The 57,671-nt window shown below is 44.6% G+C and carries 37 protein-coding genes and 1 tRNA gene (2 of these 38 running past the window's edge); 8 read left to right on the plus strand and 30 right to left on the minus strand.

The genetic code is table 11. From position 1 onward, the window contains the following. The 5 genes from NIASO_RS06715 to NIASO_RS06735 form a co-directional block, all read right to left on the minus strand. Nucleotides 1-104, minus strand: the start of a protein-coding gene (locus NIASO_RS06715; protein ID WP_245605237.1) for a vWA domain-containing protein. 838 nt of this gene lie to the left of the window's left edge; 104 of the gene's 942 nt are visible here — the first part of the coding sequence; its start codon is at nucleotides 102-104; its stop codon lies off the left edge, out of view. Between the two features lie 53 nt (nucleotides 105-157). Then, the gene (locus NIASO_RS06720; protein WP_008584970.1) at nucleotides 158-1,105 is read right to left on the minus strand and encodes a hypothetical protein; all 948 of its coding nucleotides are present in this window, start codon (nucleotides 1,103-1,105) and stop codon (nucleotides 158-160) included. Then, on the minus strand, nucleotides 1,105-1,875 hold the full coding sequence (locus NIASO_RS06725) for a DUF58 domain-containing protein (RefSeq protein WP_245605239.1): 771 nt from the start codon (nucleotides 1,873-1,875) through the stop codon (nucleotides 1,105-1,107). The genes NIASO_RS06720 and NIASO_RS06725 overlap by 1 nt, the downstream gene beginning before the upstream one ends. 220 nt (nucleotides 1,876-2,095) lie before the next feature. Then, complete coding sequence (locus NIASO_RS06730) at nucleotides 2,096-3,097, minus strand: AAA family ATPase (protein ID WP_008584968.1); 1,002 nt, start codon at nucleotides 3,095-3,097, stop codon at nucleotides 2,096-2,098. Nucleotides 3,098-3,217: 120 nt separating this feature from the next. Continuing rightward, nucleotides 3,218-4,921 (minus strand): NAD+ synthase, encoded by a 1,704-nt coding sequence (locus NIASO_RS06735; RefSeq protein WP_008584967.1) that lies wholly within the window; start codon nucleotides 4,919-4,921, stop codon nucleotides 3,218-3,220. Nucleotides 4,922-5,082: 161 nt separating this feature from the next. Here NIASO_RS06735 and NIASO_RS06740 point away from each other — a divergent pair, with 161 nt between their 5' ends. Then, complete coding sequence (locus NIASO_RS06740) at nucleotides 5,083-6,138, plus strand: fatty acid desaturase family protein (protein ID WP_008584965.1); 1,056 nt, start codon at nucleotides 5,083-5,085, stop codon at nucleotides 6,136-6,138. Nucleotide 6,139: 1 nt separating this feature from the next. Here the strand turns inward: NIASO_RS06740 and NIASO_RS06745 are convergent, their stop codons facing one another. The 4 genes from NIASO_RS06745 to apaG form a co-directional block, all read right to left on the minus strand. After that, entirely contained in the window at nucleotides 6,140-6,628 is a 489-nt protein-coding gene (locus NIASO_RS06745) for a ribonuclease H-like YkuK family protein (RefSeq protein WP_008584964.1), read from the minus strand. 312 nt (nucleotides 6,629-6,940) lie between these two features. Beyond that, the gene (locus NIASO_RS06750) at nucleotides 6,941-8,053 is read right to left on the minus strand and encodes a PA0069 family radical SAM protein (RefSeq protein WP_008584963.1); all 1,113 of its coding nucleotides are present in this window, start codon (nucleotides 8,051-8,053) and stop codon (nucleotides 6,941-6,943) included. 96 nt (nucleotides 8,054-8,149) lie between these two features. Next, nucleotides 8,150-8,740 carry a 2'-5' RNA ligase family protein gene (locus NIASO_RS06755; protein ID WP_008584962.1) on the minus strand — a complete coding sequence of 197 codons (591 nt, stop codon included), beginning with the start codon at nucleotides 8,738-8,740 and terminating at the stop codon, nucleotides 8,150-8,152. Between the two features lie 84 nt (nucleotides 8,741-8,824). Then, complete coding sequence (gene apaG, locus NIASO_RS06760) at nucleotides 8,825-9,211, minus strand: Co2+/Mg2+ efflux protein ApaG (protein ID WP_008584961.1); 387 nt, start codon at nucleotides 9,209-9,211, stop codon at nucleotides 8,825-8,827. A 209-nt stretch (nucleotides 9,212-9,420) separates the two neighbouring features. Between apaG and NIASO_RS06765 the strand changes: the two genes are divergently transcribed. Together NIASO_RS06765 and NIASO_RS06770 are read left to right on the plus strand one after the other, a co-directional pair. Beyond that, entirely contained in the window at nucleotides 9,421-10,872 is a 1,452-nt protein-coding gene (locus NIASO_RS06765) for an NADP-dependent isocitrate dehydrogenase (RefSeq protein ID WP_008584960.1), read from the plus strand. A gap of 99 nt (nucleotides 10,873-10,971) precedes the next feature. Then, nucleotides 10,972-11,796 carry an SMP-30/gluconolactonase/LRE family protein gene (locus NIASO_RS06770; RefSeq protein ID WP_008584958.1) on the plus strand — a complete coding sequence of 275 codons (825 nt, stop codon included), beginning with the start codon at nucleotides 10,972-10,974 and terminating at the stop codon, nucleotides 11,794-11,796. 705 nt (nucleotides 11,797-12,501) lie between these two features. On the opposite strand, the gene NIASO_RS06775 is transcribed toward NIASO_RS06770, so the two are convergent. The 6 genes from NIASO_RS06775 to NIASO_RS20175 form a co-directional block, all read right to left on the minus strand. Continuing rightward, complete coding sequence (locus tag NIASO_RS06775; protein ID WP_008584957.1) at nucleotides 12,502-14,193, minus strand: sodium/sugar symporter; 1,692 nt, start codon at nucleotides 14,191-14,193, stop codon at nucleotides 12,502-12,504. Nucleotides 14,194-14,267: 74 nt separating this feature from the next. Next, nucleotides 14,268-15,770, minus strand: a complete 1,503-nt coding sequence (gene araA / locus NIASO_RS06780) for an L-arabinose isomerase (protein WP_008584955.1) — start codon at nucleotides 15,768-15,770, stop codon at nucleotides 14,268-14,270. Between the two features lie 36 nt (nucleotides 15,771-15,806). After that, the gene (locus tag NIASO_RS06785; protein WP_008584953.1) at nucleotides 15,807-16,505 is read right to left on the minus strand and encodes an L-ribulose-5-phosphate 4-epimerase; all 699 of its coding nucleotides are present in this window, start codon (nucleotides 16,503-16,505) and stop codon (nucleotides 15,807-15,809) included. 2 nt (nucleotides 16,506-16,507) lie between these two features. Then, entirely contained in the window at nucleotides 16,508-18,178 is a 1,671-nt protein-coding gene (locus NIASO_RS06790) for a ribulokinase (protein WP_008584950.1), read from the minus strand. A gap of 71 nt (nucleotides 18,179-18,249) precedes the next feature. Further along, on the minus strand, nucleotides 18,250-18,906 hold the full coding sequence (locus NIASO_RS06795; RefSeq protein WP_008584949.1) for an HAD family hydrolase: 657 nt from the start codon (nucleotides 18,904-18,906) through the stop codon (nucleotides 18,250-18,252). Between the two features lie 230 nt (nucleotides 18,907-19,136). Continuing rightward, nucleotides 19,137-19,207: transfer RNA gene (locus NIASO_RS20175), tRNA-Cys, on the minus strand. A 58-nt stretch (nucleotides 19,208-19,265) separates the two neighbouring features. Here NIASO_RS20175 and NIASO_RS06800 point away from each other — a divergent pair. The 5 genes from NIASO_RS06800 to NIASO_RS06820 all read left to right on the plus strand — a co-directional run bounded on the left by NIASO_RS06800 (nucleotide 19,266) and on the right by NIASO_RS06820 (nucleotide 23,226). Beyond that, nucleotides 19,266-20,141, plus strand: a complete 876-nt coding sequence (locus tag NIASO_RS06800; RefSeq protein ID WP_008584947.1) for a nucleoside phosphorylase — start codon at nucleotides 19,266-19,268, stop codon at nucleotides 20,139-20,141. Between the two features lie 95 nt (nucleotides 20,142-20,236). Further along, a complete protein-coding gene (gene dapF, locus NIASO_RS06805) occupies nucleotides 20,237-21,028 on the plus strand; it encodes a diaminopimelate epimerase (protein ID WP_008584945.1) in 792 nt (263 codons plus the stop codon). Continuing rightward, nucleotides 21,021-21,959, plus strand: coding sequence for a magnesium transporter CorA family protein (locus NIASO_RS06810; RefSeq protein WP_008584944.1), 939 nt, complete (start codon nucleotides 21,021-21,023; stop codon nucleotides 21,957-21,959). The genes dapF and NIASO_RS06810 overlap by 8 nt, the downstream gene beginning before the upstream one ends. Beyond that, nucleotides 21,959-22,405 (plus strand): NUDIX domain-containing protein, encoded by a 447-nt coding sequence (locus NIASO_RS06815; protein ID WP_008584942.1) that lies wholly within the window; start codon nucleotides 21,959-21,961, stop codon nucleotides 22,403-22,405. The genes NIASO_RS06810 and NIASO_RS06815 overlap by 1 nt, the downstream gene beginning before the upstream one ends. A gap of 59 nt (nucleotides 22,406-22,464) precedes the next feature. Then, on the plus strand, nucleotides 22,465-23,226 hold the full coding sequence (locus NIASO_RS06820) for a M12 family metallo-peptidase (RefSeq protein ID WP_008584940.1): 762 nt from the start codon (nucleotides 22,465-22,467) through the stop codon (nucleotides 23,224-23,226). 49 nt (nucleotides 23,227-23,275) lie between these two features. Here the strand turns inward: NIASO_RS06820 and NIASO_RS06825 are convergent, their stop codons facing one another. The 15 genes from NIASO_RS06825 to NIASO_RS06900 form a co-directional block, all read right to left on the minus strand. Continuing rightward, a complete protein-coding gene (locus NIASO_RS06825; protein WP_008584938.1) occupies nucleotides 23,276-24,577 on the minus strand; it encodes a TolC family protein in 1,302 nt (433 codons plus the stop codon). A gap of 163 nt (nucleotides 24,578-24,740) precedes the next feature. Beyond that, nucleotides 24,741-25,415 carry an ABC transporter ATP-binding protein gene (locus NIASO_RS06830; RefSeq protein WP_008584936.1) on the minus strand — a complete coding sequence of 225 codons (675 nt, stop codon included), beginning with the start codon at nucleotides 25,413-25,415 and terminating at the stop codon, nucleotides 24,741-24,743. 433 nt (nucleotides 25,416-25,848) lie between these two features. Beyond that, entirely contained in the window at nucleotides 25,849-28,236 is a 2,388-nt protein-coding gene (locus tag NIASO_RS06840; protein ID WP_008584935.1) for an ABC transporter permease, read from the minus strand. A gap of 436 nt (nucleotides 28,237-28,672) precedes the next feature. Next, the gene (locus NIASO_RS06845) at nucleotides 28,673-31,063 is read right to left on the minus strand and encodes an ABC transporter permease (protein ID WP_008584931.1); all 2,391 of its coding nucleotides are present in this window, start codon (nucleotides 31,061-31,063) and stop codon (nucleotides 28,673-28,675) included. Nucleotides 31,064-31,101: 38 nt separating this feature from the next. Further along, nucleotides 31,102-33,558 (minus strand): ABC transporter permease, encoded by a 2,457-nt coding sequence (locus NIASO_RS06850; protein ID WP_008584929.1) that lies wholly within the window; start codon nucleotides 33,556-33,558, stop codon nucleotides 31,102-31,104. Between the two features lie 136 nt (nucleotides 33,559-33,694). Next, on the minus strand, nucleotides 33,695-36,154 hold the full coding sequence (locus NIASO_RS06855; protein WP_008584927.1) for an ABC transporter permease: 2,460 nt from the start codon (nucleotides 36,152-36,154) through the stop codon (nucleotides 33,695-33,697). Nucleotides 36,155-36,375: 221 nt separating this feature from the next. Continuing rightward, nucleotides 36,376-38,799, minus strand: coding sequence for an ABC transporter permease (locus tag NIASO_RS06860; RefSeq protein ID WP_008584926.1), 2,424 nt, complete (start codon nucleotides 38,797-38,799; stop codon nucleotides 36,376-36,378). Between the two features lie 253 nt (nucleotides 38,800-39,052). Continuing rightward, nucleotides 39,053-41,458: an ABC transporter permease gene (locus NIASO_RS06865; protein WP_008584924.1), complete on the minus strand. Its 2,406-nt coding sequence runs from the start codon at nucleotides 41,456-41,458 to the stop codon at nucleotides 39,053-39,055. A 226-nt stretch (nucleotides 41,459-41,684) separates the two neighbouring features. Beyond that, nucleotides 41,685-44,063: an ABC transporter permease gene (locus NIASO_RS06870; protein ID WP_008584922.1), complete on the minus strand. Its 2,379-nt coding sequence runs from the start codon at nucleotides 44,061-44,063 to the stop codon at nucleotides 41,685-41,687. A gap of 260 nt (nucleotides 44,064-44,323) precedes the next feature. After that, nucleotides 44,324-46,699 carry an ABC transporter permease gene (locus NIASO_RS06875; protein ID WP_008584920.1) on the minus strand — a complete coding sequence of 792 codons (2,376 nt, stop codon included), beginning with the start codon at nucleotides 46,697-46,699 and terminating at the stop codon, nucleotides 44,324-44,326. A gap of 160 nt (nucleotides 46,700-46,859) precedes the next feature. Beyond that, nucleotides 46,860-49,238: an ABC transporter permease gene (locus NIASO_RS06880; RefSeq protein ID WP_008584918.1), complete on the minus strand. Its 2,379-nt coding sequence runs from the start codon at nucleotides 49,236-49,238 to the stop codon at nucleotides 46,860-46,862. A gap of 265 nt (nucleotides 49,239-49,503) precedes the next feature. Beyond that, entirely contained in the window at nucleotides 49,504-50,544 is a 1,041-nt protein-coding gene (locus NIASO_RS06885; RefSeq protein WP_008584916.1) for a DUF4097 family beta strand repeat-containing protein, read from the minus strand. A gap of 335 nt (nucleotides 50,545-50,879) precedes the next feature. Continuing rightward, nucleotides 50,880-53,276, minus strand: coding sequence for an ABC transporter permease (locus tag NIASO_RS06890; protein WP_008584914.1), 2,397 nt, complete (start codon nucleotides 53,274-53,276; stop codon nucleotides 50,880-50,882). A gap of 282 nt (nucleotides 53,277-53,558) precedes the next feature. Further along, on the minus strand, nucleotides 53,559-55,934 hold the full coding sequence (locus NIASO_RS06895) for an ABC transporter permease (RefSeq protein ID WP_008584912.1): 2,376 nt from the start codon (nucleotides 55,932-55,934) through the stop codon (nucleotides 53,559-53,561). Between the two features lie 282 nt (nucleotides 55,935-56,216). Further along, nucleotides 56,217-57,671: the 3' portion of an ABC transporter permease gene (locus NIASO_RS06900; RefSeq protein ID WP_008584910.1), read on the minus strand. It continues 936 nt past the right edge of the window; 1,455 of the gene's 2,391 nt are visible here — the last part of the coding sequence; its start codon lies off the right edge, out of view; the stop codon is at nucleotides 56,217-56,219.

A 57,671-nucleotide genomic window follows, 5' to 3' on the forward strand; every position in this document is an offset into this window, starting at 1 on the left:
AACGTAGATGGTATCTTGTAATTAATATTCGAAGCCAATATCGCGCCCTTTCCTGTTTTATCCTTTTTAAGATATTGCCAGATGAGGAAAGGGATGATTGCCATGAAAATAAAATTTTCCGGCCACACAAATACTATATTTTCAAACCAATCGTATATCATTGTTTCACGGTGCCGGGCGCATTTTCTTTTACAACAGGCGCCGGTTGTATTTTTTGTGATTGCTGTTTTATTCCCTCTTCGATATGATCAACGGCCTGGTCAACTATTTTATATGCCCCGTTGGTTTCTACAGTAGCAGGTACATATTGCGCAAATTTTACCAGGTCGCACAAGGACAGCACTCCGGCAACTTTTGTATAAAGCTCCGCATCCCTGAAAAACGGCTTTACTTTACCAACCAGGCTACCGGAAGTTTGTTGTAACGAATTAACATTTGCCCGCTCAGACAGGTAGTTTCTGAATATTTCAACCAGCTTTGCATAAAACCGGTTTTCTGTTAACCCCGCCGTTTGCAATGTTTTTAATTCCTGCTTCGCCCGTGCATAGGCCCCGCGGGCCAACTGCACTTCCTTTCGGGGCTTTTTATTTTCTGTTAGCCGATACACAGCCACTGAGATCAACAACAGGAGCAACGCAATAAGGTACCACCATTTTTCAAAATCTTTACTGAGGCGGAACGGCACACTGCGCACATCCTGAATATCATGATAAGGCTGGCTGGGATCAAAAGGACTGGTGAAGACCACTTCAACATAGATCGCTTCCGTTCTTTTATCGGGAGTTAAAGCAATGGGCGGGATCACCCAACGGCCGGAATCAAAACTCGTAAGCCGGTAATAGTGTGCAATCACTTTCACCCCATCAACTTCTTCATCAGCCACGCTATCCTTCTTCAGAAATTCAAAATGCGGGATGGAATCCAGCCTGAAAGAAGGCTCTTTTCCTTTATCCGCTTTTATTTCCAGTTTTAATAAAAGCGGTTCGCCAATTAATATCTTTTGTTTATCAACGGAAGCCTTTACCGTTGCTTCCTGAGCAGGAGCTGTAAACGTCAGCAGCAACAGCCCCAATACAACCAATATCCCAGCTCCGTTCTTAATCATTACTTAATTCCACCTTTTACCCTGCTTTTAAAAAAACGCCGCAGTACATTTATATAATCATCGCCGGTCTTTAAATGCAACAAGTCGCTGTTCGCTTTTTTAAATACCTCTGCGCAGTAAGCGGTGCGCTGAAAAAAAGCTTCTTCGTATTTTCGTCTTACATAGGCATTGCCGGAATCCACCCATTGCGTAGCGTCTGTCTCTGCATCCATCAACTGGATCAATCCCGCGTTGGGCAGTTCCTTATCCATGCGGTCGTACAACCGGATGCCGATCACATCGTGTTTTTTCCCTGCCACCCGTAAGGCGTCTTCATAATTCTTATCAAGGAAATCGCTTAACAGGAAGGCAATACATCCCTGTTTGGTGGCATTGCTAAAAAAGCGGATGGCTGCGCCGATATTCGTTCCCTTACTGCCCGGCGTTAAGCCCAGCATCTCCCGCACGATGAAGAGCGCCTGCTGGCGGCCTTTTTTGGGGGGCACATACAACTCGATCTTATCGCTAAAGAAAATAGCACCCACCTTATCTGCATTAGCAACAGCCGAAAAGGCCAGCACCGCTGCCAGTTCTGCAGCCAGGTCCCGCTTGCGCCCGTACGACGTTCCAAACAATTCACTGCTGCTGATATCAATAAGCATCATCACCGTGAGCTCCCGCTCCTCTTCGAATATTTTACTATAGGGATGCCCGATACGGGCGGATACATTCCAATCGATAAAGCGTACGTCATCGCCCGGCGCATATTCGCGTACTTCTTTAAAGGACATACCCTTTCCCTTGAACGCACTGTGATACTCTCCGGAAAACAATTCTGTTGCCAGCTTTTTGCTTTTTATCTCCAGCTCCCGAACTTTTTTTAATATTTGTTCCCGCGTCCTCAGTGACTTTAAATTTTAATATTCAGGCATATTGCCATTTACCGAAATTTTCACATTCTCACTCCCGATAGCCATCGGGATTCAAATTCTCAAATTTTCAAATTAACCCCTACGGCACATTTACCGCCTTCAGGATCTCATCAATAATATTTTCCGCATTTATATTTTCCGCTTCTGCCTCATACGTAAGTCCGATGCGATGCCTTAATACATCATAAATAACACTGCGGATATCCTCCGGCATTACAAAACCGCGTTTGTTCAAAAAAGCCTGCGCCTTGCCGGCCAATGCCAGGTTAATACTTCCCCGGGGCGAGGCGCCGTAAGAGATCAAAGGCGTAAGTTTCCCCAATTGATACCGGTCCGGGTAACGGGTGGCAAAAACAATATCCAATATATAACGCTCCACTTTTTCGTCCAGGTAAATATCCCGCACCAGGCTCTTTGCATTTTTTATTTCGTCGATCGACACCACTGGTTTGATGGGTTGCAGCTTCTCCTCCTGCACATTATAGCGCAGGATCAGTTGTTCCTCCTGCATCTCAGGGTAGCGCACAATCACTTTCATAATGAAACGGTCTACCTGTGCTTCGGGCAGCGGATAGGTGCCTTCCTGCTCCAGCGGATTTTGGGTGGCCAGCACCAAAAACGGATCATCCAGTTTATACGTACTGTCACCGATGGTTACCTGCCGCTCCTGCATAGCTTCCAGCAATGCCGATTGTACTTTTGCCGGCGCCCGGTTTATTTCATCAGCCAGTATAAAGTTGGCAAAAATGGGACCCTTGCGTACTACAAATTCATTTTGCTGCTGATTATAAATAAGCGTACCGATAACATCTGCCGGTAAAAGGTCAGGAGTAAACTGTATCCGGTTAAAATTCGCTTGTATGGCAGTTGCCAGCGATTTTATCGTGAGCGTTTTTGCCAGTCCCGGCACCCCTTCCAGCAGCACATGCCCATTGCTTAACAGGCCAATCAAAAGGCGATCCAGCATATGACTCTGTCCCACGATCACATGGCCGATCTCCTGGCGCAGCGCATCAACAAAATAACCGGCACCGTTTACTTTCTCGTTTAATTGTCTTATTTCTTCTCCTGTTTTTGCCATATCGATAATTACTTATTTTCAATTCCTGCTATTCTTTCAGCAAATAACTTGCCGGATTAGTTCATAGTCAATGGCTCATAGGTCATAGAGCCACATTGACTATTCACTTTTCACTACTCACTAAGAAAGATATTTCCCTACAATCGGCATCCTTCTTCCTATGCCAAACGCTTTATAGCTGACCCGGATGATGGGGCAAAACTGTTTCCGTTTGTATTCATTGCTGTTCACCATCCGGAGAATATGGGTTACCAGTTGCTCCTCATAGCCCAATGCAATAATTTGCGCCGGGCTTTTGCGTCCTTCAATATACTCCACCAGTATCGTGTCCAGATCGGCATAATCCGGTAAACTATCGCTGTCTTTCTGCCCCGGTCTTAACTCAGCCGATGGCGGTTTTGTAAGAATATTACCGGGTATGATCTCACCGTTGCGATTGATATATTTTGCCAGCGCGTACACCTGCGTTTTATACACATCCCCCAAAACACCGATACCGCCCGCCATATCGCCATACAACGTACCATAACCGGTGGAGAGCTCGCTTTTATTGGAAGTATTTAACAAAATATTTCCAAATTTATTGGAGAGCGCCATCAGCAGGTTGCCCCGGCTGCGGCTTTGAATATTCTCTTCCGCCACATTAAAAGGAAGGTCTTTAAAAAGCGGTGCCAGCTCATTGGTGAACGTGTCGTAGATATTTTTTATGGGGAGGATATTGTAAGGGTTACCCAGGTTCCTGCTCAATTCCTCCGCATCGGCAACGGAATGCCCCGTTGAGTACTGCGAAGGCATCAATATCGCCCAAACATTTTCCTTTCCCAACGCTTCTACTGCCAGGGCCTGCACCAATGCACTGTCAATACCACCAGAGGCTCCCAAAATAGCTTTTGTAAAGCCCATTTTCGTAAAATAATCCTTAATGCCCAGCAATAATGCCTGGTGTATTTCGGCAATATTTTTTTCGTCGGACAGATAGTCCAGCGTATTTTGTCCCAGCCCCACTTCCGCGGCAGAGAAAAATACCGGTTCTTCTTTATTCTCTTTTGTTCCGCCGTGGTTTATTAATGTATCAAATGCCACACAATAAAAATCTTCTTCAAAATAGGCGCATTCTTTCACTTTGCTTCCCGCCTGGTCGTACACCAGGCTGCCGCCATCAAATACAACTTCAGTTTGAGATCCTACAGTGTTGCAGTAGATCATCGGAATGCCGTACTTAAGGGTATGCGCTTTTACAATGCTGTTGCGTACCACATCCTGCGCATAGTTATAGGGAGAAGCCGACAGGTTGATCATAAGGTCTGGCTGCTGCCGGATCAATTCATCCATCGGGGTAATGCGATACAGGGGGTTCTCTCCCATATTCCAAATATCCTCACAAATGGTTACCGCCAGCTTTTTGCCACGAAACTCCAGGACCTTCCAACTGTCGGCCGGTTCAAAATAACGGTACTCATCAAAAATATCATAATTGGGTAACAATGTTTTGTGTACCACGCCTTTTATGGATTGATCCTCCAATAAAAAAACGGCATTATGCAGGGGCTTTCCTTCCGGCTTTTCATTGCGTTGCGGCGCACCGATCAGCACCCCGATGCCATCGGCATGTTGCCGTATCTCGCCAATAGCGGCTTCACATTTATTGATAAAATCGCTAAACTCCAGAAAATCCTGTGGCGGATAGCCGCAGATACAAAGCTCTGTAAATACCACCAGGTCCGCCCCTTCTGCCTTTGCCTGTTGAATGCCGGCAATGATCTTCCCCACATTCACCTCAAAGTTCCCGATATGATAATTCTGTTGCGCTAAAGCAATTTTCATCCACAATCTTTTATATTCCTACAAATGTAACCCTATGATTACAAAGAATAAAGCTAAATATACTTTAACATTTCCTGTAAACATTATTCCAATAGTTGCAGGAAAACTTCTATATATTGTGGCGCTGCCTCTATTTTATAATAAATCAAAAATGTCCGTATATGAAGTCATTATCAGCATTGACTGATCCTACCTATGCCCCCAAAAAAGAGTTAAGCCATTACGATCGGTTCTGGTTGCAATTCATGAATGATAAAAGAGATCTTCCGTTTGTTTATCTTTTAACTTTTATCCATCTTACCGTAGTTCCGGTAGCGGCATTGCTCCTTACCCCCTTATTAAAAGGCTGGATCTGGTGGGCCGTTGCGCTCCCCTATTTTTACATAGCACAGTTTTATTTCAAAGGAAGATTCGGGCTTATGTTTCACTGCCTTTGCCACCGGAAAATGTTTAAACCCGCTTATCAGCAAGCCATACACAACTATATTACCTGGATCATTTGTCCGCTGTTTGGGCACGCGCCGGAGGGGTATTTCAGCCATCATCTGGGGATGCACCATGTGGAGAACAATAACGAAGCAGACGCCAGCAGCACCATGGCTTACCAACGGGACAGTTTGCGAAGCTTTTTTGCCTATTTTTTTAATTTTTTATTTCTGGGCTTCAAGCAAACTTTTCAATACTTATTCAGAAAAAAAAGAAAGAAGCTTTACACGCGGTTTACTTTTGGCGAGTGGCTATTTATTTTCTTTTGCATAGGCATGTGTTTTGTGCACCTGAAAGCAACGCTGGTCATTTGGGTGATCCCTTTCTTTTTTGCACGCTTTGTAATGATGCTGGGTAACTGGACGCAACATTCTTTTATTGATCACAGTGATCCGGAAAACCTTTATACCAACTCGATCAATTGCATCAATACCCCCTACAATAAAGTGTGCTGGAATGACGGCTACCATATCATTCATCATTTAAGACCCGGCATGCATTATACAGATATGCCGGCAGAATTTTTAAAAAGAGCGGATGAATTTGCCGCCAACAAAGCCATTGTATTTGACGGCATTCACTATCTGCATATTTTTATTTACCTGATGACGAAACAGTACAACAAGCTGGCAGATAATCTTGTAAACATCAACGATATGTTTGAAAGCCGCGACGCAGCCATAAAACTGATGAAACAGCGTACCAAAAAAATTGTGGCGCAGGCGGCTTAATCTATTGCACTACTTTATTGGCGCAGCAGGAGCTGGCGAAGGCTTCGGGCTTTGCCTTAAATACAAAACCCATCCCGGTAATGTAGCCGATGGCTTCTTTAAGGGCATCGTGACTTTTATACATTGGATCAGTGTTAATGTCCACATGCACTTCCATATCCACCTGGTGCGAAGTGAATACATCGCTCAGGGAGTAGGCTACTTCGATACTGCGCGCCACTTCCGTGATCATGCGCTGGCGGATGCTCATTTTTTCCCGGGTGGTTTCATTGGTTAAATACATAAAACCGCCACGGCCTTTGCGGATAAATACAATAGCAGTAGCAAATTCTGTATCTGCCCCTTTTACCTGACTGTCCGTACCAATGCAAACTTTTAGCTGGCTGCCCATTTCGCGTTCCCGCAGGATGACCCCATGCAACTCCTCTTCGATATAGGTGTTAACGCGTTCACCGGTTAGCTTTCTCCATTGTTTTTTGTGTTGCTGCATATAAAATCTGGTTTTTACTTGTTAAAAAAGCGCCCACCATCTTTCGCACATAAAATCACTGTCAATCGGAAAATCTTTGGTAAATTATTGATTATGATTCATCCTAAATAAAAAATATTTTCCACCGGTTGGGTAAATATGTGGATAACTTGAAAGAACGCTTAACGCAGAACGTTAAATGCGCAACGCAAAATCTGATGGCTGATGTCTGATTTTTTGACATCTGATGTTTGACGTCTGACGTTTCACGTTAAAGCCCCCGAAACATTGGCATCAACGACGCCCCATTGACCATTGCCTATTCACTTCTCACTAAAACAACCTTCCCTGCTGTCCCGGACGCCGAAAGCCGCTTCGACTGAGTCCTGTCTCTCCTTCATTCATTTTATACAACTTACCGTATTTGGCATACTGCTGCGCAATGATCTGTGCAATGCTTCCTTCTCCGCGCATGCGCAATCCCCAGCGGGAATCGTTCACTTTTCCGTTATGACTTTGTTCAATAAGATGCCATATTTTATCGGCGCGGTCCGGAAAATTTTTGTACAGCCAGTCATGAAATAAAAACTTAATCGCACCGTTCAATCTAATGAAAGTATAGGCAGTAAAAGTAGCCCCCCTGTCTGCTGCTGCTTTCATGATGCGTTGCATTTCATGGTCATTTAACCCCGGGATCATCGGCCCCATCATGACCCCCATTCGTACACCGGCCTTGCTCAATTCTTCAATTACCCTTAAGCGCTGCTGTGCCGTGGTGGTGCGGGGTTCCATTACCCGCCGCAGGTCTTCATTAAATGATGTCACGGATACCATGGCTCGTACAATATTTTTTTGGGCCATCTCCTGCAGCACATCTTTATCTCTTAAAATACCCGCGTTTTTTGTAAGAATGCCCACGGGTTGGTTGAACTCATTACATACCTCCAGCAACCCTCTTGTTAACCGGTATTTTTTTTCTGCGGGCTGATAACAATCGGTGTTCCCGCTCAGCATGATGGGCTCCGGCTCCCATTTGGGATGCATCAGTTGCCGGCGCAATAACTGCGGCGCGTTTTTCTTAACAATGATCTTCTGCTCAAAATCCATCCCGGCACTGTACCCCCAGTACTCATGCACATTACGGGCATAACAATAAATACAACCGTGCTCGCAGCCGGCATAAGCGTTCATACTATAGCCCATTCCCACATCCGGACTTTCCACCTTGTTTACGATGGTTTTTGCCTCTTGTTCAATATACTGGGTAGCCAGGGTTGGTTCGTCCCAATCATCAATGGCTTCAATATGTTCCCTTACCGTTTCGTTCTTTAAAAACCGGTTGGGCGTATTAATTTGCGCGCCACGTCCCTGATGGTACTGCTGCGCTTCCTCTTTTTTGGTGACAGCCACTTTGAAATGATCTTGTTGCAATCTTTCTGTATTCATTTTCTTAAGAATTAAGATATCAATTGTCAGTTATCAGTTTCTGCCAGTCTGCTACCAACAACTGAAGACTAAAAACTGATAACTGATAACTATTTCCTAAAATAACTCCGCCTGCTTTGCCAGCACCGGCGTTCCTTTAAATTCAAATCGCTCCACTACTTTATAAGGGTCATCAGGCGCTGTTTTTTTCAGCAGGGTCATTTGCGCTGCTATAAACTTTCCCCTGAAATTTTTATTGTTATACTCCAGCCAGCCGCTTTCATATTGCCAGGGCTTTAATCGCCGGGCCAGGGTAATATGCGGCTCCAAAATAAAATGCGGTTTGTTGTCGTTATCTAGCTTCAGCATCGCCTGGGTTTCGGTGCGAATACTCTTTACCAACTGCTGAATGCCCGTTCGGGAGACCACCTTTATATAAATAGTATGCGATGGAAAAATTCCGTAATTCATCAGTTCCACACCAAACGGCGACCAGGCTACTGCCGTATTACGAAATTTTTTACGAATGCGCTCCTCCGCCCCTTCGTACTGGGTATAGCTCACGAGAGTTATATGCGGTTTTCCCCGGATGGCTTCTTCCGCCTTGTATTTATCATAAAACAACTGCTTCTCCTGCCGGATGCGGCCAGACAATTCTTCACCCGGTTCCAGCAGTAAAAGGTAGGCTGCAGCGGCTCCTGTTTCCATATTAATCTTTTCGTCAAAACTAAATAAATTAGCATATAAATACTAATTTATTTAGTTAAACAGGGCAAAAAAAATCGCCCCTGCTTAATTCAATTTGGAAGGAGCCACCATTTCAAACTCAGGAATCTCAACAGAAAATAACTGGTGTATTTCCTGGTTCTCCATTTCATAACTGCCCTTCATTTTGCCCATTTCTGAGCGCAGGTTGCACCCACTCATGTACTGATAAGTCTCTCCGGGGGCCAAAACGGGCTGCACGCCCACAACGCCCTCTCCTTCTACCTGGCGATAGCTTCCGTTACTATCAAAGATATACCAGCTTCGCCGTAACAATTTTACGGAGAAGGGATTATAATTTTCAAGGGTGATGCGGTAAGCAAACATAAATTCAGCTTGCAGGGCATTGCTGTATTCCGGCTGGTAAAATACTTCAACATTTACATGAATACCTGCTGAAATTAAGCTGCTCATGAATTGATAATTTTAGTAAATATACCATTTTTCCGCTGGGATTCCATTTATTATGGAGGTAGTTTTTACTACCTTTGCGGGCCAGTATCGCTTGTTAAACAAATATACCTGTTTAACTTTTTTAGATAGTATCATTTACGTGCTGAAATACAGGGTAAATTAGTCTGCGCACTAACAGAACTTAATTAAAATATTTAAACAAAGTATTCATGAAAATTGCAGTAGCAAAAGGTGACGGGATCGGGCCGGAAATTATGAACGCCGTGATCCGAGTTTTTAATGCGGCGGAAGTACCCCTGGAGTATGAGTATGTGGATATGGGCAAATGGGTTTTTGATAAGGGATTTAACAACGGCATGACCGATGCGGCCAAACAAACCATTGAAGAGCTGGGCATTCTGTTTAAAGGCCCCATGGAAACACCTAAAGGAAAAGGGGTAAAAAGTATTAATGTAACCGCGCGAAAAACATGGAATACCTATGCTAATAAAAGAGTGTTCCAAACCCTGCACGGCGTGGACACCGTTTTCAGCAAAGCCGGGATACCCATCGACATTACCATTGTTCGCGAAAATATTGAAGATACCTACGGTGGCATCGAACATATGCTGACGCACGATGTGGCCCTGAGTCGCCGTTTTATTACGCGGCCGGGCAGTATGCAGGTCATCCGCTATGCTTTTGAAATGGCGAAACAGAAAAATGCGCGCCGGATTACCTGCGGCCATAAGGCGAATATTATGAAACTCACCGACGGATTATTCCTGGAATGTTTTTATGAGGTGGCAAAGGAATACCCGGAACTAAAGGCAGATGATGTGATCGTGGATGATCTGTGTATGAAACTGGTGGTGCAGCCCAACAACTTTGATGTGGTGGTGCTCACCAACCTCCAGGGTGATATTGTATCCGATCTTTGCGCCGGCCTCGTGGGCGGTCTGGGCTTTGCTCCTTCTGCAAACATCGGCGATCATATTTGCATTTTCGAAGCAGTGCATGGAACAGCGCCCGATATCGCGGGAAAAAATATCGCCAATCCAACCGCCCTGTTGTTAAGCGGGATCGCCATGCTGCGCCATGTAGGTTTACTGGAAAAAGCTGCCCACATCGAAAACGCTTTATTGTACACGTTGGAACAGGGCGTGCATACCGGTGATTTTGGCGACAAATCGGTTCCCCCGGCAAATACTACGGCATTTGCAGATACCATTATTGCGAATATTGGCAAAAAACCACAGTTGAATGCGAAGCCGGAACTGGCAGATGTGGCCAGCACCTGCACCGTGCTGCACCCCGATAAAAATACCATGCTGGAGTCAAAGGAAACCAGCCAGGAAAAAATCGTGGGGGTGGACCTGTTTATCGAAAGTTCCGAGCTTCCCGAAGTGATCGCAAAAAAATCGCAACGGCATGCGGGCGTAAAATTTAAGATCGTAAATGTCAGCAACCGCGGTACCCAGGTTTGGCCAACAGGGTCTGTATTCACCGACCTGGTAAACCAGTATAATGTACGTTTTGAAAGTATCGACGGGCATTCGCTGAATCAGCAGGATGTAATTGGGTTATATGTGAGCATGAGCGGTGATTTTAAGATCTGTTCGCTGGAATTACTGAATGAGTGGGACGGCAAGAAAGCCTACAGCCTGGCACAGGGGCAGTAGCCTACACTTAACCGCCAGGAAAAGGCGCCTGTAAATCAAAAACTTCGCGCTTTTGGCGAGATTTTTTTGCCTACTTAAAATTTTGTATTTTTAGCTATTATGAAAAATGTAACGATTGTAATTGCCTGCCTGTTGCTCAGCGCTTCTGAAATTTATGCGCAGCACACCCTTGTTCAGAAATGGAAAACAACGGATTCTATTCCCGTGCCCGAATCTGTATTACCCGTGCCGGGAAAGAATACTTTGTATGTTTCCCTAATCGACGGAAAAGGAAACGAAAAAGATGGAAAAGGCGGAGTCGGTATTATTAATAAAGACGGTACGGTTAAAGACCTTAATTGGATTACAGGATTGAACGCACCCAAGGGATTGGGGCTTTATAAAAACAAACTTTATGCTGCCGACCTTACCGATGTGGTAGTAATTGATACCAAAGCAGGAAAGATAATAAAGACCATCCCCATTCCCGGGGCCGTTTTTTTAAATGATATCACTACCGACAGCAAGGGAACGGTTTATGTTTCGGACACCCGTTTGGGCAGGATCTACCGGATCGTAAACGATCAGCCGGAATTATATTTTGAGGCAGCGCCCGGCGCCAACGGCCTAAAGGCTATTGGGTCCGATCTTTATGTACTGGCGGCAAAGGATCTTTGGGTGCTGGATAAAAACAAAAACAAGAAGATTATTGCTACAGGGTTTCAAACAGGCGGTGACGGGCTGGAACCCGTTGGTAACGGCGATTTTTTGGTTACCTGCTGGGCAGGAATCATTTATTACGTGCATGCCAACGGTCAGTTTGAAAAGCTGCTGGATACCCAGGGCAAAATGAATACCGCCGATCTTACTTATGACGTACAAACAAAAACCTTATACGTTCCCACCTTTAATGCCTGCAGCGTGGTGGCTTACGAGCTGAACTGATCTCCCAAAATGTAGAATAAGAAATATTAAATGTAAAAGTAAATCCTGCTTCAGCAACAAAATTTTTTGCCCTAATGTGGCTTTATTCCTTATTTTGATTTCTTATTTGATATTTTACATTTTTCATTTCCATAAGTGCGAGATCTCTCTTCGTTGCCAATGACAAATGTCTTAAAATCGTGAAAACCGGTCATTAATATTATCGTCGTTTCGACTTTATATTAGTGAGCCAAATTAATGCATCGACGACATACTATTCTTTCGTTACCCTAATCGCAGTTCCGAAGGCTTTCGAGACGGAGCGGAAGCCCGCCCGGCTGAACGCCGTTCGGGCGGGGGTCTCTCAATTCCAGGGCTGTTTGGTATCACAGGGATGCCTCGGCTCCATTGTATTGCGCTCGGCACGACGAAAAGAATAATTGGTTTTAAATACATAATGTAATCTGTCACTGGCACGGAGCGGACCCCGGCTTTTGTCGGGACGGGAGTTGGGATAGCGAACGGAGAAATCTCGTTCTTTAATAATGAGATTTACCTTCGGTGAAAAAAGTTCTCTTCACCCTCCCCGACCGGGCTGCGTCTGGCTCATTGTTTTTTTGTTGGTGCGTACCACCGCACTAGCCTGCACGCAACACCAACAAAGGGGCCGCACAAAAAAACCGGCCTGTTACAAGACCGGTTTATTAATATAAAGATGTTATACAATTAATAGAACAAGGTGTACAGCGCTACCAGAATACCACAGATAATCAGCGCGCCCACCATAAAGCCTGAATTCACTTTAAACATTTTAGTATCTACTTCCAGACCGTGCGGCTGCACGCCTTTTGCCGTCTCAATTTTGGATATTATGTACATACCAATAATACACAAAGCAAATACGATTCCCATTCTGTCCAGGAATGGAATTTCATAAACGCCGGTGGCATTGGGAACGGAGAAGCCGATGGGCGAAAGGAACTCCAGGTTCATGACCCCGGGCAGGAACTTCAACAACACGGAGAATATGAATCCCCCGATAGTGGCAAATAACGCCGCCGAAGAAGTGGTCTTTTTCCAGAAAAATCCCAAAAGGAACATCGCAAAAATACCTGGTGATACAAAACCGGTATACTCCTGAATAAACTGGAACCCGCCTTTTTTATCAATGCCCAAAAATGGAGAAATAATAATCGCCAGGATCATGGCCACCACGATCGCCACCCTTCCGATACCCACCAACTGCTTTTCTGAAGCATTGGCATTGATACGCTTTTTATAAATATCCAAAGTAAAGATCGTGGAGATACTATTAATCTTACCTGCCAGCGAAGCCACAATTGCCGCAGTAAGCGCCGCAAAAGCCAGCCCCTTTAATCCTGCAGGCAGCAGGTTCAACAATACGGGATAGGCTCTGTCCGGATTCATCTCTCCATGCTCGATCATCTGGGCCTGGAAATCCACACCGCCTACTACACCTTCCTTATGTAAAATATAAGCGGCGATACCCGGGATCACCACAATAATGGGCATTAATAATTTCAGAAACCCGGCAAATAACAAACCCGAACGGGCCGTTTTGAGATCGGCGCCCAATGCACGCTGGGTAATATACTGGTTGCAGCCCCAATAGTTCAGGTTTACGATCCACATCCCTCCCAATAATACCGTAAGCCCCGGCAGGTCCAGGTAATTGGGATTATCCCGCTTCAGGATCATATGAAAATGGTCATCAGCCTTTGTTTTCAAAGTACTCAACGCACTCATAACCCCGTCCAGCTTAAAGTGGTCCGCAACCATGGATAAAGCCAGGTAGGTAGTAGCCAGGCCGCCCAATATCAGGAAGAATACCTGTATCACGTCTGTATAGCCGATCACCTTCATACCCCCTAATGCGATCACCAGCGCAAACAGGGCCAGCATCGACATACACACCCAGAAGTTAATGCCCGAAATAGTGCTTACCGCAAGCGCTCCCAGGAACAATATTGAAGTAAGATTTACGACAACATATAATAACAGCCAGAACACCGCCATGATCATTGCCACCGTTCCGTTATACCGCTGGTTCAGGAATTGTGGCATCGTGTATATTTTATTTTTTAAATACACGGGCATAAAGAAAACCGCTACGATCACAAGCGTGGCCGCCGCCATCCATTCATAGGTAGAAATGGCCAGGCCTATTTTAAAACCACTGCCGCTCATCCCGATAAACTGTTCGGCAGAAATATTGGAAGCGATCAACGAAGCGCCGATAGCCCACCAGGTGAGCGAACCTTCTGCCAAAAAATAGTCGTGAGATGCGGAAACCGAAGCCTGCTTCTTTTTTCTGTACACCCAATACCCGTAAGAAGCCACGATCAAAAAATAGATAGCAAAAACGATATAATCCGAAAGCGCTAACTGATTACTCATATGTCTGCAATATTAAATGTTGTTTAATAATTTCGCTAATATAATATATTAACGCTATCTCTTTATTATAATGTTTAACTTTTATTCAACTGGTAATAGACGTCGCTCCAGCGCAGCTCGTTTTTAAAATGATACAGATCCGTATTCCTGTTGATCAGCGTAAATTCTATGCCCGCCATGGTAGCAAAGTCTTCCAGGTGCTCTGCCGTAAGATTTTGCGAGTAGCAGGTATGATGCGCCCCCCCGGCGAGGATCCAGGCGGCGCAGCCGGTATTCATATCTGGCAGCGGTTTCCACAATACCCTTGCTACCGGCAATTTGGGCAGGCTATGCATCGGCGCCACGGCTTCCACTTCATTCACCAGCAGCCGGAACCGGTTGCCCATATCCATCAGCGAAGCATTCAGCGCATTGCCCGAGGCGACGTTAAACACCAGGCGCACGGGATCTTCCTTGCCTCCAATGCCCAGCGGGTGTATTTCACAAGACGGTTTTTTCAGGGCAATGCTCGGGCAGATCTCCAGCATATGCGAACCTAAAACCAGCGGATCCTGCGGATCAAAATGGTAGGTATAATCTTCCATAAATGAATTGCCGCCTTTCAGCCCGGTTGCCATGGATTTCATGGCACGCACCAATGCCGCTGTTTTCCAGTCGCCCTCACCGGCAAAGCCATATCCCTTTTGCATCAGCCGTTGGGAGGCGATGCCAGGCAATTGCTTCATGCCATGCAGGTCTTCGAACGTATCGGAAAAGCCCTTAAAATTCCCCTGCTCCAGGAATGCGGTCATCCCCAGTTCAATCCGGGCCGCATCTCTTAAAGACTGATATTGGGCTCCGTCCCGGTTTAATGCGGCCACTACTTCATAAGTATCAAAATATTCCTGCACCAGCCGGTCTGTTTCCGCATCGGATACCTGGTTGATCACGGCCACCAGGTCGCCAATGCCATAAGTGTTGACACTGTAACCAAACTTCAGTTCCGCCTCCACTTTATCGCCATCGGTTACCGCCACATAACGCATATTATCACCAAAGCGAACAAATTTAGCGCCCTGCCAATCGTTCCAGCCAATGGCTGCGCGGCTCCAGGCTTCCATCCGTTCCAAAACTTTTTCATCCTTCCAATGCCCCACCACTACTTTGCGGTGTTTGTTCATCCGGCTCAGCATAAAGCCAAACTCCCGGTCGCCATGGGCAGACTGGTTGGTATTCATAAAATCCATATCAATACTATCCCAGGGAATATCCCTGTTAAACTGGGTATGAAATTGCAGTAATGGTTTATGCAGGATCTTTAACCCGTTGATCCACATTTTAGCCGGGGAAAAAGTATGCATCCAGGCTATAATGCCGATACAGGAGGTATTGTAATTAGCTTCGGCCAGTGTCTGATAAATTTCTTCCGTACCTTTTACGGTTTCTTTCCAGATGATCTTTACCGGTATTTTTGAAGTGCCGTTTATATAATTTACTATTTCCTGCGAATGTGCGGCCACCTGCTTTAATGTTTCATCGCCATACAAATGCTGACTCCCGGTTACAAACCACAGCTCCAGTTCTTTTACATCATTCATGTAGATAGATTTTTTTTATTGTCTCTGAATATTTTTTTACGATTGGCCATAATAGCTGTCCGGGCCATGTTTGCGCTGATAATGTTTATCCATCAGGGCTTGTTTTAAGCGCGGCGCTTGCGGATTTATTTGCAGTGTCAGATAAGCCATCTTTGCCACTTGCTCCAGTACGGCGCTGTTATGTATGGCCTTATGCGCATTTTTACCCCAGGTAAAAGGAGCATGGTTGCCCACCAGGATCATTTCCACTTCATTATGATCTAGCTGATGCTCTTTGAAATGATCGATGATCTGGAAGCCGGTTTGTATCTCGTAATTTCCTTTGATCATTTCATCATCCATGGGCAGTGCACAGGGAATATTTGCAATGTTGTAATCGGCATGCGTCGTTCCAAAAATGGGAATCTCTTTTTGCGCCTGCGCCCAGGAGGTGGCATAAGTGGAATGCGTGTGCACAATACCGCCGATCTCTTTCCAGTGTTTATACAATACAGCATGCGTTTGTGTATCCGAACTGGGGTTCAGCGTTCCGCTAACGGTTCTCCCGTCAAAATCCACTACTACCATTTTTTCCGGAGTCAGGTCTTCATAAGCCACCCCACTGGGTTTGATGGCAAACACTCCTTCTTTCCTGTCTGCCTCACTGGCATTACCAAATGTAAACAACACCAGGCCCAATTGCGGCAACTGCATATTGGCTGCATAGGCTTTCTGACGGATCTCTTCAAATTGCATAACTAAAAATTATTTGCTTCTAAAAACGCACCGATCTGGTTATAGCGTTGCATACGTTTTTTATAATATTCATGACGTACGGGATCGGGAAAGAATTCCTGGTCGAACCCCTGCCCCATGGCGCTCATGGCATCTTCCACTTTGGGATAAATACCCGCAACCGTTGCGGCAAACATTGCAGCACCAATAGCACAGGTCTGTTCCGATTTGTGAATGCGGATCGGCATGCCCATTACATCTGCCATTACCTGCATGATATATGGTGATTTTCTGGCAACCCCGCCCACACCGATCAGGCCTTTTATGGGAACCCCTTCCTTTTCAAAACGATCCACTATTGCCTTGGCGCCAAAACAGGTAGCTTCCACCAGTGCTTTGAAAATTTTGGGCGCGTTGCTCCCCAGGTCCAGCCCCGTCAACGCCCCATGCAACAACTGGTTGGCATCTGGTGTTCTTCTGCCGTTCAGCCAATCGATCGCGTATAAATCATTTTCTTCTAATGGTAATTGCGCGGCGGCTTCTGCCAATGCCGGTATTATTTTAGCAGCAATTTCATCCATAAGCGCATCAGCCGTCGTTGCATCGAATTGCCCTGATTCTTTAAGAAAACGCATGGGCCATAATAACAGGTTCTTAAACCAGGCATACACATCCCCAAAGGCGCTCTGACCCGCTTCCAATCCGGTCATTACCGGGATCACAGAACCCGTAACCTGGCCACAGATACCTTTCACTGTTTTATTATCAGCCAGATCTCCGGAGGGCACCACCAGCATATCACAGGTGGAGGTTCCCATCACTTTACTCAGGAAATACGGCTCAATTTGACCGCCCACAGCGCCCATATGCGCATCCATAGCGCCTATACCAATAACCACCTCTTCGGGCACGCCTAATTTACCAGCCCATTCTTTGCTGATAGCCCCTGCCGCCACGTCTGCCGCAAAAGTTTCTTTGGGAAGATGCTCTACAAAACCCTCCAGCACCGGGTCCAGGGTGGCAAAAAATTCATTGGGCGGAAAGCCGCCAAAGGCTTCGGACCATAAAGCTTTGTGCCCGGCGGTACAGACCCCTCTTTTTAAGTTGGCGATTTCCTTACCTCCGGTTAGCAAAAAAGGGATCCAGTCGGCGTGCTCTACCCAACTGGCCGCCGCTGCTTTTACCGCCGCATCGGTTTTAAAAATATGCAACAGTTTTGCCCAGTACCATTCGCTTGAATAAACACCGCCCACATACTGCAGATAATCTGTATCGAATTTTTTTGCATGGGCATTGATCGCACCAGCTTCCTGCGTGGAAGTGTGATCTTTCCACAGGACAAACATCGCGTTGGGATTTTCTTTAAAAGCTTCTGTTAATGCCAGCGGCGTACCCGTAGCATCCACGGCTACAGGCGACGAGCCCGTGGTATCTACCGAGATGCTTTTGATCTGTGCCGCAACCGTGGGCCCGGCTTGTTTAACACAATCTTTAATAGTAGCCTCCAACCCTTCAATATAATCCAGCGGATGCTGGCGAAATTGTTTTTTTGCCGGATCGCAGTACATCCCCTTTTTCCACCGGGGGTAATAAAAAACGGAAGCCGCTATTTCTTCTCCGTTTAAGGCGTTCACAATTACGGAGCGAACGGAATCCGTTCCATAGTCCACTCCTATAACATAAGCTTCTTTCATTTGACGATGCCCGTTTTGAGGTTAAAAATACAATTTATTTATAATAATTGTAAAAACTACAATTATTTTTATTAAAACAGAACCGCCAGCCGGGGGTCGGTGAAATCCCGGATAAAAAAGCGGACATTCTCCAAATGGCTGAATTCGGACGGCCCGTGGCCTGTTGTGATCACCACGGCGTCCATACCTGCGTTCTGAGCGGCTTCCACACCTTTGGGAACATCCTCAAACACCAGGCATTCTTCCGGCGGCAACTGCAAGGCCGCTGCACACTTTAAAAATGTTTCAGGATTGGGTTTGCTTACAACCACATCATCGGCAGTAATGATTGCGGAAAAATAAGCTCTCAGGGGCAGGTTATCAACCACAAAATCGACATTAAAAGGGATCGCAGCGGTACCAATGGCCATTGCAATATGTTGCGCTTTTGCCTTTTCTAAAAAACCGGCAACGCCATTGACGCCCCTGAGATACGGCAAAAATCCCGCCTGGTATATTTGTTCTTTCCGGACGGAAATGCGCCCCTTTTCTTCTTCAGTAAAATGCTCTCTGCCAAAAATACGGTCCAGCACTTCACTGTTTTTCCCGTACATTTCCCGGGCTACTTCATCAACCGTAAGGGTGGCTCCCAGTTCTTCGTTCAAAATCCTGTGCCATGCTTTGGTATGAAAAGGCATGTCATCGATGAGCGTTCCATTCAGATCAAAAATAAATCCCTTATACTTCATTTCCTTATTGGTTAAAGCCGGAAATTTACTGAGAAATAAACGGTTTCGGGTTGCTTAATTTAAAATGTAGTTAAGCGATTTACGGACAGCGCGGCCACCAGTGGCTGATCATTATAGACGGTAATATAAAAACGTATTAACTATTGTCTGCCTAACGGCTATAATTCTTCTGTTCCTGTATTCTTTTCACGAAAAAACCCGCCATTATTGACGGGCTTTTTACTTTTTCGAGGTCCCGAGCGGATTCAAACCGCTGTGGAAGCTTTTGCAGAGCTCTGCCTGATCACTCGGCCACGGGACCATTTCCTCTTTGAAGGCTGGCAAAAATAGGGTATTTTTGGGAATTCAATGACCTTTTTATGAGCAGAATAGCAGAATCGGAACTGATCATTAATAACAGGGGAGCTGTTTATCACCTGGACCTGCGTCCGGAAGAAATAGCAACAACCATTGTAACCGTAGGCGATCCGGACCGGGTGCGGGAATTCAGTAAATATTTCGATACCATCGAGGTACAGCGGCAACATCGCGAGTTCGTGACCCATACCGGTCTTATTGCAGGCAAACGGCTTACCGTCCTTTCCTCCGGCATTGGCCCGGATAATATTGACATTGTTATGAACGAGCTGGATGCCCTGGCCAATATCGATTTTGATACCCGCACGATCAACCCGGTGCTAAAAACCCTGAATATCATCCGCGTGGGCACTTCCGGTTCGCTGCAGGCCGATATTCCGGTAGACAGTTTTGTAGCGTCTACTCATGGATTGGGGCTGGATAATTTGCTGAACTTTTACCGCCCGGAACAAACAGATGAGGAATCACAAATTTTGCATTCCTTTACCACCCATGTGCAGATGCAGGGCATAAGCACCCCTTATATCACCGGCGCCGCCCCCTCCCTGCTCAAACATTTTGTAGACGGGTTTCACCAGGGCATTACGGTTACCTGCCCTGGATTTTACGGACCGCAGGGACGCGTACTGCGCCTGGGCGTACGGAACCCGCAACTGATCGACCGCCTGGCGGATTTTGGTTTCGGGCAGCACCGCATCTCTAATTTTGAAATGGAGACCTCTGCCATTTTTGGTCTCGGCCGGTTGCTCGGCCACAATTGCCTTGCGCTGAACGCGATAGTAGCCAACAGAATTGTGAAAGAATTCAGCAAGGACAGTAAGACGGCCATTGAGAACCTGATCCTAAAATTTTTGGATACTTTTAAAAATAATTTTTAAACCGGCACCAGAACAGATGGCAACTGTTTTGCTACGCTCGCTTCATCGTTCCGGTCACCCATTCACCATTCACTATTGACTATTAACTACCAACAATGAACCTAACATTTTATAAATATCAGGGCACGGGAAACGATTTTATCCTGGCCGACAATCGCAACGGAAATTATTCGCAGTTGACGGTAGAACAGATCAAAAAGCTTTGCGACCGCCGTTTTGGTATCGGGGCGGATGGCATGATGCTCCTGGGGGAACAGGAAGGGTATGATTTTGAAATGCTCTATTTTAATGCCGACGGCAACGAAGGCAGCATGTGCGGCAATGGCGGCCGCTGCATTGTACGGTTTGCCAACGATATCGGCATCAAAAAAAATGAGTACCATTTTATTGCCGCGGACGGCCCGCACGAAGCCACAATTGATGGGGAAACCGTATCCCTGAAAATGAAAGACGTTGAGGGCATACGACGCTATAAAACGGATTCCGTCCTCAACACCGGCTCGCCGCATTACGTGCAACTGGACACAGACGTTATGCACCTGGATGTTTTTAAAGAAGGGCAAAAGATCCGTTATAATAAAGATTTTGCCGAAGAAGGGATCAACGTCAATTTCGTACAGGTAAAAAATGAAGACAGTCTCATCGTTCGTACTTATGAGCGCGGGGTTGAAAACGAAACGTATTCCTGTGGCACGGGCGTAACGGCGGCGGCCCTTGTTTTTCATCACAATGACAACGGGTTTAATGCGGTGGATATCGAAACCATCGGCGGCAATTTAAATGTGCGCTACAACAGGGAAATTGACGGCTCTTTCAATAATATCTGGCTGAAAGGCCCTGCCATCCGGGTTTTTGAAGGCGCTATTAACATTGCAGACAATGATTAAATATTTTAAGAACATCGATCACCAAACGGTAGAAATTTCGGAACCTGAAAATGACAGTTGGGTTAATGTAGTGCCACCATTGAAGCAGGAAGAATTTCACGAATTGGCGGAAGAACTGGAGATCCCGATAGATTTTCTTTCCGATTCGCTGGATATTGACGAGCGCAGCCGTTACGAGGAAGAAGACAATGTAAAACTCATCGTAATAAAAACGCCAACGGAAAATAATTCTTTTAATGAAAGCGATGCTTATTACATTACCATTCCCATCGTCGTTATTCTTACCCACAACCACATCGTAACCGTTAATTCGTTTGAGAATCCTGCCATTAAAAAATTCCTGAACACTTTCCAAAACAGGCAACCAGACAAAAAAAGCCTGATGGCCGTAAAGATCATTGAAAAGGTGATCCAGAATTTTATGGAGTATCTGAAGGAGATGAACCAGAAACGAAACGGGATCGAGCAGAAGCTCTACAGCGATGGCAAAAACGAGCACCTGCTGGAGTTGATGCGGTTACAAAAAAGTCTGGTTTATTTTGTAACAGCCCTCCGATCCAATGAACTGCTATTAGCAAAAATACAGCGGACCCGGTTCCTGAGCCTTACCGAAGAAGAATCGGAATTGCTTGACGACCTGATGGTCGACAACTCCCAGGCCCTGGAGATGGCTCATATTTACACCAATGTAATGAGCAGCACCATGGATACTTTCGGGAATATGGTGGCCAATGATCAAAAGCAGTTTCAGAAAAAAATGGCGGTTATCGTTATCCTGTTAAGCATCCCCCTGTTAGCTGCCGCTATCTTTGGTATGAATGTGCATCATGGCATGGAACAATCGCCCTACCCCTTTTACATTATCGCTGTAATTGCGCTGCTGCTTGTGCTCCTGCTGCTCTTATTGACTTTTAGAAAAAAAATATTTTAATGTCTATAACCTCTTTCAACATCCGCGTGTACGGAATTTTGGTAAATGATAAAAAACAGGTTTTGGTAAGTGACGAACTTATTTTAAATAATGATGAGGTCACTAAGTTTCCCGGGGGCGGACTGGAATTAGGAGAAGGGCCTATCGATTGTTTGATCCGGGAATGCCGGGAAGAAATGAATACTGAAGTAAAAGTTACGGAGCACTTATATACCACGGATTTTTTTCAACAGTCGGCATTTAATGAGCAGCACCAGCTTATTTCCATTTATTACCTGTTAGCGCCCGTGTTTCCTCTTTCCTACCCGGTGAATAATAACGGGCCGGTCTTCCCTGATCATGTTTCGGAAAATTTCCGCTTTGTCGACTGGGATTATTTTTCTCCGGATACGGTAACACTGCCCATTGATAAAATTGCAGCCGCTGTATTGAAACAACGGCTATAACCCTATGGCATCGCCACACATATCCGAATAATTTTTGAATGCAGCTTTTAATCCCCGCTATGAAACGGTTTAAACTTGCCATTGTTTTAGCAACCTGTTCCCTTATTGCAGCTACCTGCAGCAAAAAAGATGCGCTGTTCGCCAATAACTCCGGTGGAAATTCAGCGGCGTATAACAGATCTGTAGGGGCTTCGGCAAAAGAACTGTTATCTGCAAACCCTTACACGGCTCTTTCGGTAGAAATTGTCTATATGCCCGGGTATGCTCCCCAGCCCGCAGCATTAGATCACCTGAGGCAATTTCTTATAAACCGGCTGAATAAACCTGCCGGAATTACCATCACCACAAGGGCGATCCCCGATACCGCTTCCCAGCTAAATCTGGACCAAGTGGCCCATATTGAAAACAAGGATCGCTCCGCCTTTAATACAGGAACGCAAATGAGCCTTTATATTCTTTACGCCGGCAGCAGCTATACAGAACCGAACACCCTGGGTATTTCCTACCGCAACAGTTCTGCCGCGCTTTTTGAAAAAACCATTTACGCCCATTCCGGTGGCTTTGGGCAGGTAACCCGTGCGGTACTGGAAGCTACGGTATTGGAACATGAGGTTGGACACCTGATGGGACTTGTGGACCTTGGCTCGCCGATGCAAACAACCCATAAAGATGCGCAGCATGGCAATCATTGCAACAACAACCAATGTCTGATGTATTACGCCACAGAAACTACTGATTTTTTCTCCGCTTTACCGGGTGGCAGTATTCCGGTCCCTGATGCCAATTGCCTGGCAGATCTGCGGGCCAACGGGGGGAAATAGGTTGCGGGTTAGAGATTTCCGGTTACAGGTTACTAATCACGACTGATAACTATCTGCTGATCCCCTGGTAATAGTTATAAATCTTCACACGCAACAGATATTCGTATTTACCCCCGATCAGGTCAATATTTGCCCGGTCCAGATTATTTTTAACTGTCAGGTACTCCACGGAGTTCCAGGTGCCCACGGTAAACCGTGCTTCGGCTGCCTGGTAAGACTGCTGTAAAGCGGCAGCCCGTTCCTGCAGTTTTTGATAACGATCGTAAGCCGCATTCATATTTACATAAGCCGTTTGAATATTTTGCTGCAGCGCTGTTTTCACCTGTGCGTTCAGCAACTGCGCATCTTTGAGGTCCAGCTTTGCCAAACGCACATTATTGCGTAGTTGCAGGTTACTAAAAATGGGTATCGATAAAGAAAATCCCAGGTTCTTGCCTATGTTATTTTTAAGCTGGTCGCCAAGGCCGCCGTTAAACTGTGTATAGTTGCTCCCCAGGCCATAACCAAACCCCAGTGAAGGAAGCAGTTTTCCACGGGCCGCTTTCAGCTTATACCCTGCGCCCTTCAACGCATAATCAGCCGCTTTAACCTGTGCAAAACGCTCCAGCGCCGTGCTATATGCCGTTGTTACATCTGTTGCGTTTTTTTCAAAGATCTCCGTAGCAGGCATGCGCTCAAAAACCATACTGGTATCATAGGCAACGTTCATCAAAGCACATATATTAATTTTCGCCGTTTCCACATCCCGCCGGGCATTGATCATCGTAGCCTCATCCCCTGCATACTGACCCTTCATATCAAAAAGATCCGAGGGCGCTATCGCTCCTTTCGCATCCATATCCTGCAGCCGTTTTACCTGTTTGGCTGAAAGTGACGCCTGTTCAGTATTCTGAACCAGCATGTCTTCAAAATTCATCAATTGCAGATAGGCCAATATCGTATTGAGGGTAATATTATCCTTTTGTTGCTGCCAGCTCATTTTGCTGGCTTCTGCGTTCATAGCAGCTTGGCGCACCGTGTGCTGCAAGGCCAGCCCCTGGAAGATGGTAACACCGCCCGACACATTATAACTTCCGGAATAAAAACTCCGGTCTACATATCCGTTGGTGGTTTTATCAATGCTGCGCCCGAAATACCATCCGTGATTAACGGAGGCGTTCAGATCCGGGAGCATATTCAGCCGGGCCTGCTGCCGGCTTATTTCATCGCGTCCCAATTGGTTCTGCGCCATGGTAACCTGGAGATTATTATCCAGCGCCTTATCGATGCACTGCTGCAGGGTATAATGCTTGTCCTGCGACAGCACTGTTTGCGAAAAAATTATTAAAAAAAATCCAATAAAAAACTTCATAATTTAAATTATAAGTTATCCGTTACAAGCAGCAACCCATCACTTCTCCTTCACCATTCACCTTGCACTGCCGCTTCATTCCTTATGCTACCTTTATTATTTTACCTTCTCACATTTCCACTCCCGGTAGCTATCGGGACTCACATTTCCAAATTCTTATTCCTCATTCCGCCGGTACTTCCACCTGTCCGTCCAGCAAATGAATGATCCTTGAACCATATTCTGCATTCTTCTCAGAGTGGGTCACCTGGATGATCGTTACCCCTTCCTGGTTCAGTTGCCGGAACAGTTCCATGATTTCTTCGCCCTGTTTTGAATTCAGATTGCCTGTTGGTTCATCTGCCAGCAATAATTTGGGGCTGCCGATCAGGGCACGCGCAATGCCCACCAACTGCTGCTGCCCGCCGGAAAGTTGAGGCGGAAACAGGTCTTTTTTGCCCACAATATTAAAGCGATCCAGCATATCCGCCACCATGGCTTTGCGTTCCGATGTTTTCACTCCTTTGTATAGCAACGGCGTTTCAATATTTTCATAAACGGTCAATTCATCGATCAGGTGATAGGCCTGAAAAACAAAACCAATATACTGTTTGTACAAAGCAGTGCGCTGTTTCTCTTTTAACGACTGTACCGCTTCTCCCATAAAATGATAGGTACCTTCATCAAAATCATCCAACATACCGACAACATTCAGCAGGGTAGATTTTCCCGATCCCGAGGGGCCCATCACCGACACAAACTCACCTTCATCGATATCCAGGTTAATATCCTTCAATAAAAAAGTACGGTTGATCCCTGTGTTCACCCATTTGTAAATTCCTTTTAGCGATAACAACATATTTTTTGATTTCTGATTTTTTGATTTTCGAATTGTGGCTTTACAACCAGATGGCCCATATCTGCAACCATAAACAGAATACGGCAACCGCAATGCCACCAATACAATCAACTAATTATCATAGACTTAAAAAAACAAACCGCAAAGACCTGTACGGTTTTAAAACAAAAAGTGTACGGTTTTGATACACCCGGATCAATTTAGGATTTCGGATTTTTTGATCTCTGATTTATGGCTTAGGTTATTATTCTTCATTCTCACATTTCCACATTAATCACTCGTTCCGCCGGCACGAGCTCCCTCGCCAGCTTCGCAGGTGTCGGGACGACGTTCGTTTTATTAGTGTAATATTCTTTCATTTCCACATTCCCATATTTCCATATTTTCACTCCCGATAGCTATCGGGATTCAAATTCTCAAATTTTAAAATTAATCACTCGTTCCGCAATGTCTTCACCGGGTTCGCCCGCGCCGCACGTACGGCCTGCGTTCCAATAGTAAAGAGGGCAATCAGGACTGCCGCTATACCCGCGCATACAAACATCCACCATTCGATCCCCGTGTGATAGGCAAAATTTTCTAGCCACCGGTGCATAAAGTACCCCGCAACCGGGGAGGCGATCAGGATGGCCAGGAACACCAGCTTTACAAAATCGCCGGATAACAATGCAACGATATTACCAACTGATGCGCCTAATACCTTCCGCACCCCGATCTCTTTTATACGCTGCGTTGTTAAAAATGCGACCAGGCCAAACAACCCCAGCCCCGCAATAATAGCAGCCAGCGTTGCGAACCCGGATAATATCATTGCCAGGCGTTCTTCTGCCTTGTATTGCGCATCATAGGCTTCTTCCATAAAATGATATTCAAAAGGCAGCTCCCGTTCATACTTTCGATACAACTGTTTAATCTGGTTCAGCACCAGCGGCAGGTTAGCACCTGCGTTGATCTTTGCAAACAGGCAGCCGTTACTACCCGTCCATACCGAATTATCCCCCTGCCATACAGCATTGCTGTCGGCATCCGATAGCACGGCTATAACTAATGGCTGAATAGCGTATTGCAGCGATTTCCAGTTAAAATCCTTTAACACACCGGATATAACAAAAGGATCGATTTTCTGATTGAGGGGCGCTTTCCCCAGGTTCAATTGTGCCACCGCTGCTTCATTTAAAAGCACACTTTGTTTCATTTTATAAAACAACGGATCCGCCGGCGGTACTTTCCACTGCAACCCTAAAGTGGAAATGAAATCCTGATCCACGTTCAGTACCGGCATCAGGATCATTTTTCCCGTTGCCCGTGGCGTAACCCCCGTCATGTCGTAGCCTCCAAACAGCGGACGTAAGGCGATACTTGTTTTTTGAATACCGCCGATCGCCCGCACTTCCTGCTTAAATGCCCGTGAATGCCGCACCAACTCTTTTCCAAAGGGAATCGTTACAACATTTTCCCTGTTTATTCCCGTATCTGCCGTTTTTACAAACCGGATCTGTCGCACAATCACAATAGCACAAAGCATAAAAATAACGGCAACCGCAAATTGGAATATGGTAAAAAATTTGCGCGCTCCGGCGCCGCTGCCTTTTATGAATCGCCCGTACAGGGTGGTTACAGGCTTAAATGCCGACAGTACCAATGCCGGATATACCGATGCCAGCAGCGTGATCATCAAAAATAAAACACCAAAGCTAATAAGCAACCGGTGTTGCCGGATAAATGAAGGGTCGATCTTTATTTTTAAGGTATCAAAAAACCAGGTCTGTAAAGCGGCGCACAGGATATAGCCCATGATGAAAGCAATCCCGATGCACAAAAACGACTCTGTAAAAAACTGAACGGTAAGATTGCTTCGTCCCGCTCCCATTACTTTCCTTATGCCTACTTCTTTTGCCCGGAGCACTGCCCGTGCGGTGGCGAGGCTTACATAGTTAATTAACGCCAAAAGCAATATAAACGCTGCTATAAAAGGAAATATTTTAAGGTATTTTACCGTATTCACATCGCTCCCTGATTCCGTCCGGAAATGTTGCATCGGCATCCCTACAAATCTTCCGTCCGTCTCACCATCTTTTTCCTTTCGTAACTGTACCAGCGCGCGCGCTACTTCCGGAATAGCGCTATCATCTTTTCCGGTAAAAAAAGTTATAAAATCAAACTTGTCCTTTTCCGCCAGTTGCCGAAGTTCCGGTATGGCCGACCTACTGAACAAGGAAGCCACAAAATCGTACCGGATGCTGGAGTTGGAAGGCGGGTTTGCTGCAACACCGGTAATCGTAAGATTATATGCATTATTGTACCGCAATACCTTGCCGACCACATCCGTGGTACCGAAATATTTTAATGCCATTGCTTCAGACACTACAACAGACAACGGATTTTGCAATACCTGCCGGCTGTTGCCTTGTAACAATTGAAATGAGAAAAAGCTAAAAAAATTACTATCTGCAAAAGCAAAAGCCGGTTCGGAAAATTTAAGGGATGGTTGTGCGGGATTTTGAATAATAGCATTTTCCTGCCCTTTTCTTATCCTTAAAAAAGAGGCTACTGAGGAAGTCCGTTTTGCGGCCATTGGTCCGGCGGAATACCCTAAACGGGGCACAAACAGTGAATCCCCGTTATCGCCCATCCGGATGCCCATCGAAAACATCCGGTCTGCATTTTTATGAAAAAGGTCAAAACTATTTTCATGCTTTACATACAAAATGATCAGCATAGTGGCGGCCAGTCCAATAGCGAGCCCGGCAATATTGATCACCGAGAATATTTTGTCTTTCCGGATACTGCGCCAGGCGGTTGTTAAATAATTTTTAAACATAGAATCAATTGCTGATTTGAGATTTATGATTTTCTGATTGCTGATGTTTCTCGTCTTGGGACAAAAATTCCTTCCTGCTCACTATCCCCCATTTACCATTCACTATTGTCCATTCACTATTGACTTTAATCTATACCTCTATCACTCTATGGGCTATGAATATTCAATACGTTTGGCGTCTGATGGCTGACGTTTATCGTTTCTCGACAATAACTTTTTCCTGTTCACCACTTTTACATTATTTATTCTTCATTTTCACATTCCCACATTCTCAAATTAATCACCCGTTCCGCCGGCACAAGCTCCCTCCCCAGCTCTGCAGGTGTCGGGATGACGCGTTTTATTAGTTCAATATTCCACATTTATTATTTTTCATTTCCAAATTTTCACATTTCCAAATTCTCAAATTTCCACATTTGTTACATTTTCAAATTATTCACTCCGTCCGCAATGACTTTACCGGATTGGCCGCAGCAGCCCGGATGCATTGTCCGCTTACCGCAATAAAAGCGATCAATAAAACCAGGAAAGCCACCCCGGCAAATACCAATGGGTTAAGCGTTATTTTATAATAAAAAGTTCCCAGCCATTTTTGTGCTGCCAGCCAGGCTACCGGTAGAGCGATCAGCACGGCAATCAGCACCAGGCCTAAGAAGTCTTTACTCAATAAACCAATAATACCCGGTTCTGTTGCACCCAGGACCTTCCGGACTCCAATCTCTTTTTTTCTTCGTTCCACCGTAAAGGAAGACAATGCAAATAAGCCTAAACAGGAAATAAGAACAGCCAGCGCCGCCATATATTTTGACAGCACCGAGATCCGTTGTTCATTTTGATACTGCGCCTGGAAATCATCGTTCAAAAAACGATAATCAAATGTATAACCCGGGGCAAAAGAAGCATATAGTTTTTTTATATGCGCCAGGGTTGCCTGTTCGCTTCCATTCGTAATTCCGACCATAACGGTATTTGCCTCATTGGTTTCAATTTTTAGAAAGGCTGGCTCTATTTTGTCGTGCAAGGATGCATAATGAAAATCCTTTACAACGCCAACGATCGTTCTGGGCTGCCCCCAAAGCTGTACTATTTTGCCAACAGGGTCGTGAAGCCCCATTGCTTTGACCGCTGTTTCATTAAAAATAATAGCATTGGAATCTGTTGGGTACGCTTCTGAATAAGCACGACCCATTATCAACTGTAATCCCATTGCTTCCATTGCGCCATATCCTATTCCAATATTTGTAAACCTGATGCTGGTGTTGGGGTTTTTACCAGCCCAATCCAAACCGGTTGTATGCCCCTGCCCCGGCAAAAGGAAAGATTGGACGACAGGGCCCGCATTTTTTACCCCTTTTATTTTTTTTAGTTCTGCCATAAAAGCCTCTTTGTTGTTGCTTAAAGGCCCGTCTATCGTAAAGTAAAACACCTGGTCTTTATTAAATCCAAGATTCCTATGCTGCACATACCGGATTTGCTGGTACAAAACCTGAACGCCCAGAAGAAAAACCGCAGACAGGAAAAACTGAAAAATCACCAATCCCTTACGGGCCATTATTTCACCTGCAGAAAACTGCAATTTGCCTTTAAGAATAGCTACCGGTTTAAAACCCGACAGGTACAATGCCGGGTATATGCCCGACAGGAGACCTGTTATCAGAATGATTGTCACGGAACCAACCAAAAAAGGTATGTCCGGACGCAGGGACAGTTGTTTGCCTGTCACCTCGTTAAATCCAGGCAGAAATAAGAACATCAGCAATAAAGCAAGCAGGTATGCAAAGAACGACAAGAGCAGCGACTCCGCGAGGCCTTGCAAAACCAGTGCTTTCCTGGCAGCTCCCAGCGTTTTTTTAACTCCTATTTCTTTTAAGCGCAGGGAAGCTTTCGCAGTCGTCAGATTAATAAAATTAATGCAGGCAATTAACAGTATAAAGCCACCAATTATGGAAAACAACCGCACATACTCGATTCGGCCGCCTGTTAAAACACCCTCTTCATAATTATTATACAAATAAGCATCCGTAAAAGGCCGCACAAACAGGGTCGTTTTCATATAAGAGAGCTTTGTCTTTAAATAGCCTTCAATTTTTTTATTGAAAGCCTGAATATTGCTCCCTTTTTTTAATACAAGATAAGTATAGGGCGCCTGATTATCCCAGCTAATCGTTCTATTAAACAACCGGGGGCTCATAAATAATTTATGTGTAAAACAGATATCAAATTGTTCGGCTGCTGTGTTGGGAAGATCTTTAAATATTGCCGCAATAGTCACCATACCCTTAAAATTGGACAGGGACCAGTTCAATGTTTTCCCAATAACATGCTGAGTGGTACCAAACAGTTTCACTGCCATGGTTTCCGAAACAGCAACCGATTCTTCATTTTTTAGGGCATTGTCCGCGGAGCCAGCCAGCAAAGGATAGGAAAAAACACGAAAAAAATTACTGTCGGCAAACTGGCCCTTTATTTTGAATACCCGTTGCTGCATTCCTTGTGTTGAAACAGAAAAATTCCAGGGAATTTGCGATGCAGGCATTACAGCGGTCGCCCGTTCAATTTCCGGCATTTCTTTGCTGATAGTAGCCGCCAGGAGATCAGGAGTGTATTCCTGTGTAACGGTTTTGTTAGTGTTATGGACCTGTTCCATAACCTGATAAATACGCCCGGCATCTTTAAAAAACCGGTTCACAGACAATTCATTCTGCACCCACAAATAAATCAGCAACGTACTGGCGATCCCTATAGAAAGTCCTGCAAGGTTGATAATGAACGTAGAACGGGAGCGTCTGAGCCCTCTTATAATCATAAATAAGTTAAGTCTGTTCATAATTCTTTTTTAAACATTTTTGGTTTGTCCGCCGGTGTTTACTCTGTTCTGAGACTTTTTACAGGATTTGCTGTTGCTGCCCTAACCGCTTGATAGCTAACGGTCAGCAGCGCAATTACCACCGCCCCGATCGTCGCTATCAGGAACATCCACCACTCAATATTGATGCGGAACGCATAATCCTGCAGCCATTTTTTCATCAGCCACCAGGCAACCGGACTAGCCAACAGCACTGACACTAATACCAATAGCACAAACTGCCGGGATAATAACGTAACAATACCCGATACAGAAGCGCCCAACACTTTGCGGATGCCCACTTCCTTTGTTCGCTGAAATGCTGTTAAAGTGGCCAGGCCAAATAACCCCAGGCAACTGATAAAAATAGCGATTCCCGTAGCCGTCCGCACCAGTGTTTGGGTGCGTTCTTCATTTTGGTAAAGTTTTTCTATTGTTTCATCATAAAATTTGTACTCAAACGGCACGTTTCCGTATATTTTTTTCCAACTTGTGGCTACCGATTGAATCGCATTGTTCCAGGTTGCCGGATCGGGCCGGAGTTTAATATTAAAAGTAGTCAACTGCTTCTTATCGGTCGTGATCAATACCGGGTCTATTGCCGACTGTAATCCAAACTGGTTAAAATCGCCAACAACCCCTACTATTGGATACATTTTATGATTAGCAGGTTGTATTAAAAATTTCCCAAGGGCATCCCGGGGAGATTTGATGCCAAACGCTTTGAGCGTTTGCTGATTGACCACGATCTCATTTGCCGTATCAGCGGCATTAAAGTTTCTCCCTGCCAGTAAATGAAACCCGTACAAATGAAGATAATCAGTATCTCCGTACTTCACATTTACCGTATGATGCAGGTCTTCTCCCCCTTTACCATCGCTATAATCAAGCACCCAACCTACCATGCCGCCCTCCATCGGGCGCTTGCCCAGGGCTACACCAGCGATGGCGGTATTTTTGCTGAGCTCATTTTTTAATACAAACTGTTTGTCTTTAAACACAGAATCTTTCCATACCCGGTAAGGGACCGTTACCGTTATAACCGCATCTTTATTAAACCCAAGATCCTTATGCAGCATAAACCGTAATTGCTGGTTCATAATAAGCGCGCCGATAATAAACACTTGTGCCACGAAAAACTGAAAGATGATCAGCCCTTTGCGTAACGAGATCCGGTTACTGCCCACCACTTTATCAGTCATTCCTTTTAATACGTTTACGGTATTTACGCGGGCCGACAGCCAGGCGGGATACAACCCCGAAAACAAAGAAACCACCGCCACCAGCACTAACATAAACAATATCATTGCCGGGTAATTCATGTAGTCAAAAATACCTTCGGGCAAAAAATCGGAAAAGAGTTTCACTGCAAACCAGGCCAGCCCCAAAGAAAGCAGTGCCGCTAACAGGGTAACCACCAACGTTTCTCCCATAAAACGGAGCACAAGCTCCTTAACCCCACTTCCCAATGTTTTGCGGATGCCTATTTCCTTCGCCCGCTGCGGCAGCAAGGCGGTACTTAAATTAATATAATTGATGCAGGCCAGCAGTAAAAGAAAGCCACCAACAATCATCAGGCCGTTTAATACCATTTTATTAGCCGTCCGGGTTTGCGCGCCGAATTTTTCTGCAAAATGTTTTTCTGCAAGTGGTAATGTCTCGTACCACCGGGAGTAATGATACTTATCAAATGATTCTTTATTATGTTTTAAATTGATCGCATTGAGCTGGGTTAATACCTGTTTGGGATCTTTACCCATTGATGGTTTAAAAAAAAGCAAGTCATTTGAATTAACCCCATCCCAACTTCCATCTGCAAAATCTTTCTGAACGAGCAAAACGAACTCTGTGTTGTCCTTACTAAAGCTGTTGGGATAGTCAGGCGCCGCTACCACTCCGGAGACCCGGCGCAGGATCGTGTCGTTGTACGCGATTGATTTTCCCACGACCTGCTGTGGGCTTAATAACGGAAAATATTCCCTAGCCCTGGCTTCCGTAAGCACCACTTTATCGGGGGCGTCCAATGCGGTATTTTTATCGCCTGCCAGCCAGGTATAGTCAAACATTTTAAAATAATCCGGATACGTAGCTACCTGTTCGATATCATCTTCTTTCTCAATCCGTTTGGGGTCTTTGCCCTTACCCTCATTGATTGTTGCAAACTGCCGGAACTGGTAAAACATCGGCACCACCAACTTTAAGCCGGCGATATCATTTTTAAGCACATTAACTACCGGTTTTGACACGCCCGCATTTCCTCCCCCATCAGGATTATCCTCGCTCTTACTTTTGCTTACCACCTGGTAAATATTGGCTGCATCGGGAATTTTTTTATCAAAGCTATATTCATATGCCACCATCCGGAAAATAATCCACGCGATGCAGATACTTACGCTTAACCCCAGTATATTCAGCACTGTAAACAAGCGGTTGCGCCACAATTGCCGCGAAAGAGCCGTTAAAAAATTTTTAAGCATAAAAACAATTTATGATTTCTGATTTTTTGATCTCTGATGTCTGACGTTTTACGTTTCACGACAGCATTCTCCCTCCTATTCACCACTCACTATTGACTATTCACTATTGACCTTTGACCATTCATCAACTCTCCAATCAATCTGCCCGTAAACTTTCCACCGGGTTTGAAATTGCTGTTTTAATTGTTTGCAAGCTAACAGTGAGTAATGCAAGACCTATAACTGCAGACCCGGCAAGCACATACATCCACCAACCGATGTGCACCCGGTAAGCAAATTCCTGTAACCATTCATTCATCACTACCCAGGATACAGGGCCCGCAATAAGCAACCCTATAACAATCAGGAAAACAATCTTTTTCGTTAGCAGCACCGAAATGTCCATAACCGTAGCTCCAAGCACTTTGCGAATGCCCACTTCTTTTGTTCTGTTTAATGCGCTTAGCAACGAAAAGCCAAAGAGCCCCATGCAGGCAATTCCGACGGCAAAAACACCCGCTACTGATATAATCTTTTGCCAGCGCACATCAGCCTTGTACATTTCATTTATTGAATCGTCGAGGAACGTAAATTCAAACGGGTAATTATTCGTTATGCTATTCCATTCTTTCCGGAATCCCTCGATCGTTTTGCTCAGCTCCTCTCCGCGTACTTTAAACATAAAAGAATTTTCATAATAGTCTGCCAAAACGTGTTGTTGGGGTCCGATAGGTTTGGTAAGACTTTCAAAATTATAATCCTTGCAAATGCCGATAATAGTGGCCCGGATCGTCTCATTATATTCGCCAAGCCTTACATTTCCGGGGCCCAATAATTTATAAAACGACTCATTGATCACACAGGCTCTCGCTTTTTTGATGGTGTCTGAGGCAATGTCAGCAGAAAAAGCCCGGCCCGTTATCAACGGAATATTTAATAATTTAAAATAATCATAATCCACCCTTATCTGGCTGTACCACTGCTGTTCCCCATTTAGCTTAAACGCATTATGATTGTACGCGCCTTTTAAATCGCCACCAATGCCCGACATGGCCACCACCTGCGGCTGCGTTCGTGCATAGTTAAATATGCGCCCCCGTATGGTTTTTAGCTGATCGCCCATTGCTTCATTTTTCACCAATAATACCTGCTCTTTATTAAAACCCAGGTTCATCCTGCTTAGGTACCGCATTTGTGCGCTGATAACAATAATGGCGATTACCAGGATAAAACAGATGGAAAACTGAACAACGACCAACGGATTTGAAAAGCGGGGTTTAACTTTAAAGGTAGTACCGCTTTTCATTACAGCCGTTGCCTTTGTGGCGGAAATAGCAGCAGCCGGGTACAGGCCGGCAAGAACGCTCAAAGCGATTGACAGGATAACACCTGCTATAAAAATCTCCTTAACAGGAATGAGCGAAAATGAAATATGCGTATTCAGTAGCTGGTTGAACACCGGCAAGACCAAAGTGGCAAGCAGTAGCCCGGTAACGATACACAGCACTACAATCAGCAGGGTTTCCATCCATAATTGAAGGATCAGCCCCGGCCTGCCGGCGCCCATTATTTTACGCATTCCTACTTCGCGTACCCGGCTCATAGCCCCTGATATGGTCAGCAGAATATAATTTACAGAAGCCAGTATCAGGATGAGCAGGAATAAACAGGTCAGCAGGTACAGCACCCGCGAATTGGTATAATGCCCCCACCCCTTCGGGCTGTAATGACATTGTTGCAATGGCCGCAGCAGCCACTGATATCCCTTTATTTTATCGGGTTTATCAAATTGAATTTCCTCCCGGTATTTTTGTTTCATCCAGCTATTTAGCTTTTGCTGAAACTGCGCCGGAGCTGTTCCTTTTGTTAGTTCAAGTATATATTCGTGCGACCAGGTATTAAACCGGCTACTAATACGCTCGGCGTAATCAGGCCTCGATTTTATATTATAGAGCATACTATACCGTATGCCCGAATTGGCTGGCGCATCCTCCACTATTCCTGTAACAACAAATTGTTGGGTAGTATCATTATCAATCACCACCTTTTGCCCGATCGGATCCCGTGATCCAAAATATTTTGATGCCGTTGATTTTGACAGGACGATACTATTAAGGCCTTCAAGCACCGTAGCAGCATGGCCTTTTAAAAGAGCGAAACTAAAATTCTCAAAAAAGTTAGCGTCAACGTCCAGTATACCTGTTTCCTTGAAGGCTTTATCATTGGCCTTCACCACCGTTTTCCAGGCATCATCATTTGTTTCCACTCCAGCCATCCTGGTGATGCTCTTTATCTCCGGAAAGGCAGCCTGCAATTCCTGTGCAATAACAAAGGGAAAGGTGACCGAATTATTGGCTTCGTCGCCGGCAGTCAATTTTTTTAACAGCCCCTCCTTCGGTTTTTGTTGATTGAGGGACTTATAAAGCTGAGTAGCTTCCAGCCGGAATAAACGGTCTTTTTTCTCATGAAACCCATCAAAGGATTCCTCAAACCGGATATAAAAAAACAAAAGCAGGCATAAGGCGACCGAAATACTAAGGCCAACAATATTGATAGTGCTGACTACCTTGTTTTTCCAGAGCATCCGCCAGGCGGTTTTAAAATAATTTTTTAGCATAAAAGCAATTTATGATGTCTGATTTTTTGATGTCTGATGTCTGACGTTTATCGTTTCACGACAGCATTCTCCTACCTATTCACCACTCACTATTGACCATTCACTTTCCTCGTTCCGCCTGCACGGGCTCCCTCCCCAGCTTCGCAGGTGTCGGGATGACGCGTTTTATTAGTTTAATATTCTGCATTTTCAATTCTCACATTTTCAAATTTTCAAATTAATTACTCGTTTCGCAATGCATCAACCGGGTTTGCTATCGCCGCCCTTATTGCTTGGAAGCCTACCGTCAGCACTGCGATGGCGAGTGCCGCCACACCAGCCGCCGCAAATACCCACCAGGTAAGCGTTACCCGGTAGGTAAAATGCTGCAGCCACTTGTTCAATGCCCATAAAGCAATTGGCGTTGCGATGATAATAGCTATAACGACAGGTTTAATGAATTCTTTGCTCACCAGTGTGGTAATGTTGCTTACAGAAGCGCCCAATACTTTACGCACGCCGATCTCTTTAGTGCGCTGCCCCACTACTATAAAGGCCATTCCAAACAGCCCCATGCAGGATAATATAATCGCCAGCATTGCAGCAACGGAAAACATTTTCGAAAGTTGTAGCTCTGTCCTGTACCAACGATCAATATTTTCATTAACATAAGATCCCATAAACGCAGCACCGGGGATCACTTTATGGTAAGCATCCCGCAGCAGATTCATAGTAGCTTCCAGGTTTGCAGCCCTCACCTTTATCAATAAATAAGAAAAAGCATGCTTAGGTTCCAGCCCGATGGTCAGCGGCTCTATCTGATTAAACAAAGAATAGAGATGAAAGTCCGGGATTACCCCCACAATCGTCCAGGGAGGCGATGCAGAGTCATGAAGGATCCGTAAACCTACAGGGTTTTTCAAGTCCAGTTTTTTAACAAAGCTTTCCGTTACAATTACGTTATGTTGTGTATCGGCCGCATAGTCCATAGTAAAATCGCGTCCGGCTGACAGTTTCATTCCCAGTGTTTTTATAATATTATAATCGGCGGCCATATAGGCAGTACGTACATGTTTATCGTCATACTCAAAACCAAACATTTCTTTATTGGTGCTTCCATCCTTTCCCACTCCCATATTAATATTACTGGCAGATACACTCTCTACTGTGCTTTGGTTCTGTAATAACCGGCGCATTTTGTCCGCAACATCTGTTACGTCTTTATCAAGAGCAACAGGAACCGAGACTAAATTTTCCGATTCGTAACCAAGCGGCGCCTTGCGCAAATACTGAAACTGCAGGTATATGACTACGGTTGCGCTCATCAAGACCACGGCTACAATAAATTGCAAAACAATCAATACATCCTTCAAACCGCCGTTGGTTTTTACACGCAGCTTACCTTTTAATATTTCAGTAACCTTTAGGCGGCTCAATAAAGTTGAAGGATACCCCGAAGCCACAAGGGAAATCAGGAGCACCAACAAAACCAGCCCCGTTAGTACCAGAGGATCTCCAAGTAACGAAGCGCTGATGCCGGCACCAAACAGCCTGTTGAATTGTTTTATGAGCAGGAGCGACAAACCGATTCCCAGAAGAAGCGAAAGCACAATCAAAAAGATATTCTCACTCCATACCTGTGTCCAAACCTGGCGTCTGCGGGCTCCAAGACATTTGCGGATACCGATCTCCTTAAATCTTGTAAAAGCAACTCCGATGCTTAAATTCACAAAATTGAAGCAGGCGACCAACAGGATCACTGCTGCGATCAGCAGCAGCATATAAAGAAACGATTTATTCATAGAAGCATCCGAACCTACTTCCGTATTAAAATGCAGATCTGTTACCGGCAGCAGCCGCAAACCACCGTAATCACCCTGTGCATTCTTTTTTAAGCCCATTTTCTGCGCCAGTTCATCGCCGGAAGTGTATAAATATTTTTTTGAAAAGTACCGCAACCGCTGTTCTACGTCAGCCTGTTTCACCCCTGGTAATAATTTCACATACACATTCATCCATGCCATATCCCAATTGTTCTTACCGGCGGCAAAGTCCGGATCAAGATCTACTCTGGCCAGTACGTCAAAGTTCACGGACAAATTATCGGGAAGCTTTGATGCCACCGCCGTCACTTTCAGTGGAACCCATTTTCCACGGATATATACAGAAACCGTTTTCCCAACAGGAATTTCCGATCCAAAGAGCCGCCCTGCAATCGGCTGCGCCAGTACCACCGAATTAGGATCGGCAAGCGCATGTTGGCGATTTCCTGCGAACATCGGGAAGGAAAAAATATTTAAAAAATCTGGCCCCACCAATTGCAGGCCTGCATCCAGTTGCTTATTACCATACCGGATTCCGCCGCCCGTATTTCGAACGACTGTCGCCATCTCTACCCCTATCCTTTCGGCTTTCATTGTTTCCTGCATGGGGATGGCCATGGAGGTTGAATAGGTTTCGCCTTCTGTTTTATTTCTGAAATTATACACCTTAAACAGCCGCTCTTTATCAGGATAGGACTGATCAAAAGAAAACTCGTGATACACGCGCAACAACAACAAAATAGCGCAGGTAAAAGCCGCGGTTAAACCCACCAGGTTAATGGCAGTTGCCAACTTATTCTTCTTAAAGGTTCTGACTAATGTCTTCAGATAATTTTTAAGCATACAATAAATTTCTGATTTTTTAATGGCTGATGTCTGAGGTTTATCGTCTCACGACAGCATCTTTCTCCCATTCACTACTCACTATTGACTATTCACTTTCTTCGTTCCAACTGCATGGGCTCCCTCGCCAGCTACGCAGGTGTCGGGATGACGCGTTTTATTAGTTTAGTACGCCGCATTTATTATTTTCACATTTTCACATCTCCACATTTCCATATTCTCACATTCACAAATTTTCAAATTTTCAAATTAATTACTCGTTCCTTAAACTATTTACCGGATTCGACAAAGCCGCTTTAATGGTCTGCAGGCCTATCAATAAAAAAGTAACTAGTGCAATACACGCAGCGGCTATGGCAAAGGGCCCGACAGAAAGCGATATATGATACGCATAATTGCGCAACCAGCTTTTCATAATAATATACCCTACCGGCAACGCAACAACTATTGCGATCAATAGAACAGCAATAAAGTCTTTACTGAACAAATTGATGATATTACCGACGGAAGCTCCTAACACCCTCCGTACGCCTATCTCTTTCACCCGTTGCTGAATGCTAAGAGAAACCATGCTGAAAATTCCCAGTAATACAATAACCATCGTTAACACAGTAGCTGTATAAGCCGCCTTTTGCAGTTGCAGCTCTTTTGCATAAATGATTTTTAATGATTCATCCATAAAATGATATTCAAAAGAGGCTTCAGGAATTAAAGCCGCCCATTTTTTTTGAATAGTCTTCAATGACGCCTGTATATTTCCCGGTTTTAATCTGAAAGACAGAAAACGATACCTTGGATTGAAATCTATATTAAAGAACATTACAGGCGCAATCTTTGCCCACATGCCGTCAAAATGAAAATCCTTTATAATTCCTTTAACCGTAAATACCGTGGGATCGCCTGGCACTCTGATCTGTTTACCAATGGCATCTTCCGCGTTTTTATAGCCTAGTGCCGCGGCTCCTGTCTCATTAAGCACCACCCGTCCGGAGTCTCTTTTATGCCCATCAAAAAAAAGGCCGCTCTTTAAAGAAAGACCATAACTACCCAGGTATTTTTCATCCGTTGATAACAATTGAAAAGTGCGCGCCCGTGTGGAGTCTTCCCCCGATTTGAAAACAGGGACAATCCCTACATTATTGCCATTAGGGATCTCATAGGACAACGACACATCCTTTACTTCAGGGATCCGGGCAAATTGATCTCTGATCGCAATCATTTTATCTACCCCCGACTTGGTCCAGTCTCTCGGCACCTGTGCAGCTACCATATATTCTTTGTTATACCCCAGGCTGCCCCCAAAAAAATAAGCCACCTGCCGGGATATGATTACCGTTGTAACCAGTACCACTAAGGCCACTGTAAACTGGAATCCTAGCAGGCCTTTCCGCAACAACACACTCTCGCCAACTGACCGCAGCATTCCTTTCATGGCAGTTACGGTATTTACTGATGACAACCGGATAGCCGGGTAAATACCGGCCAGCAGGCCGATCAATAAAATAAGCCATACCGGGATCAAAACAAAACAAACGGGAAAAGCACTCAAGAGCGGCAAGGGCTTGCCCACTATTTCCGAGAATACAGTTTTAGCAACAGGATACGCAGCAATTGCCAGAACGGTTGCAAGAGCCACCAGTATGACCGATTCAGAAAGAAATTGCAACACCAGTTGCGCGCGTAGACCGCCGATTACCTTACGCACCCCGATTTCCCGCATCCTTGTGCCGGCACTGCTGATGGCTATATTCACAAAGTTGATCACAGCCATAATGAGAATAAACAATGCCACAAACGATAAAGTATACAGCATTTTCTCGACTGCTGCATTATTTCTCAAAAGATGATATACGCCAAGCGCAACAGGTCTCACCGTCAAATTGGCCTGAACAGCAGAGGACGTGTTTTGTTTGAGCAATTGTTTTATAGGGGCGGTTAAATCACCCGGTTTTACGCCCTCCTGCAATTCAATATAAGAAGCGATCTGTATATTATTCCAATTATCCAGATCATTTCGGCCAAAATAGGTATAGTTGGCGGTTGGCACAAAAATACTACCCGGATAATCTGGCGTTAGAGCCGTAACCGTATTTTCGGGAATGGCATCCAGTACCGCTGTTATTTTAAAATCATGAATAGCGCCGTCATAGCTTCTTAAAGCAACCATTTCCCCGACGACATCCGTTTTACCAAAATACTTCTTTGCGATGGCGTCCGTAATCACTACAGAAAATGGCTGATCCAGTGCAGTAGCGGGGTTTCCATACAATGTTTTAAAACCATACATCGTCAACAAGGTGCTGTCGCCTAACTGAACAATTTCCTTTAAATGTTTATCCCCCTTAGATACAATTGCCGAAATGCCGTCATACCGGTAATAATTCTTTACCAGCCCCGGGTAATCCTGTTTTAGTCGCTTAGCTAAGGGACCTAATGTTGCCAGGTCATATCCCATGTTCGGGTCTTTCCATTCGCTGGTTAAGATATATTGATTTTTCTCCTGCTTTAATTGCTGATTTACCTGCAGTTCGCTCCACACATAGGCGCCGATCAAAAAGAAGAACAGGATACCTGCAAATAAGCCAATAATATTGACAGCACTGTATAACGAATGTTTCCGGATATTCCGCCAGGCAATCTTTATATGATTTTTTAGCATAAAATCAATTTATGATTTCTGATTTTTTGATTGCTGATGTCTGATATTTATCGTTTCACGACTATATCTCCTGCCGATTCACCACTCACTATTAACTATTCACGTTTTCGTTCCACCTGCACGAGCTCCATCCCCAGCTACGCAGGTGTCGGGATGACGCGTTTTATTAGTTTAATATTCTGCATTAATTATTCTTCGTTATCACATTCTCAAATTTTCAAATTGACTACTCGCTCCGCAACGATCTTACCGGGTTGGCAGTTGCCGCTTTGATCGCCTGGAAGCTAATGGTGGCAATAGCTATAACCAATGCCAGCAAGCCGGCGATCCCAAACAACCACCAACTGACCGTTGTCCGGTATGCAAAATCTTCGAGCCATTTATGCATCAGGAAAAAAGCAACCGGGAAAGCAATAATCAACGCAACCAAAACCAACTTTAATAGAGAAAAGGACAATAGCCCCGTTACATTCCCCACAGTGGCGCCCAATACTTTCCGGATGCCGATCTCTTTCACCCGTTGTTCGGCTGTAAAAGTGATCAATGCAAAAAGCCCGAGCGAAGCAATAATAATAGCAAGAGCGGTGAACCCCAACAGCATCTTTCCCTGCCTTTGCTCTGTTATATATTGCCGGGCAAAATTATCGTCCAGGAAATGATACTCAAACAAAGCGTCCGGATCCATGTGCTTAAATGTCTGCTCAATATACCGTACCGCTTCCGAAGCATGTGCCGGGTCCACTCTTGCATACACATTATCCTTATCCTCATTTTTTCGTGGAAGCATCAACACCATCGGCTCAATCTTATGTTGCACCGAATACAGGTGAAAATCCCTCACCACGCCGATTACTTTTTTGGGTTCCGGCCCGGCAGCTTGTATCCGCTTTCCTATAGGATCAGACCAGCCGGCTTTTTTCACCAGCGCCTCGTTCACCAGCACCGACTGACTATCGGTAGCTATGCCTTCTGTAAAATTTCGACCGGCAACCACCTTCATTTGTAAGGCAGGAATAAAGGATGCGTCAACCTGCAACCCGTACCCGAGGTTAGAAGCTTTTGGATTGATAACCCCATTATTTTCGGGACTGTAGTCGAGCATACCAATATCATTATTGCCTATGGGATTTCCAGCTACCGCCACCGCTTTTATATAACGACTCTGTTCCAACCTGTTTTTCAGGAGATCTATTTTTTCCCGGGTGGCTTTATTATCAATATGAAAAGTAAGTACCTGGCTTTTATTGAAGCCCAGATCCATTTGCGTCATATAACGCAGTTGCCGGTATACCAACAGGGACAACGCAATCAATACAACCGTAACACTAAACTGGAAAACCACGAGCGCTTTCCCAAAAAACAACTGCCCCTTCCGACTGCCCAATTGGTTCTTTAACGATGGAATAATTTTAAAAGCCGATAACAACAGGGATGGATACAGCCCCCCCAACAAGCCCAGCAACAAAGTGCCTACCGCTAAACAGATCATTGTTATAACGCTTCCAAATTGCCACAGCTCAAGGTTTTTCCCCGTAAGTTTATTAAACCAGGGCAACAGCAACACTGCCAATAAAAAACTAAGAGCTGCTGCCAACACTGTTATGGCAAGGGATTCTGTCAAAAATAATTTCAGCAAATTTGTTTTGGAGGCGCCTATGATCTTGCGCACCGCTACTTCCTTCAAACGTACAGAAGCTCTTGCCGTGGTAATATTTACATAGTTGACCAATGCAATAGCCAGGATCAACAGTGCAATGACCACTATTACGTAAATGAACCGGACGCTCCGGTTATTGCCTAATTCATAACTCAGGTTAGAGTGCAGGTGAATCGCCGTTAACGGCTGCAGTTCCAGCGAATATTTGATATTCGTAATGGAATCCGGAAAGTTCCGGGCCACAAAAGCCGGAAGCTTTTTAATTAAATTACCGGCATTTGCCCCCGGCTTTAGCAACAGATAAGTAAAGATGCTCAGGTTGCCCGGGTCGGTTGTATAGTTATCATCAAAGGATCGGATCCCGGAAAAAGCAAAATGAGAATTTCCGGGCACATCCCGAATGATGCCGGTAACGAGGTTGGGGAAATTATTCTGAAAATATAAGGTTTTGTTGATTGCCTGGCCCGCCGTGCCAAAAAGCTTTTCAGCCAGTGATTGGGTAAGCACTATGCAACGCGGTTTTGACAAGGCCGTCAAAGGGTCGCCCTCAATAAAATGATAAGAAAAAACGGAAAAGAAACTATTATCGGCAAACAGTATTGAATCCGCCTTCAGTTGCTTTTGTCCGTAGGTTATGATCCCTCCGCCTTCCGCATTTAACCGAACGGTTTCCGCTACTTCGGGAAAATCTTTTTTTAACGATTGTGCCAGGGCGCCGGATGTACCGGTGATGTCAAAGCCGCCGCCAGCCCATTTCCCATGGGATACAACCCGGTAAATACGATCTGCTTTTTCATGATATCTGTCGAAGCTCAGTTCATCCGCCACAAATAAGGCGATCAACCAAAAGGCGGTAAGGCTTAATGCCAGGCCTGCAATATTCACGATCGAGAAGATCTTATTGTGCAATAACTGGCGCCACGCGGTTTTAAAATAATTTTTGAGCATAAAATCAATTTCTGATGTCTGATTTTTTGATCTTTGATGTCTAACGTTTATCGTCTCACGACAGCATCCCCCTACCTCATTTCCTTTTTACCTTTCTGCATTTTCACATTCTCAAATTTTCAAATTATTCATTCGTTCCGCCTGCACGAGCTGCCTCCCCAGCTACGCAGGTCTCGGGATGACGCGTTTTATTAGTTTAGTACGCCGCATTTATTATTTTCACACTTCCAAATTCTCACATTAACACATTTTCAAATTAATTATTCGCTTCGTAGCGCTTTCGAAGGATTGGTTACAGCAGCCCGGAGCGTTTGGGCAATGATCGTAGTAACCGCTACCAGCAAAACAATGCCGCCCGCTATAATAAAGGCTGTCCAGCCAACGGTAGTACGGTAACTATATCCCTGCAACCATCTATTCATGATCCACCCGGAAACAGGCACAGCGACCAGCAATGCAACTATAACCGGCCGCACAAAATCCTTCGACAATAACACCAGGATCCCTGAAATGGAAGCACCCAATACTTTACGGACACCAATTTCTTTAAACCGGGTTTCCGCCATATAGGCCGCCAGGCCAAACAAACCCAGACAGGCAATAAAAATGCTTAATGCAGAAAATAAACCAATTAAAATGCCCAATTGTTTTTCATCTGAAAATTTCTTAGCATAGGCTTCATCAGCAAAATGAAATTCAAAAGGATACCCGGGGTTGTATTTTTTAAACACCGATTTTATGGCGTCTATATTCTCCTGAACGGGTTTGGCAGGGTTTAATTTATAATGTAGTGTTCCGATGCCAAAATTCGGATTAGGGCCCAGGATCATCATTGGCTGTATATTAGCGTAAGGCGATCCGCTGATATAATTTTTTACAATTCCCACAACCGTCAGGCTTATGTCGTCCCGCCAGATCTTCTTTCCTACCGGGTCACTGAGTCGTAGCAACTTTACCGCTTGTTCGTTCAACAAAACCGCTGTACTATCCGTAGGAAATTTAGCTACGTCAATATCCCGTCCGGCCAGAATGGTTGTTCCAAAAGTAGCGGTAAAATTCCCATCAGTGTTAAAGATATAGAAGCTTGATTTCTCGTCGCTTGTGGTGCTACCCTCCCAGTGAAACCCATAATAATTGGGCGCACGGCCTGTTATGGGATTTTGAGAGCCTGAAACAGTTGTAACCGCGCCGCTTTGCAGCAGCGCCTGTTTTATTAACCGGTAATTTTTCTGCGCATCGCCCTCTATGGGCGAAAACAACAACTGATCCTTATTGTAGCCCAGCGCCCTTTCCTGTGCATAATTCATTTGTTTCTTTACAATCAATGTGCAAATAATTAAAGCAATGGCAAATACAAATTGCGTTACCACCAGCAACTTCCTCAGGCTAAAATTCCCATGGCTATTCCCCGGTCGTCCCTTTAATACCTTCACAGGCAAAAATGAAGAAAGATAAAAGGCAGGGTATAAACCTGCACCCAGGCCTGTCAGCAAAACAATTCCAAAAAAGGCAACCCACAGGCGGTAATCAGTAAAATTCAGTTTCAGGTCGGCTTCTATCAATTGGTTAAATGCGGGTAGAGCGATTAATACAAGCAGAACAGCAACTATTCCCGACAGGAATGCCAGCAACACACTTTCGCTCAGGAACTGGAAGATCAGCGACGACCTCCCGGCACCGGCCACTTTGCGAATGCCTACTTCTTTGGCTTTTCTTTCGGTTCTCGCAGTGGTAAGGTTAACAAAGTTGATAGCGGCAATGAGGATCATAAATAACGCAACTAAAACAAAAATCCGTACTTTGGTAATGGCGCCGTCGGTTAATTGTCCATTTTCGCTCTTACTATACAAATGCCATTTTGAAGCCGGGTGAAGAAACTGGGTCAGGTCTTTAACCGTATTATTCTCTGGAATGTGCGTTGCGGTAATCTTGCTGATCTTATTATTGACGACTGGCGCTGAAATACCAGGCTTCAATAACACATAGGTCTTAACGTTGTTGCCCGTCCAACTGGAATAAATACCATATAATTTCGTGTATGTGACCCAGGGCAGCAAAAATTCGAACCGGAAGCTGCCGGCCCGCGGCGGGTCTTGCAATACTGCCGCAACTTTCAGGGAAAGGGAGTCATTCATCCTAAGCATTTTTCCCACCGCATCCCGGCTACCAAACAGCTTTTTTGCCAATGACGCCGTTATAAATATATCTCCGGGTTTTTTTAAATTCCCCGATGGGTCTCCTTCCAAAACCGGGAACCCAAACATAGATACAAAACCTTCATCTACAAACAGCCCACCGGATTTAAACTGGCGGTCTTTATTAGCAATTAAAAATTCATCATCTGAGATTCTTGAAACAGCTTCTATTTCCGGGTAACCGGCCTTCAATGCCGGCCCCATGGGATTGGGAGTAGATGAATAGGTATAAGCTTCTCCCCCCAAAACATCCCGGTTATACACCTGGTAAAGCCGGTCTGTATTTTTGTACCAACGGTCGAACCCTAGTTCCTGCTGTACCCACAATGAGATCATACAGGTTGCTGCCATACCTAACGACAGCCCCAACAGGTTCAACATCGTAAACGATTTATTCTTCCATAAGCTCCGGCAAGCCGTTTTAAAATAATTTTTGAGCATAAAATCTATTTCGGATTACTAATTTCTGATTTGAGATTTATGATTTTTCATCTCCTCCGGAATGAGCTCCCTTCCCAGCTACGCAGGTGTCGGGATGACGCGTTTTATTAATTTAATCTTCTGCACTTTAAATTCTCACATTTCCACATTCCCAAATTTTTCACTCGCTCCGCAAGGCGTCAACAGGATTGGCTAATGCCGCTTTTACGGCCTGGAAGCTGACGGTCAGCAATGCAATCCCAAATGCTATCATCGCCGCCAATATAAAAACCCATCCGCTCATGCTGGTTTTGTAAGCAAAATTCTGCAACCATTTGCTCATCACCCAATAACCTGATGGCAAGGCAAGGCAACTGGCTATTATAACAGGTTTCAATAAATCTTTCGATAACAACACAACAATCTCCCTTACTGAGGAACCCAATACTTTTCGAACCCCGACCTCTTTAAAACGTTTGGTTGCGGTGAAGGAGGTTAAGCCAAACAAACCCAAACAAGCCACAAAAATGGCCACACAGGCAAATACAGACAGGATCGTTTGCTGACGGATGTCTTTTCTATACAAATCGTCAAACTGCCGGTCTAAAAATTTATATTCGAATGGATACGAGGGCGCCGCTTTGCTATAAGCATTTTTTATCAACTCAATACCCTCTTGCAGGTTGCCGGGCTTCAGCCGTACTAATATCTGTCTTCTATCCATGGCCGGTGAAATCACCAATCCATCAATGGGTTGCTTTAAGGTTCTAAAATTAAAATCAGCTACTACACCAATGATTCGTCGTTTGGCGCTATCCCGAACAGTATTCAATATCCATTTACCGATCGCCTGTTGCGGCGTCCATCCCAATTTGGCAGCGGCTGTTTCATTTATCAATACTGCGCTGGTGGTATCAGCCGGAAACTGAGCCGAAAAGTCCCGGCCTGCAACAATTTTCAGTCCCAGCGTCTTTACAAATTCAAAGTCTGCAAATTCAGTACTGGCGCTCCATTTTTCCGTCTGCCCCTCCACATCAAACATCTGCCCGTCAAAAAAGCCACCGGGTTCCCCACTCATCGCTGAGACGGATGCAACGGTTGTTTGATGCTGCAACCCTGTTTTAAACGAATTCAGATTATTGTAAATATCTCCGTTATCAATAGGCACAACAATCGTCTGCTCTTTATTATACCCAAGCTGCTTATTTTTTACATACTTCATCTGTTTCGCTATAACGATCGTACCCACTATCAGAAATACGGAAATGGCGAATTGAACAACAACCAGCAGTTGACGGAAGGATGCCCCTCCCTTACCCAGTTTCAATTTGCCTTTTAACGCCTGTACCGGGGAGAAGGCAGATAAAAAGAGGGCTGGATAGCTGCCTGCCAGAAATCCGACAAGGACAATAATACCAATAAGAAATAAATATACCGGCAAGGTATTCCACGATGCATATAAGGAATAGCCCAGCAACTGGTTATACCAGGGCATGAGCAGCAATAGTACTATAACAGCCAATACGCACGAAATGGCTGTTAATAATACAGACTCCCCAATAAATTGCCAGACAAGATTATTGCGTAGTGCCCCCAGCACTTTACGCAAGCCAACTTCTTTTGCGCGTTCTGCAGCACGAACCGTTGACAGGTTCATGAAATTGATACAGGCAATAAGCAATATTAAAATAGCTATAGAAAGAAATATATATACAATGGTCTTGTCACCATGCCTTGCATTATCAAGCCCGGCTTTATCAAAATAAACATCTTTTAACGAGGTCAATGACAAAGACCATTTAAACCCATACTTGCGCAGATCGCCTCCCAGGTATTTTTCAACGAAAGCCGGTAGTTGTTTTTCTATCTGATCCTTCGATACATTGGGTGCAAGCCGTATATAGGTATACACGCCGTTGCTGATCCACTGGGTCATCCACGGGGCATTCCTGCTCCGTTCAATGGAGGTAACCACGTCAAAATCCAGATGTGAATTGGCAGGAACGTCTTTTGCAATACCGGTTACTTTTAGCGGGGTTTCCTTATTCAGCATTATTATTTTCCCCATAGCATCATCAATGTTCCCAAAATATTTTTTTGCCGTTGTTTCCGTTAGTACAACGCTGTTCACATCCTTCAATACCGTAGCCGGTGCGCCTTTTATTAACGGAAAGGAAAAAAGACTAAAAAAGCCGGAATCCACATCTAATTCTTTCTTTTCATGAAAGGATTTCGCCCCAACTGTAAAAAGATTATCGTTTTGGGTTACCCGAACAGCATTCGTAATCTGCCCCTTAAAATCTGTTAACAGCGCCGGTGCATATAAACCTGATAAATAAGCTACCTGCATTGATTTTCCGTCTACGGATGCGCCCCGCATCACACGAAAAATCTGGTCTTTATTTTTATGGAACTGATCAACGCTGTACTCGTTCATGATGAACAGGTAAATCATCATACAAACCGCAATCCCAATGGTTAAGCCCAAAACATTGATAAAAGAGAAAACTTTATTCTTCATCAAATTCCTCCAGGCCGTTTTAAAATAATTTTTGAACATAGGATCCATTTCTGATTTGAGATTCTTGATTTACGATTCCGCCTGCCGGTTATGAAGGTTCTAGTGTTTGAGGTTTAACGTGTCGCGTTTGACCTTTCACGATTGACCATTCACTACTAATCATTCCAACGAATATGCCGCAATCTCAATTAACTGAAAATCAATAAAATAAAAATATCTCCCTCCCAGAAGTGTACGCTTTTAAAACAAAAGACTGTACTAAAAACGTACAGTCTCTTTTTATATAATCTAAGTTATGGTTATGCTATAGGGAAACTTCAACGGTGCCCGAGGATGCGGTTGCGGCCACCTGCAACCGACCGTTTCCAAGTGTTCCGCTTACCCTGTTTTTATCGATACTCCCATTAAAATTATTCAGGGGGCTCACCATTACACGGCTTCCCCTCAGGTTTAACTGTACATCAGGCGTCCGGGGCAACCGGAGATCGATACTACCAGCTGATGTACTCAATTTTACATAATCTTTTGTGCGTACCATAGCCGCAGCAATACGGCCGCCGCTGGTATGTGCTTCCAGGTTTCCGCTGATTCCTTTTAGCGTTACACTTCCTCCTGAAGTGCCCGTGATAAAAGTTCCGTTTATATCGGAAGCCGTAATGGATCCGCCACTGGTATGGGCGTTGACATCACCGGTCAGGTCCGAAAGCGCTAAAGATCCTCCTGACGTACTAAGACGGATGGTGCCCGAAACATGGTCCGCTTGTATGGAGCCGCCGCTGGTGGACAAATCAATATTATCACGCGAATTCGAAAGTTCAATCCCTCCTCCGGAAGTGCTGCCCTTAATTTTGCCGCCGGCATGGTCAATTTTCAGGCTGCCGCCGCTGGTCCGGAATAATTGATCACCGGTAACATTTGCCAATGCAATACTGCCGCCGCTGGTGTATAATTCTGAATTGACCGCAGTTCCGGAATACACCACAAATGAGACGGAAAGCGCTGTCCGATCGGACCACCGGTTATTCTTTCTTTTTGCTTTTGCTATCAGCCGGTTCCCCTCCACCCGTACATCAATATCATAATATTGCTCCAATATCGCTTTGATCTCAGTTGGTGAGAGTTGTTTTCGTCTATCTGAGTTGGACGGCCAAACATACATTTCTACAGTACCTTTTCCCTTACCCCCTTCAACAGTGATGGAGCCCCCGGAGGTTTCTACGTTTATGGTGTGAACCGCACCGGCATTAAAAGATTGAGTAAGATAAGGGGATGCTCCCGGCCGGCGCTGGGCATTTGCGAAAATAACAGACAGCGATAAGGCAAGCAGTAAAATTTTTTTTCTCATTTTTGATCTATTTTAAAATTGATGAGCTGTTCAAAAAGGAATACGGCATTTTATTAACATTCCTCTCTTAGTAATCGCAGTAACCGCTAAAATGTTACAGGCCCGGCAACCCGATTTAAAATTTCTGATTCACTTCTGGTAGTAAGCATATAATATGTTTGAGGTTTAACATCTCCCGATTGACCATTCACTATTCATTCCGCCTGCGCCAGCGCCTTCCCCGGCTGCCCAGGTGTCGGGATGACGCACCTTTTATTAGTTTCACATTTCCATATTCCCACATTTCCACATTATTCACATCTTCACATTTCCACATTATCAAATTTCCAAATCAATCACTCGCTCCGTAGCGCTTTCACCGGATTGGCTTTTGCCGCTTTTACGGTTTGCGATATTATTGTAAACAATCCCACGCCTAATAAAAACAAAAAACACATCAATATGCTGCCCATACCAAACGGACTGCGCAGCACGAAGTTTTGCAAAAATAATTTCGACAATACCCAGCCCACGGGCATGGAAATAAGGCCGGCTATCAACAGCAAGGTTACAAACCCCTTCGACAAAATATGAATAAGCTGTTTCCTGCTGGCGCCGATCACTTTGCGCACGCTGATCTCTTTTTGCTTTATTTCCACCGTATATACCACAAGCCCCAACAAGCCTAGCGTAGCTATAGATAGCGCGATAAAACCTAAAAAGCCCAACAGGGAAACCGTCGCTGTTTGCGAATTACCCGCTTGCAGGTCTTCTTCAAGCCAGGAATCCGTAACCGGCGGACGGGTGGTCAGGCCCCGTAATGCCTTCGAAACATTCAAGGCAATCTTGGCTTTATCATTTCCTTCCGTCTGGATGTATAAATAAGCATTTGCCGATGATTTGTTCCGTAAGGCCAGCGGGAATACCGGCTTTCCCATGTTCTCATAGTTAAAATCTTTGAGCACGCCCGTAATTTCCAGTTGCGTGGAATCACTAATCCAAAGCCGCTGCCCGACCGCGGTTGCCGCGTCTGCAAAACCAAAAGCATGCGCCGCTTGTTCATTTAACAAAATATAACGCTCTTTATCATCGTTATAATTATCCGGAAAATTTTTACCCGCAATAAATGCAAATCGCATATCCTCAATAAACCGGACACCGGCATAATAATAATTTAAGTTAACGGCATTATTCCGGTCGCTAATCCATAAGGGAGCATTCATTCCGTTAAATCGGCCCGAGAATTTTACTGAAGAAGCAGAAACGGAGCGTATGCCGGCAACTGTCGAAAGTTTTTGCCGGGCAACAGCTTCATTCATCCCGTTTAACGGCACTACCAGCATATGATCATGCCGGAAACCCGGATCTGCTTTTGAAAGAAAAGAAAACTGCCGGTAGAAGGTAAAAAGAAAAATAATAAAGATCAGCGACAGGCTGTATTGAAAAACGATGAGCGCTTTTTGTAAGGGCACATTGCCCAATATTCTGGCGGTTGATAATTTTTTTAATACCCGTAAGGGTGTAAAGGAAGACAGGATCCACGCGGGAGCAACACCGGCTACTATGCCTGCTGCAACTGCATAGCTAACAGACCAAATAAAAAACCAGCTATTGTAGTGAAAAGAGGTGGGCACCATTTCATAGCTATCGTTAAACGGCCTGTATTTTAATATCAGCGAAAGAATAACCGACGCCAACACCAGCGCAAAAAGAGCAAGCAATACCGCTTCCAGGATGTATTGCAGAAAAACATGGTATCGCCGGGCCCCGGCAATTTTCCTGACTCCTACTTCCTTTGCCCGCGTGAGCCCTCGGGCAATGGTAAGATTGGTGTAATTAAAACAGGCAGCTAGCAATATCAACAATCCCAGCCCGATAGAAAAATACAATTTGCTCCACGACGTACCCTGTGCATTATCATTGCCCAGGTAGGTTTTGCCCGGTGTTATTTTATTTAGTGGCTGCAGCCCGAATTTACATACACCGTCCTTATTGCCCCGGTTTAACTCAGCAGCGATAGCATTTAATTGGGGCTGAAGCGCTTCCATATTTGCATTTCGTTTCAATAATAAATATGTATACGCTGCATTAAATGCATACCAATTCGTCGACTTTTCCGCCAAAAGCTTATCCTTTTCCATTTGTGTCACGGTGCTGTAGGAAGCATAGGCGGCATAACTAAGGTGCGATTTACCGGGTGGCTCCTCCAAGACCCCCGTTATCGTATAGGTAACGCCATCGTCCATTTTTATTATTTTACCTATAACATTTGTGGTTGCAAAAAAATTCAACGCTGTGGTTTTGCTGATCACCACGGTATTGGGTTTCCGGAGCGCAGTAGCGGGACTGCCTTCTGTAAACGAAAATCCAAAGATGTGGAAAAATTGCGGTTCGGTATATACTCCCGAAAGATAAAGCTCTTTGCCATTGGCCGTGGCCATGCCGCCCAGGGCTGGATAGACGGTGGTTACCGCTTCGATGATATTACTGTCTTTCAATAATGCATTACTTAAAGGCAATGGTGTACTTGCCATAGGCCAATGCTCCCCGTTTTTCTTTGTGTAGTCCGACAGCACCCGGAAGGCTCTCTCAGGAAACGGATGAAACTTATCATAGCTCAATGCATCCTGTACAATGATCATAATCATCAGCCCCACGGACATGCTCAACCCGAGTCCGAAAATATTAATAAACGTGGTTAGTTTATTGCGAAAAAGGTTCCGTATCGCTGTTTTCAAATAATTTTTGAACATAAAACAATTTCTGATTTTTTGATGTCTGATGTCTGACGTTTATCGTTTCACGACAGCATCCTCCCGCCTCATTTCCTATATTACATTTCCATTCACTAACATTTTCACATTCTCAAATTTTCAAATTATTCATTCGTACCGCCTGCACGAGCTCCTTCCCAGGCTACGCAGGTGTCGGGATGACGCACCTTTTATTAGTTTCACATTTCCATTTTCCCACATTTCCACATTATTCACATCTTCACATCTTCACATTTTCACATTTTCAAATTTTCAAATTAATCATTCGCTCCGCAATGCTTTCACCGGGTTGGCTATAGCGGCTTTAATAGCCTGAAAACTGACCGTCAGTAATGCAATGCTAATTGTAATACCCCCCGCAATAACGAACATCCATCCCGTTATATTAATCCGATAAGCAAAACCCTGAAGCCATCGATCCATAGCCATCCATGCAAGCGGCGAAGCAATAATAACAGCGATCCCTATTAACCTCAAAAAATCTTTAGTGATGAATTGTATAAGGGTAATAACACCGGCACCCAACACTTTTCGAATGCTGATCTCCTTTGCTTTTTGTTCCGCAGTAAAAGAGATCAGGCCAAATAACCCCATTACAGAAATAAAAATAGCAATGATGGCAAATCCCAATATCAGTGAAGCCGTTTGTTTATCGGCTTTATAAAGTTGATCAAAGCTATCATCCAAAAAATGATAATCCAGCGCGGCTCCGGGAAAAAAATGCCGCCATGCATTTTCAACATCCTGTACGCCCTGCGTTGCCTGACCCGGCGCAACACGCACCATAAAAAAACGAAACCAGGCGGGATTCTGAAATACCACCAGCGGACCCGTTTTATCGTGCAAACTTTTATATTTAAAATCTTTTACAACACCTATTATTTGCCCTTGCTTTCCTTTCCATGTAAAACGTTTGCCGATATACGGTTGAGTAATATGCAATTCATTTATCGCCGTTTCGTTTAAAATAACATTATCTCTATCAGTGGCGCTCTCCGGGCGAAACCATCGCCCAGCCGCCATTTGCAATTTCAGTATTTTCGCAAAGTCAGCATCCGCAGAAAGCTGTGCAATCTTAGGCTTAAAAGAACTATCACGTCCATCCCAATCTGCCGCACCAGTTGAATAACTTCCAATATTCTCTATGGGCTGGTTGGCTATTGTAACACCCTGAATAGCAGGTTTTAATTGCAATTCATTTTTAACGGTCTGAATAGTAGCCTCTTTTGTATTTACATCAACGGTTAGCGGAAGCATAAAACTAAGTACCTGGGATTTATTATAGCCTAAATTTGTTTGCTGGATGAATCGCATCTGCCTGTAAATAACAATGGTTGCACAGATCAGCAACATAGAGACAACAAACTGAAAAACCACCAATACTTTTCTAAAAAAACTATCTTTTATGTTCAATGCAGTAAGCCCTCTGAAAACATTCAATGGCTGGAACGAGGAGAAGGCCAATGCCGGGTAGATGCTATTAAGTACAAACGCCGCCAACAAGGTAAAACCGATAATGCTCCATAACGAAGCCGAAAAAATAGCGAAGCTAAAATGCTTATCCGTAAGCTTATTAAAAACAGGCAGGCAAAACCGCACCAGTAAAATAGTTATCAAAACAGCCATCCCGCTTACCAGCAATGCTTCTACTACAAACTGACTGAATAGCTGGGCCCGGCCAGCACCAACAATTTTCCTTACTCCTACTTCTTTAGCCCTGAGACTGGCTTTTGCCGTTGTAAGGTTTACGTAGTTAATACAAGCAATAAGCAACAACATTATAGCAAGTACCATAAATATATAAACGGTATTTTTATTACCGTGCCGGTAAACAGAGTTTTCGAGTGCGGTTTCGAAGTGCATTTGTTTTAGCGGCAACAAGGTTATGCTAGTTCCATTGCCGCCTGTTCTTTTTGCAACTATGGCATTGATCTTTTTCTGAAGAAGATTGACGTCAGCCGTTGGCCGAATTTTGATAAAGGTGATATAATTGGCATTCCCCCAATCCTCATCACTCTTTCTTCTTTTTTCATTCCTTAAAAGATTTGCTAAAGGGATAAATGAAGTATACTGGAAACTTGAGTTAGCGGGTGCGTCTTTTACAACACCTTGTACAACAAGATCAGCGCTATCAACATGAATAATTTTTCCCGTTGCGTTTGTCGTACCAAAATACTTAATTGCATCCGAAGCCGTAAGAATAATACTGTTGGGATCGTTTGCAAACGCTGCCGTGCTCCCGTCAAGAAAATCATAATGAAACAAATCAAACCAGCTCCCGTCCACATAGGCGCAGTTTTTATCGTAGACCGGGCTATTTTTCACATTAAATACAGGCATATTGCCGTCAAATACTCTCGCTGTTTGCGCAAGTTCGGGAACTTCCTTTTTTAAGGTTTCCGCCAACAGTAATGGTGAGGTTTCCCATACCCATCCTTGTTCTTTAAGATTGGTGGTAACCCTGTAGATATTATTAGAATCCGGATGATAATCATCAAAACTCCATTCGTTATGTACCCAGAAAAAAATAAACACCGCCGCCGTCATACCAACTGACAAGCCAATAAGATTAATAGCCCCCGCCACTTTATTTTTCCATAAACTCCGCCAGGCGGTTATAAAATAACTTTTGAGCATGGGATTAATTTATGATTTCTGATTTTTTGATCTCTGATCTTTAACGTTTGACATTTATCGTTTCACGAGAATAACTTTTTCCTATTCACTACTCGTCATTGATTATCCATCCCTTCCTCATTCCTTATTTTCCATTTATTATTCCTCATTTCCACCGGCAGGAGCTCCCTCCCCGGCTACGCAGGTGTCGGGATGACGCGTTTTATCAGTTTGATATGCTGCATTTTTCATTTCCACATTTTCACATCTTCACATTAGCACATTATCAAACTTTCAAATTATTCACTCGCTCCGCAACGCCTTTACCGGGTTGGCAATAGCGGCTTTAATGGCCTGAAAACTTATGGTTAACAAGGCTATCAGCAGTGCCCCGGCTCCCGAAACAATAAATATCCACCAGCTTAATGTTGTTTTGTAATCATATTGTTTCAGCCAGTGTGATAAATAATACCAGGCAAATGGAATGGCAATAAGGCAGGAAATACTTACCAATAAGACAAACTCTTTTGAGAGCATTTGCCATAAATTCAAAACCGACGCGCCCAATACTTTGCGCACACCGATCTCTTTCTTACGCTGTTCGGCAACAAAAGAAGCAAGCCCAAACAATCCGAGACAGGAAATCAATATGGCAAGAACAGTGAAGAAAGTTGCCAGTCGGCCCACACGCTGTTCATCAGCAAATTTCCTGGAATAGTCTTCATCGTTAAAGGAATAATCAAATGAAGCTGCAGGATTATATTTTTTAAAAACGACTTCAATTTTGGAAAGTGCATCTTTTATGCCAATTCCGGGCTTCATTTTCAGGTTGATTACGCTCGCTGACCCCGGATCATAGGTAAAAATAGTGGGATTTACCGGTTGATAGGGCGACTCCATGACCATATCTTTTATAATACCAACAACCGTATATTTCTTATCGTTCCATTTTATGGTTTGGCCAACGATATCCCGTTTCATATTTATTTGTCTAACAGCAGCCTCATTCAATATCATTGCAAGACTGTCCGTTGAAAAATCTTTCGAAAAATCGCGGCCTTCTTTTAGCTGCCAGCCAATGGTCTTTCCAAAATCGAGCGTTACACCAATAGTGCCAAATGCCGGCAAAGTGCCGGGATCTTTACCCTCCCATTCAAAGCCGATCTGGTTCGCAAAAACGGCCGTGGTAGGGCTTGATGATTCCGCCATATTTGCAACCGCTCCCGTCGCCATTAAATCAGTCCGCAATGCGTCATAATGGCCCTGCAGGTCAGGCGTTGTCATATATACCGTTATTAGTCCCGACTTATCATAATTCACCGGGCGGTTTTGCGCATATTGAATCTGTTTATAGACAATAATGGTCCCTATTATTAATGCAATGGAAAAGGCAAACTGGATCACTACAAGGATTTTGCGGGGAAGGGAGGCATATTTACCTGCCCGGAATGTCCCTTTCAAGACTTTTATCGGTTCAAACCGGGACAAATACAATGCGGGGTAACTACCGGAAATAAGCCCCGTTATTAATGTGAACAAAATAGCCGCCAACCAAAAAGCCCCATTGCTCCAGGGAATGTGAATGCTTTTATCTGCCAGCTTATTAAATACGGAGAGCAATGAAACCGCCATTCCTATTGAAAGCACAAAAGAAAGAAAGGCCACCAATACAGATTCACTTAAAAACTGGCCAACCAATTGGCTTTTTACAGAGCCAACCGTTTTACGTATGCCCACTTCTTTTGCCCTGTTTTCGCT

The organism is Niabella soli DSM 19437 (genome assembly GCF_000243115.2).
Classification (GTDB): Bacteria; Bacteroidota; Bacteroidia; order Chitinophagales; family Chitinophagaceae; genus Niabella; species Niabella soli.

What these genes read in the sequence shown, in the direction of transcription:
- NIASO_RS06720 (WP_008584970.1), bottom strand. Translation starts at nt 1,105, where the DNA reads ATGATTAAGAACGGAGCTGGGATATTGGTTGTATTGGGGCTGTTGCTG.
- NIASO_RS06725 (WP_245605239.1), bottom strand. Translation starts at nt 1,875, where the DNA reads ATGTCCTTTAAAGAAGTACGCGAATATGCGCCGGGCGATGACGTACGC.
- NIASO_RS06730 (WP_008584968.1), bottom strand. Translation starts at nt 3,097, where the DNA reads ATGGCAAAAACAGGAGAAGAAATAAGACAATTAAACGAGAAAGTAAAC.
- NIASO_RS06735 (WP_008584967.1), bottom strand. Translation starts at nt 4,921, where the DNA reads ATGAAAATTGCTTTAGCGCAACAGAATTATCATATCGGGAACTTTGAG.
- NIASO_RS06740 (WP_008584965.1), top strand. Translation starts at nt 5,083, where the DNA reads ATGAAGTCATTATCAGCATTGACTGATCCTACCTATGCCCCCAAAAAA.
- NIASO_RS06745 (WP_008584964.1), bottom strand. Translation starts at nt 6,628, where the DNA reads ATGCAGCAACACAAAAAACAATGGAGAAAGCTAACCGGTGAACGCGTT.
- NIASO_RS06750 (WP_008584963.1), bottom strand. Translation starts at nt 8,053, where the DNA reads ATGAATACAGAAAGATTGCAACAAGATCATTTCAAAGTGGCTGTCACC.
- NIASO_RS06755 (WP_008584962.1), bottom strand. Translation starts at nt 8,740, where the DNA reads ATGGAAACAGGAGCCGCTGCAGCCTACCTTTTACTGCTGGAACCGGGT.
- apaG (WP_008584961.1), bottom strand. Translation starts at nt 9,211, where the DNA reads ATGAGCAGCTTAATTTCAGCAGGTATTCATGTAAATGTTGAAGTATTT.
- NIASO_RS06765 (WP_008584960.1), top strand. Translation starts at nt 9,421, where the DNA reads ATGAAAATTGCAGTAGCAAAAGGTGACGGGATCGGGCCGGAAATTATG.
- NIASO_RS06770 (WP_008584958.1), top strand. Translation starts at nt 10,972, where the DNA reads ATGAAAAATGTAACGATTGTAATTGCCTGCCTGTTGCTCAGCGCTTCT.
- NIASO_RS06775 (WP_008584957.1), bottom strand. Translation starts at nt 14,193, where the DNA reads ATGAGTAATCAGTTAGCGCTTTCGGATTATATCGTTTTTGCTATCTAT.
- araA (WP_008584955.1), bottom strand. Translation starts at nt 15,770, where the DNA reads ATGAATGATGTAAAAGAACTGGAGCTGTGGTTTGTAACCGGGAGTCAG.
- NIASO_RS06785 (WP_008584953.1), bottom strand. Translation starts at nt 16,505, where the DNA reads ATGCAATTTGAAGAGATCCGTCAGAAAGCCTATGCAGCCAATATGCAG.
- NIASO_RS06790 (WP_008584950.1), bottom strand. Translation starts at nt 18,178, where the DNA reads ATGAAAGAAGCTTATGTTATAGGAGTGGACTATGGAACGGATTCCGTT.
- NIASO_RS06795 (WP_008584949.1), bottom strand. Translation starts at nt 18,906, where the DNA reads ATGAAGTATAAGGGATTTATTTTTGATCTGAATGGAACGCTCATCGAT.
- NIASO_RS06800 (WP_008584947.1), top strand. Translation starts at nt 19,266, where the DNA reads ATGAGCAGAATAGCAGAATCGGAACTGATCATTAATAACAGGGGAGCT.
- dapF (WP_008584945.1), top strand. Translation starts at nt 20,237, where the DNA reads ATGAACCTAACATTTTATAAATATCAGGGCACGGGAAACGATTTTATC.
- NIASO_RS06810 (WP_008584944.1), top strand. Translation starts at nt 21,021, where the DNA reads ATGATTAAATATTTTAAGAACATCGATCACCAAACGGTAGAAATTTCG.
- NIASO_RS06815 (WP_008584942.1), top strand. Translation starts at nt 21,959, where the DNA reads ATGTCTATAACCTCTTTCAACATCCGCGTGTACGGAATTTTGGTAAAT.
- NIASO_RS06820 (WP_008584940.1), top strand. Translation starts at nt 22,465, where the DNA reads ATGAAACGGTTTAAACTTGCCATTGTTTTAGCAACCTGTTCCCTTATT.
- NIASO_RS06825 (WP_008584938.1), bottom strand. Translation starts at nt 24,577, where the DNA reads ATGAAGTTTTTTATTGGATTTTTTTTAATAATTTTTTCGCAAACAGTG.
- NIASO_RS06830 (WP_008584936.1), bottom strand. Translation starts at nt 25,415, where the DNA reads ATGTTGTTATCGCTAAAAGGAATTTACAAATGGGTGAACACAGGGATC.
- NIASO_RS06840 (WP_008584935.1), bottom strand. Translation starts at nt 28,236, where the DNA reads ATGTTTAAAAATTATTTAACAACCGCCTGGCGCAGTATCCGGAAAGAC.
- NIASO_RS06845 (WP_008584931.1), bottom strand. Translation starts at nt 31,063, where the DNA reads ATGAACAGACTTAACTTATTTATGATTATAAGAGGGCTCAGACGCTCC.
- NIASO_RS06850 (WP_008584929.1), bottom strand. Translation starts at nt 33,558, where the DNA reads ATGCTTAAAAATTTTTTAACGGCTCTTTCGCGGCAATTGTGGCGCAAC.
- NIASO_RS06855 (WP_008584927.1), bottom strand. Translation starts at nt 36,154, where the DNA reads ATGCTAAAAAATTATTTTAAAACCGCCTGGCGGATGCTCTGGAAAAAC.
- NIASO_RS06860 (WP_008584926.1), bottom strand. Translation starts at nt 38,799, where the DNA reads ATGCTTAAAAATTATCTGAAGACATTAGTCAGAACCTTTAAGAAGAAT.
- NIASO_RS06865 (WP_008584924.1), bottom strand. Translation starts at nt 41,458, where the DNA reads ATGCTAAAAAATCATATAAAGATTGCCTGGCGGAATATCCGGAAACAT.
- NIASO_RS06870 (WP_008584922.1), bottom strand. Translation starts at nt 44,063, where the DNA reads ATGCTCAAAAATTATTTTAAAACCGCGTGGCGCCAGTTATTGCACAAT.
- NIASO_RS06875 (WP_008584920.1), bottom strand. Translation starts at nt 46,699, where the DNA reads ATGCTCAAAAATTATTTTAAAACGGCTTGCCGGAGCTTATGGAAGAAT.
- NIASO_RS06880 (WP_008584918.1), bottom strand. Translation starts at nt 49,238, where the DNA reads ATGTTCAAAAATTATTTTAAAACGGCCTGGAGGAATTTGATGAAGAAT.
- NIASO_RS06885 (WP_008584916.1), bottom strand. Translation starts at nt 50,544, where the DNA reads ATGAGAAAAAAAATTTTACTGCTTGCCTTATCGCTGTCTGTTATTTTC.
- NIASO_RS06890 (WP_008584914.1), bottom strand. Translation starts at nt 53,276, where the DNA reads ATGTTCAAAAATTATTTGAAAACAGCGATACGGAACCTTTTTCGCAAT.
- NIASO_RS06895 (WP_008584912.1), bottom strand. Translation starts at nt 55,934, where the DNA reads ATGCTCAAAAGTTATTTTATAACCGCCTGGCGGAGTTTATGGAAAAAT.